We start from the raw sequence: 57,671 nt of genomic DNA on the forward strand, positions 1-57,671 counted from the left end.
GTCTGGCTGTACGATCGCGGCACGATCCTCTACCGCGGCCACGCCCGCCGCGGCGACCTCGGGACCCTGCGCTCGGCCTATCTCGAGACCACGATCTACCGCAACGGCCTGTCCGGCCAGGGCCCCGGCACCGCCATCGGCGTGCCCGGCAAGACCGGCGACGCCAAGTACTATTATACGCAGAACATGGCGCTCCATTACCTCATGACCGGCGACGACCGCTTCCGCGAGAGCGCCGAGGACGTCGCCGAGGCCTACGACGCGCTGTGGAACCCCGGCTACGACGGCGGCGACGGCTTCTGGACCGAGCGCCACGCCGGCTTCGGCCTGCTCGCCTACGTCTGGGCGATGAACGTCTCCGACGATCAGGCCGACCAGTTCCGCGGCCTCGCCGAGGCGGCCGTCGCCGCCTACATCGACGTGCAGGACAGCTATCCGCCCGGCTACGACGATCCCGACGCCCGCTGCTTCGCCCACACCGACGCCGCCGCCGACGAGGACTTCGGGTTCTGGGGCTGCTCGCCGTGGCTCAGCGCCATCCTGGCCGACGGCCTCGATCAGTTCGCCACCGACTCCGACGGCCCCGTCGCCGACGCCGCCCGCGCCTCGCTCGTCAAGCTCGGCCGCGTCGTCGCCCGCGACGGCCTCGACGCCGACGGCAAGCCGTTCTACTGGATGGGCGTCGGCGACGGCAACGGCGCCGTCGACGACTACGACGAGCACTGGGGCGAGAGCGCCTACGTCGTCGCCCTCGCCTACTACCACGACGGCTCGAGCGACCCCGAGCTCAAGCAGACCGCCGAGGACCTGGCCCAGGGCCTGGCCGACTTCGGCGAGGTCCCGCACATGCGCAGCTTCAACTGGCAGTGCCGCTCCGCCGTCGCCACCTCGTGGTTCCTGTCGCAATGACCGGACATGTCCGAAACGACAGTGCCCGATCGGGCATGATCTTATGGACCTGTCCGACCGGGCATTGTCCGATCAGCCGAGGTACACCCCGCCGTTCGGGGCCGCCCGCGCCAGGCGGACCGCCTCGAGGATGTTGAGCAGGCGGAAGCGCAGCTCGTCGAGGCTGATCGCCGGCCAGCGCCCGGTGTTGGCCAGCAGCAGCCGGACCTCGCGCTCGAGCACGTCGAGCTGCGGGCCCTCGGCGAAGATGTCCTGCGCCGTCAGCGTCGGCAGCAGCGTCAACCCGAGCGCGCGTGCCACCTCCGAGCCGTAGACCGTCACGCGCCAGCGCTCGGGCCCGGCGAGGTCGTTGCGCGGTGGTTCGGCGGGCAGCTCCTGCGTCCCGCCGTCGGGCGCGCGCACGTAGGCGTGGGTGACGAGGGACATCGAGCCTCCGGCGCGTAGTCTCGCGCATCTCGTGGCCGCGCGCATCCCCGCGCGGCGCGCCCGCGGTACCATCGCCGGCATGGACGTCCTCGATCTCGTCGGCCCTGCCTGGCAGCTCATCCCCCTGCGGATCCCCGGCGGCTGGGGCGTGCGCCACAACGGCCTCGACGCCCGCCGCCTCGCCGACGGCCGCCTCGACGCCAACGACAGCGAGGACCTGCTGTGGCTCGTCAAGCTGCCGCCGGTCGGCGGCGAGTACCGCCCGGGCCCGGACAGCCCCTGGCGCGAGGTCCACCTCGACGCCGGCTTCTACCGCACCGGCTACCGCGTCGTGCTCCTCGATCCGGACTGGGACCACATCCTCGCGTCGTTCAGCACCGAGAGCCTCGCCGAGCTGATCGCCTGCGTCGAGAAGTGGCTGATGAACGCGCCGACCGGCGACCTCTCGCCGCCCGCATGAACTCGAGATCGTGTGCTCACCGATGCACGGACCGCGCTCGCGGAGGTCGTCGCCGCCGCTGCGCTCCACCGGGCGGCGCCACCACGCGCCGTGATCAGGTACCCTCGGCGCCTTCGGAGGAGGCTGCGATGGTGAGGCGAGGGATCGGCGGATTGTGCATGAGCGTGGGCGTGTTGCTCGGCGGCTGCGGTGACGACGGCGGGCGCACCAGCGAGAGCGGGACCGCGACGATGGCGACGACCACGACGATGACCGGCCCGACGAGCACCGGCGGCGTCACCGACGAGCCGACCACCACCGCGCCGACCGGCACCGGCACCGAGTCGATGACCGGCACCACCGACGTCCCCGGCACCACCACCGACGCTGTCACCGACGCCACCGCGACCACCGCCGTGGGCCCCAATCAACCGCCGGAGTGGGACTCCGAGCCGGCCACCGAGATCGTGATCGAGGAGCTGTTCCAGTCGAACTTCGAACCCGGGCAGATCTTCATCTCGTCGTCGCGCACCGACGAGGTCCGGGTGTACGACGGCAACAGCCTCGCGTTCGTGCAGGCCTTCACCCACCCGGCGTTCAGCACGGTCGCCTCGGATCTCTACACCTACGGCCCGAACGGCGCGGCCTTCAACTCGCGCGGCAACCTCGTCGTCGCCGGCTACGACACCTTCGTCGAGTTCAGCGACTACGGCGTCGAGTACGCGACCTACCCGAAGATCGCCGCCGAGGCGACCGAGAACGTCATCTTCGACCCGCGCGGCAACCTCTACACCACCACGGCCACCGGCGGCACCGACAAGCTCAACCAGTACGACGCCGAGGATTACGCGTTCATGCAGCAGATCCCGCTGCCGGCCGGCGCGGGTCAGCTGACGGGCATCACGTTCGACGGCAAGGGCCGCCTCTACCTCGCCAGCCAGACCGACAACACCATCCACGTCGCCGACTTTGAGAACTTCGAGCAGTTCCCGTGGACGGGGACCCTCAGCGGCGCCGGCAACCCCGGCAACTTCGAGGGCCTGCAGTTCAACGCCAACGGCGAGCTGGTCGCGGCCGCCGGCGACCTCGTGCGTTACGACGTGCTCGGCGGCACCAAGCTCGGCACGTTCGACCAGCCCGACGACGCCTTCCCGGTGCCGCTGCGCGTCGACAACGAGGGCAACATCTACACGTCGGACTACGAGAACGGCCAGGGCACGCTCGCGGCCGACATCTTCAAGTTCGCGCCCGACGGCCAGCCGCTGACCGCCAGCAACGACCCGGGCCTGTTCGGCCCGTTCGGCCTCGCCATCTCCGGGACGGTGCTGGCGGGCGACCCGCCCGTGGCGTGGTTCTACCAGCTCGTCGCCACCGACCCAGACGGCGACCCGCTGACCTACACCCTGGTCTCCGGCCCGCCCGACATGGTCCTCGATCCGAACAACAACGTGCTCTCGTGGTCCGTGACGAGCGAGGACATCGGCGAGCACCCGGTCGTCCTCAGCGTCGACGACGGCCAGGGCGGCGTGACCGAGCAGATGTTCGTGCTCATCGTGAAGTCGGCCTGAGCGTGTCCGGCTTGAGCGCGTCCGGCTTGAGCGTGTCCGGCTTGAGCGTGTTCGGGGGCGCGGGGCCCGGAAGAACCGGGTGACGGCGGGCACGGGGCGGCGGATTTGGGCCCCTCGCTCGGCGGGCCCCTACCGGTTCACGTGCTCGGCGCTGTCTCTTCGGACAGGATGGTCTTTCGGACATACCCGCCGCGCGTGCCCGGGACTTTGCGCCTGCGCGCGCTGAACCGCGTCTCCGTCCCACCGGCGTCCCAAATCCGCCGCCCCGCGCCCGCCTGCGACGACCGTCTCGGGCCCCGCTCGTCGCCAGGTGGTCCAGACGGCGAGAACATTCGGTCATGCCCTCAAGGACATGTCCTCATCAACATGCTTTTTTCGGCATGTTCGTTCGAGCATGTCCTGCTCGCGGCGACGGACGGTCAGCGCTCTTTCTGCGGCAGCCCGTCGGCGATGTCGTAGTAATCGCCCTTGCCGGCCACGTGGATGTGCATCCCCAGCCGGATCCCGGTCTGCCCGTCGAGCGCGCCCATGGCGACGGCGATCGAGTCGCGCTCGATCGGGTCCCAGAACAGGAAGGACCCGCACGTCGAACAGAAGCCGCGCCGCACCTTCGCCGACGAGCGGAACCACGTGAGGTGCTCGGCGCCGCGGACGGTCAGGGCGGCCCGGGGGATGTCCGTGGACGCCCAGTAATGCCCCGACTGCTTGCGGCACATCGAGCAGTGGCAGGCGTCGGGCGGGTGCAGCTCGCCGGTGATCTCGAAGCTCACGGCTCCGCAGAGGCAGGATCCCTTGTGCATCGTTCGCTCCGGGTGGTTGCAGCGACGTGTAGCACGCGCCGCGCGCTCGCGGACATTCCGGCGAGGACCTGGCCACGTGCTGCGCGCCTGCGCCCTGACAGGCCGACCCCGATATCGTCCCCGAGGACAGGTTCGTCGTCCGTCGCTCGGCGTCGACGAAGAGTCCGCCTGACTTGCTGGCTGCGGCGGCCTCGTGCTCTCCTCGCCGCCGCCGTGCCGAGTTTCGCCGCCGCCGAGCCCACCGCCTTCGCCCACAAGTACGGTCCCTGGGCCGTCGTCGCCGGCGCCTCCGAGGGCCTCGGGGCCGCGTTCGCCCGGGCCCTCGCCGATCGCGGCCTCAACCTCCTGTTGCTCGCGCGGCGGGCCGACGTGCTCGAGTCGGTCGCCGCCCCGCTGCGCGCCCGGGTCGACGTGCGCACCGCAGCCCTCGACCTCGGCGACCCCGACCTGGCCGCGCGCCTCGACGCGCTGACCCGCGACCTCGACGTCGGCCTCTGCGTCTACAACGCCGCTCTGTCGCGGATCGGCCCCTTCCTCGACGTCCCGCTCGCCGACAAGCTGAAGATCGTCGACGTCAATTGCCGCGGCCCCTTGCTCGCCGCGCACGTGTTCGGCGAGCGGCTGGTCCGCCGCGGCCGCGGCGGCCTCCTGCTCATGTCCTCGCTCACCGCCTTCTGGGGTTCGCCGCTGGTCGCCACCTACGGCGCCACCAAGGCGTTCAACCTCTCGCTCGGAGAGGCCCTCTGGTACGAGCTCGGCCCGCGCGGCGTCGACGTGCTCGTGTGCTGCGCCGGCGCCACCCGCACCCCCGGCTTCGAGCGCTCGAGCGGCCCCGACGGCCCGCGCGCCATGACCCCCGACGCCGTCGTCGCCGAGGCCCTGCACGCCCTCGGCGGCCCGCCGAGCGCCGTGCCCGGCCGCCTCAACCGGTTCGCCGCGTTCCTGCTCAACCGCCTGTTCCCGCGCAGCGGCGCCGTCGCCCTCATGGGCTCGCAGACCGCCCGCCTGAGCAAGCCCTCGACCTGAGCGTCCGCGATTCCTCGTACATGGCCGAAGAGACAGCTCTCATCCCGGCCGGCGACGCCCCCGGATTCAATACACCCCGGGGATGATCCGCCAGCGCACCCGCCGCTCGTACTGCTGCCACAGCGCCCCGTACTTGGCGCGGCAGCGGCGGTCGTCGTCGATCTGCCGCGGCACCAGCAGCACCACGTAGTACAGCGGATACAGCCACGGCCCCGGCTCGCCCGGGTAGCCGAGCGACAGCGCCAGCGCGGTCGCCATCGTCATCTCGCCCAGATAGTTGATGTGCCGCGACAGCCCCCAGAAGCCGCTCACCAGGATCTTCTTCTCGCCGTCGGTCAGCACCTCGGGCGCGATCGACCCGAACGCCAATTTCTCCGGCTGCGTCTTGAACCAGAACTTCTGCATGTTGGCCCCGCGCGCCAGCATCCACCCGGCGAAGAACAGCGCCGCGCACAGCCCCAGCAGCGGCGCCGGCGTGTGCGGATTGGCCAGCTCCGCCGTCGTCCACAGGCCAACCGCGTAGAAGAACGGGTAGAACGTCAGGCAGCCCCAGCCGAGCTTGAAGCCGACGCGCTCGGCCACGAAGTCGTAGGTGTAGAGGTGCACCTCCTCGAAGTTGAGGTACTCCCACAGGAAGAACGAGAACAGCGCCACGTGCAGCAGCACGCCCGGCGACGGGTCGCCAGGGTACGCGAGCAGGTGATGGGCCGCGAACGACAGCAGGTTCAGCTGCAGCATCACCGCCCCGATCAGGTACAGAAACATCTTGGCGTCGACGTGGCCGTCGAGCCACTGCGGATTGGCCAGGCGTCCGAGGTACAGGTCCGCCAGAAAGCCGCGCCGCGGCGCCGCCGGCAGCACGATCGCCAGCGTGAACAGCAGCCCCAGCCCGCACGCCGTCGCCAGCGTCGCCTCGCGGTGCACGTACAGCCAGTCCCACGGCGCCAGCCCGGTCGCCCCGGCGACGAAGTACAGCGCCACCGTCAGCGCCATCACTCGCAGCCCGTTGAGCCGGTAGCGCAGCGGCGCTCCGCTGGCCTCGTCGCGCACGTAGCCGGTCACGCGGCGGCCCGGCACGATCAGGTGGAGCACGAACACCAGCCCGTAGAGGGCGATCAGCGCGAATGCGGGCGACACGGCCCAGGCTACGAGACCGCGGCCGCGCCTGTAAAGCCTCGGCGCGTGCGCTCCGGCTCGACCCGTGCCAAGCTCGGGCATGCCCCGTCCTCGCGCCGCCCTCGTGCTGTCCGCCTGCCTGTTCGTTTGCGCATGCTCCAAGGGCCAGGTAGAGCCGACCGACCCCGGCGGCGGCGGCAAGGTGTGCACCGAGATCGGCTGCATCGGCGGCCTGCGCGTCGAGCTCCAGTCGGCCAGCGGCTGGGCGCCGGGCGAGTACACGTTCAGCTTCGCGCTCGACGGCGCGCCCGTCACCTGCACCGGCTCGCTGCCGCTGCGCGCCTGCGACGCGGGCCCCTCGCTCGCCTGCGACGTCCCGGACCGCGTGCAGATCGGCGAATCCGGCTGCGCCTTGCCGCCCGAGCAACATGGCTTCGCGGACATCCTGGTGCCGAGCAGTCCCGCCAGGCTCGATCTGGCGATCCGCCGCGACGGCCAGCAGCTGTGGGCCGGCGAGCTCGCCCCGACCTACGTCGAATCGCAGCCCAACGGGCCCGGGTGCGAGCCGATCTGCCGCGGCGCGACCGCCCAGGTGGCGCTCCCGTGACCTGTCCCCCGGGACAGCTTACGGCCACCGGCGGATGACCCCGCCTGTGACCGGCGAGGCCGCGGAGCGCTCGTCGATCAGTACGAAGCGTTGCGGAACAGCGAGAAGTGGGTGCGCGTGTAGCCGCCCTCGCTGCCGATCACGACATCGGGGAGATCGTCGTGATCGACGTCTCCGACGGCGAACGAGCGCGGGAGTAACAGCTGATAGACGAGCGGCTCGCCGAAGCCGCCGCCGGCGAGCCCGGCCCGGGCCACCACCTGGCCGTTGGTCGGCGCGTAGAACACATCCGGCCGCTGGTCGTTGTTGAAGTCGGCGACGACCATGGTCGACTCGCCGAGGAAGAAGCTCCCGGGGACGTCGACGGGCGGCCCGAAGCTGCCGTCGCCGAGGCCGGGATGGATCGCCAGACCAGCCGTGACCTGCTGCGAGAACACCGCCAGCATCAGGTCGACGATCCCGTCGTCGGTGAAGTCGCCGGCTTCGACGCGCCACGGCGTCAGCGCGCTGGGGATCGTCGAGACCTGCGGGCTGAAGCTACCATCGCCCTCGCCCCGGAACAGCACGATCTCCTTTGTTTGATAGCTCGGCGCGGCGGCGTCGAGATCGCCGTCTCCGTCGAAGTCGGCCACCGCGATGTTGTAAAGGCCCTGACCCGCGGGGATCTGCGCCCCCGGGGTGAGCGCCCCGCTGCCGTCGCCGAGCATCGGCAAGAGGAAGTCATAGCCGGCGGTGAGCACGTCGAGGTGGCCGTCCTCGTCGAGGTCGGCCACCGCCAGCCGCCACGGGCCGGGATACGACGCCGGCGCCTCGAAGTGACCGGTGCCGTCCCCGAAGTGGATCACCAGCGTCTTGTCGGGGCCGAGGCCGTGGATCGACGCCAGCAAGTCCAGGTGACCGTCCTCGTCGATGTCGGCGGCGATGAGGTCGCGCGGCTCGGCCGTCACCGGCAACGACGGCTCGATCGGGTCGGCGAAGGTGAGGTCGCCGTTGCCGCGAAACACGACGATCTCCTCCGAGTCCTCGAACCCGGCGACGACATCGGCGTGCCCGTCCTCGTCGAAGTCGGCGATCACCGACTCGGACGGACGCAGCCCGCCGATCAGCGCCGGGGCGGCGGTGAAGCGGCCGTCTCCGCGATTCTTGGCCACGCCGAGGCCGGCGCAGCCGAGCATCAGGTCGGCGACCCCGTCGGCGTCGACATCACCGGCCTCGACCCGATTGCAGCGGGCAGAGTCGTACAGCACCGGCGGCTCGGAGAATGTCCCGTCACCGGCGCCGTAGCGGACGTAGAGCAGCGTGTCGTCGCCGCTGGTGCTGGCGAGATCGAGGACGCCGTCGCCGTCCCAGTCGCCGACAGCCGCGTGCGCGCCCTCTTTGCCCGTGCGGTAGCGCGCGACGTAATCGAGCGCGCCGTCGGGTCCACCGAGGAGAACGCCGATGCCCTCGCGATCGACGGCCAGGACGTCGCCGTGCCCGTCGGCGTCGACGTCGGCGACGACGACCTGCGTGGTGAACTCGACGGCGATACCCCCCATCGGCGGGACGTCGACGACCGGCTGCAGCGCAAAGCCGCCGTCGCCGAGAGACAGCCCGATCTGCACCTTGGGGTCGTTGGAGTCGTGCAGGAGCACCAGATCGGCGAGGCCGTCGCCGTCGATGTCGCCGCTGCCGAGCCACTTGGTGGCGACGTTGGCCATGAACGACGACTCCGGGCCGAAGCCGCCGGCGCCGTCGCCGAGGTGGACGGCCACGCTCGTCGGATCTTTCGCGAGCATCAGGTCGAGGTCGCCGTCATCGTCGATGTCGGCGAACGTCGGGCCCGTGCGCTGCTTCACCGCGGGGAGAGCCACCGGCGCCTGGAACGTGCCGTCGCCGTTGCCGAGCAGCAGCCGCGCGCCGATGTCGCTGCTGGTGGTGACGAGGATGTCGAATTGCGCGTCGCCGTTCACGTCGCCGAGCGCGAGGCGCCACACCTGCGGCACGGCGTGGACCTCTCCCGGGGTGTAATACCCGTCGGCGCCGGCGAGCACCACGACCACCTCGTTGTCGACCTCGTCGAGCGTGACCGCGTCGGTGCGGCCGTCCCCGTCGAGGTCGGCGACCACGTATTCGTGGCCGCCGAAGTAGCCCTTCGAATAGGTCTTGATGGCGTCGAAATCGAGCACACCCTGCAGCGGCGGCTCGCCCGTGTCGTCGGTATCGGTGCCCGTCGTGTCGGTGCCCGTCGTGCCGGTGCCCGTCGTGCCGGTGCCCGTCGTGCCGGTGGTAGACGCGGCCGTCGGGTCGACGCCGCTCGTCGCGGTCGTATCGGTCGTATCGGTCGTGTCGGTCGTCTCGTCGGGCCGCGTCGTCGTGGGCGCCGCGGTGGGGTCGCCCGTCGTGCTCGACAGGCTCGCCGAGCCCTGTGTCGGCGGATCGCCGGCGCTCGTGTCGGACGTGCTCGCGCCGCTGGTGGTCGTCGAGCTCGCCGAGTCCGTCTGTCCTTGACTGGTATCGTCGCCGCACGCCGCAAACCCGAGGTGCCCGGTCAACAAGGTGAGGGTCGCGCGATCGGTGAACGCGCGTGAGAAGCGAGCAGGATGGACCACGCGCGCCAACATACCATACGCCCGTGCGGCCGCGAATCGGTGGACGTGCGCACGCCCGGCTCTCCCCGACGCGGCGCCGACCTCCTGGCGTTTTCAGCCCCGCTGCCCTAGCGTCTCGTCGTGGACCCGCGTCCCCTGCTCGAAGATCTCGCGCGATCGTACCGCGCTGCCGGCCCCGAGGTCGACGGCGAGCTGTACGACAACCGCCTGATCCGCGGCGACAACCTGCCCGCCCTGCTCGCGCTCGAGCCCGAGTTCGCCGGCAAGATCCGCTGCGTCTACATCGATCCGCCGTACAACACCGGCCGCGCCTTCGCCCACTACGACGACGGGGTCGAGCACGCCCGCTGGCTCGCCGACATCCGCGCGCGCCTCGAGGTGTTGCGCCGCCTGCTCGCCGCCGACGGCACCCTGTTCGTGCACATCGACGACAACGAGCTCGGCTACCTCATCGTCCTGCTCGACGAGGTGTTCGGGCGCGCCAACCGGGCCTCGGTCGTCACCTTCAAGCAAGGCGCGCCGACCGGCCACAAGGCGATCAACCCCGGCTGCGTCACCACCTCCAACTTCGTCCTCGTCTACGCGAAGGACCGCGCGCGCTGGAGCCCGCCGCGGCTGTTCACCGCCCGCGAGCGCGACCCACGCTACGCGCAGTTCATCGTCAATCGCGGCGAGCCGCACGAGGCGTGGCGGATCGTCACCCTGCTGCGGGCCTTCGCCGACGCCGAGGGCCTGGGCGAGCGGGCGGCCCGGCAGCTCGCGCGCGACGAGCCCGCGCGGCTCGACCGCTTCGTCCTCGACCACGCCGACGCCGTCGTCCGCCTCGCGCGGCCCGACTACAACGCCGTCAGCGCCGCCGCGCGGGCCATGATCGACCGCTCGAAGGCCGCGCCCGGGCAGGTCCTCCGGCTGGAGCGCGACGACCACGACGACTTCTACTTCGTCCGCGGCGAGCGGATCCTCTTCTACGCCGCCAAGCTCAAGCACATCGACGGCGAGCGGGTCGCCGGCGAGCCGCTCACCACCATCTGGGACGACCTGCTGTCCAACAACCTGCACAACGAGGGCGGCGTCGCCTTCCCCAAGGGCAAGAAGCCCGAGGCCCTGCTGAAGCGCGTGCTCGAGCTGTCGACCCGCCCCGGCGACTGGGTCCTCGACGTCTACGCCGGCTCGGGCACCACCGGCGCCGTCGCCCACAAGCTGCGGCGGCGGTGGATCCTCGTCGAGCGCGGCGACCACTGCGACGGCCTCGTCGCCGCCCGCCTGCGCGCCGTCGTCGACGGGCGCGACCCCAGCGGCGTCACCGCGGCGGTCGGCTGGCGCGGCGGCGGCGGCTTCCGCTACTTCCGCGTCGCGGATGTCGTTTCAGACATGTCCTCGGAGCCATGTCCATGAGCACAGGTTCTCGGGGGCATGTCCCTTCAGCCACTCAACACGGCTCGGACGCGCCGACCTCGCCCCACTCCGCGGCGCACGGCGTGCTGCCCGGGTTGTAGGCGTCGGGGTTCCACTCGCCGCAGTCGAGCTCCGACATGCAGGCCCCGAAGCCGTCGAGCGCGGCCTTGCGCGACGGGCAGTCGCCCCAGTAGTCGTAGGTCGCCTGCAGGCACTCCTGCTGGTCGCCGTAGTAGGTCCCGCCGCACTCCTTGTAGCGGCGGCAGAACGCGTCCATGCCGTCCTCTCCGGGCAGCACGCCCGGCCCGTCGGTCGGCGCCGGCTCGGTCGTCGCCGTGCTCGTCGTGTCGGCGCCCATCGTCGTGCCGAGCGTCGGCTCGCCCGACGTCGGCGCGGTCTCGGTGCCGTCGCCCTCGGTCGCGCCGCTCGTGTCGGTGGCCGGGCCGCTGTCGTCGGTCGCGGTGGCGTCGGCGGTGTCGTCGCTGGCGTTGCCGGAGTTGCTGGCGTTGCTGCCGTTCGACGCGGCCGTCGGGTTGGCCGACGCCGCCGTCACATTCGTCGCGGAGTCGAGCGGGTCCTTGTCGTCGGAGCAGGCCAGGCCCAGGCACGCGGCCAGAGCGATGATCGGGGGGTACAGGTCACGGAGGGTCACGCGGCGCGGAACATAGGAAAACAGCGCCTGCTTTTCCAGCCGCGCAATACACGCTTTCGCCTGTGCCACTGGCCGCGAACGATTCGCTCCGCTCACCACGACCACGGCGGGTCGTCGCCGACGATCACCACGTCGGCCGGGCGGCGCGCGAACAGCCCCACGCTCACCACCCCGGCGATCTGATCGATCGCCGACTCGAGCGCCTCCGGCTCGTCGATCACGAGCCCGTGGACGTCGAGGATCCACCCGCCGTTGTCGGTCACCACGTCCTCGCGCCACACGGGGGTGCCGCCGGTCATGCGGGCGATCGTGCGGGCCACCAGCTCGCGCGCCATCGGGATCACCTCGACCGGCAGCGGGGACCGTCCCAGCCGCTCGACGCGCTTGCTCGGGTCGACGATGCACACGAACCGCTCCGACGCCGCCGCCACGATCTTCTCGCGGGTCAGCGCCGCGCCGCCGCCCTTGACCAGGCGGCGGCGTGGGTCGCACGCGTCGGCGCCGTCGACGTACAGCGGCAGCGTCCCGGTCGCGTTGAGGTCGAGCACCGCGATCCCGCGCGCGCGCAGGCGGGCGGCCGTCTGCTCGGAGCTGGCGACCGCGCCGGCGATCCGCGCCGCCGGCAGCGCGTCGATGAAGTGGGCCACCGTCGAGCCGGTGCCCACCCCGATGACTGTCCCTGCGGACACGTGAGCCAGCGCCGCCGCTGCCGCTCGCTGCTTCGCGTCCGTCATCGGCGGCTCACATCGGCTGCACCGGCGCGCACGTCGACACCCCGGCGCCGACGATCAACAGCGGCGCGTCCTGCTGCAGCACCGTCAGGTCCTGGATCCCGTTGCCGTCGCTGTCGTCGTAGTCGAGGTGCGTCACCTCGGAGTTGAACAGGTCGTTGTCGCTGTCGGTGAAGAAGTAGAAGTCGCCGGCGAAGAAGGCGAACGCGAACGCCCCGTTGTTGATCTCGAGCCCGTTGAGCGGCAGGACCGACAGCGCCGCCCCGGTGTTCTTGTCGGCCTCGACCAGCTTCGACGGGAACTGCCCGCCGAAGATGAACGCCCGCCCGTCGCCGGTGCCGGTCAGCTCGGCGCCGTCGAAGCTGGTCTTGCCGAGCTTGCTCAGGATCAGGCTGTCGGGGTCGATGGTGATGAAGTCGCCGGCGTTGGGGCCCTCGGAGTAGCCGCCGAAGCCGCTGTACGTGTTGCCGTAGATCCGGTCGCACTTGTCGACCTCGCTGTTCGACACGAACGCCATGCCGAAGTTGTTGACCCCGACCTGCCCCGGCGCGAAGCCCGGATCGCTGCAATCGGCGACGTTGGTGACGTCGACCTTGCGCAGCTGGCCGGTGCCGTTGAACTGGACCCACGCGTAGCCGAGGCGGTCGACCGCCATCGAGAACGTGTTCGTCATGCCGCAGCCGATCTGGCCCAGCATCGTGAAGTTGTTCGTCTCGGGGAAGTACTTCCACAGCTCGGCGTCGTCGGACAGCACGAAGATGCCGTCGTCGAGCGGCACCTCGATGTCCGGGCAGGCGCACGGCTCGTCCTCGCCGGTGGTCGAACCCGTGGAGGTGTCGGTCTCCTCGCCCGTCGTCGTGCTCGTGCTCGTCGTCGTGTCCCCCGTTGTCGTGCTCGGATCGATCGGCTCGGTGGTGCTCGGGTCGGGCCCCGTGCTCGTGCTCGTGCTCGTGCTCGTGCTCGTCGTCGGGTCGGTGGTGGTGGGCGTGCCGGACTCCGACTCGCCGACCGTCCCGGTGTCCTGCGAGGTCACGCTCGTCGGCGCGGCCCCGGTGGAGGTCGACGTCGCGTCCGTCATGGTTGTGTCACTGGCCGACACGGAGTCTCCGACGGTTAGGCCCGCGCCGTCGTCGCCGCAAGCGAGCAGACAGGAGAGCGCGATAGCGGTCAGGGGCGAAGTTCGCATGGACGGCAGAATAACCCGCCGACGCCTGCATGCGGGGCGGTCGGCGCCGGTCGCACCGGAGGTCTCTCATCGCCTCCGACCTCGGGCCCGCGCGCGCGGGCGGCGGACCCGACGTGCGTCGACGCGCGCCGCCGGGACCTCGTGCCCTGTCCGGACTCATGCACAGCGCTGGTAGCCTGCGGTCGCCTTGACCACGGCAGTCGAAGATACCCTCCCTCCGCCGGCCACTGACTCGCCCGCCATCGGCGGTCTCATGTGGAGTCACGTGATTGGCGCCGGCCTCATGCACCTGGCGTGCGTCGCGGCCCCGTTCACCTTCTCGTGGAGCGGCCTCGGGGTCGCGCTCTTCTTCTGGTGGCTCGCCGGCGGCGTCGGCATCTGCCTCGGCTATCACCGCCTGCTGTGCCACCGCAGCTTCCGCGTCTCGCCGTGGCTCGCCCGCGCCATCACCCTGTTCGGCACCCTGAGCTGGCAAGGCAGCCCGGTGCTGTGGGTCGGCAAGCACCGCCTGCATCACCGCTGGTCCGATCAAGAGCACGACCCCCACTCGCCGCGGCGCGGCCTGCTGTGGGCCCACATGTTGTGGGTCTTCATGCGCGCCGACGAGGACGCCGAGCGCGCGTTCGCCCGCGACCTCCTGCGCGACCCGGTCATGCGGTGGTTCGACCGCTGGCACTACATCCCGCAGTTCGTGCTCGCCGTCCTCCTCTACGGCGTCGGCGAGGCGTGGTTCGGCCAGGGCTGGAGCTGGGTCGTATGGGGCGTCCCGGTGCGCCTCGTTTTCACGTATCACGCCACCTGGCTCGTCAACTCGGCCGCGCACCGCTGGGGTTACCGCAATTACGAGACCCGCGACGACTCGCGCAACAATTGGTGGGTGGCCGTTTTGACCTTCGGCGAGGGCTGGCACAACAATCACCACGCTCACCAGCGCGCCGCGGCGCACGGCCGGCGATGGTTCGAGGTCGACCCGACCTACCTCCTGATCCGCGCCCTCGCCCTCGTCGGCCTCGCGCGCGACATCGTCGACCCGCGCGAGCCGCTGAACTCCTGAGCCCAGCGCTCGCGCCTGCACGGACATGTCCCCGGGGACATGTCCGAATCAACACGCGACGCCACTACAGCCCCGCGGCGGACGCCATGGCGGCCGCCGTCGCCTTCATCACGTCGGCGGCGAACACCGCGTCGAGCCTGTCCGGCGTGTCGAGCCCGCTCGTGCAGTGATAACCCGGGTAGCGGAACACCCCGGTGTCGAACACGTGCAGCGCCGGGATGTCCCGCTCCCAGAAGCTGCGGTGGTCCGACAGCGTCAGCACCCCGAAGTCGTCCTCGTCGAGCTTCTCCGCGGCCGTCAGCGCCATCACCCCCGTCAGTCGGCCGAGGCTCTCCGCCAGCCCCTCGAGCTCGCGCGCGAACGCCTCCGCCGGCCCGTCGGCGACCACGGCGATGAAGTTGGCGCGCCCGCGGTTGGCCACCAGCTCCGCCTGCAGCTCGGGGAAGCGCTCCGCCAGCGGCCCCGGGAACACCTGTGAATCGTCCGCCTCGCTCGCCACCCCGATCATGTCGAAGTTGAACGCGACCACCGGCATCGGCCCCGTCAGCCCCTGCGCGAACGCCCGCGACCCGCGGAGGCCCAGCTCTTCCTCGTCCCAGCAGGCCACCACCACCGTGCGTGGCAGCGCCGCCTGGCCGAGCACGCGGGCCACCTCGAGCGCGCCCGCCACCCCGCTCGCGTTGTCGTCCGCGCCCGGGCACCCGCCGATGTGATCGTAGTGCGCCGCCAGCAGCACCACCTCGTCGGGCGAGGTCGTCCCGGGCAGCGTCCCGACCACGTTGACCCCGCTGGCGTACGCCTGCCGCTGCACCGTGAACCCCGCCTGCTCGAGCGCCGCCGCGCAGCGGTCCTGCACCATCTGCCAGTGCGGCGAGCCGGGCGGACGCGAGTGAGCGATGAGCGCCACGTCCTCGCTCCAGCGCCTCGTCTCGACGCACCCCATCAACGCCTCCGGCGTGTCGTGGCCACAACCGCCGCCGTCCGGCGCCGCCCCCGTGGTGGTCACCGGCTCCGGACTCTGCCCCGAGGTCGACGTCGTGCTCGTCGACCCGCCCGTCGAGCTCGTGCTGCTCGACCCGCCCGACTCGCTCGCCGTCGCCGCCTCGTCGCTCGCCGCCGGCGTCGGACACGCGCACAGCCCGAGCCACACCACCCCGAGGACCCGTCGGCTCGCTCGCATCCGGCTCACCATAGCACCGCGGTCGCGGATGGCCGGTAGATCACGCGCCGTCGATGGCCTATGACAGGTGCCATGCCGCACCCCCTCACCGAACTCGCTGGCTCATGGACCGGCCCCGCGCGCACCTGGCTCGGCCCCGAACCCGAGGTCAGCACCTGGCGCGTCGAGATCGAGTCGCTGCTCGACGGCCGCTACGCGCGCCTCCGCTACGAGGGCGTGTGCGCCGGCAAGCCGCACCGCGGCGAGATGACCCTCGGGGTCGACGACCACGAGCACACCATGTACTGGATCGACACCTTCCACACCGGCGCCTCCGCCCTGTGGTCGACCGGGCCCGCGGGCCCCGCCATCTCGGTCCTCGGCAGCTACCGCGCCGGCCCCGAGCGCTGGGGCTGGCGCACCGCCCTCCGCCGCGACGGCGACCTCCTCGTGATCGAGGCCACCAACATCCACCCCAACGGCCACGAGGACCGCGCGATCGAGGTCCGCCTCACCCGCGCCGCCGCGGCTGCCTGATCGACCATGCCCCGGAGGGCATGCCCGAACGAACATGCCCTTTCAAGCATGCCTCAAGGGCAAGCCACGACCTGCACCTCGTAGCTGAACGGCTGGGGCACCCCGTCCACCTGCACCGTGTAGGTCTTGCCGGCCTCGCTGACCCAGCCCTGCGGCGTCATGGCGATCGCGCTGCTCGAGCCGAACCCGCCCTGCAGGGTCGTCAGCTTGACCGGCTTCTCGACCCCGTTCTCGCGGATCGTCACCTGGGCCGCGCCGACGTCGATCTCGTCGCTCTGGATCGTCCACCCCGTCTCGTCGACGTCGGCCCACGGCACCTCGGGCACGTGGATGGCCGCCAGCGGCACGATCCCCGGGGGCGGCCACGCCGTCCACTCGGCGCCCGCGCCGGCCTGGCCGCCGATCACCCACATGCACGAGTTGACCGACGTCGAGCCGAGCCCGATCGGCCCCAGCGACCGCGAGAGGATCCACCGCCGGTGGCCGAACGTCGTCGCGTTGCCCGGGTCGACCATGTAGAGGTCGACCGCGACCACCCCGGGCGTCGCCGAGATGTTGCTGTTCATCGCCGCCTGCGCCCCCTCGGCCGTGTAGCAGGCCCACATCACGTCCGGGTCGTGCGACAGCATCCCCTCGGCGTGCATCATCAGCGCGCACTGCTGCGCCTTCGCGTTCAGCCCGGCGTCGTGGCCGACCGGCGGCAGCCCGGCCAGCCAGCGGTACAGGTTGACCAGCCGCAGCGCGTTGTCGCGGCCGGGCGCCCCGGTGTCGCCGGCCGTGCAGCCCGCCACCGCCCCGCTCCATGTCCCCTCGGACATGTCCGATCGGTCCGCCGCCCAGCGCTCGCACACCGCCGCGACCGGGTCGACCGGCTCGCCCGTGGTCTCGCCCGCCGTGCCGGTGCTGTCCGGCGGCCCGGTGTCGATCGGCCCCGTCGACGTCGACGGCGCGTCCGGCCCCGTGGCGGTCGGCTCCGGCAAGCTCGTGGCGGTCGGCGCCGGCGCGTCGCCCGTGCTCGTCGTCGCCGCCGTCGTCGTCGGCCCGCTCGCCGCCGTCGCCTCGCTCGCCGCCGTCGCCGTCGAATCTGTACTTTCGGCCATCCCCGATCCGCGGTAGCAGCTCACCACGAACACGGACGCGAGCGCGACGGCCGCGCGACGATCGACACGACGAGACGGCGACATCTCGCCCCGAATACGACCGGCCGGCGCGCCCGTCAACCCGGCGCCGGCGCGGTCTTGCGGCTCTCGGCGACGATCCGCACCAGGTCGGCCTCGTCCTCGCACAGCGCGACGATGAGGTCGCCCGGCGCCACCGCCTCGTCGGGCCGCGGGTTGACGATGAGCCGTCGGCGCAGCTCCGCGTGCGACGACCCGCCCGCCGGCACCTTCCCGCCCGGATCCGCCGCGCGGTACAGCCCCAGGGGCACCGCGCCCCCGCGCCCTTGCACCTCGAGCAGCGCGCGCCGGACCTTGCGCCACGGCTGTCCGATCAGCCAGGTGGGCGCCGGCGCCGTGTACACCTCGGCGTTGTCGTCGGCGAACGCGACCACCCGGTTGAACAGCTCCGCGAACGCGCGGTCGCGGCAGGCCATCACCAGCCAGCGGTGCGCCAGCGCCTGGCAGTCGACCGGCACCAGCCAGCCCGCGAACGGCGAGAACACCTCCTCGCGCTCCGCGTCGGACGTCTCCACCAGCGTCACCGGCAGCGCCGGCGCGGTGCGGGCGATCTCGACCGACGTCGCCGCCACCCCCAGCGTGCGCGCGCGCTGACCTCCGCCCACCGGATCGCGCGCGCACGCCTGATGGACCGCGCGGGCGATCCGCAGCGGATCGTAGCCCTCGCCGCCCGCGTCGCCGTCGCCGAGCACGATCACCCGCGCCGCCCGCGGCAGCCGCAGCCCGGCCAGGTCCTCCGGCACCTCGGGGTTCGAGTGGTGGATCGTCAGCGCCTTGACCCGCGCCAACTGCAGCCGCACGCGCCGCGGCAGCGCGTCCGAGACCACCACGTGCAGCGCCCGCGTGCGCGTCGGCCCCGGGCTGCGCAGCAGGCGGATCAGCGGCAGCATGTCCTCGCGGAAGTTGAGCACCACCAGGTGGTGCTTCAGCCGCCGCCACAGCCGCGTCTGCTCCTGCGCGAAGATGTTGGTCAGCGTCGCCGTGAACCACGCGAGCAGGCCGAGCCCGAGGATCGTCGCCGCCGCCCCGACCAGCCGCGCCGTCGGCGTCTTCAGCGTGTCGGTGGTGAAGTTGCCGGTGGCGAACGTGTTCATCTCCCAGAACGAGTCGTTCAGCGTCCGCAACCTGGCGTTCGAGTCATGTTCTAGAGACCAGACGATGAACGTCGACAGCGTCACCACGCAGGCGAACGCCGCGAACGGCACCAGCGGGTTCGACAGCTGGCTCTCGAGCCCGGCCCCCGGGACCCGGCGGCGGCGCAGCGCCCGGCGGATCAGGTACAGCGCCAGCCCGAGCGCCGCCGCCGACGCCCCCGCCTGCAGCCACGCCGTCCGGCGCTCGCTGGTCTCGTGGATCTCCGCCACCGGGTGGAGCGGGATCGGCTCGCGCTCGGCGAAGCCGCGCCACTCGACGTTCACCCCGAGGCCCGCGTACTGCTCGTCGCGCTCGAGCTTGCGCAGCCCGTGGATCATCGCCTCCACCGCCAGCCGGCGGTCGGCCAGGAACGCCTCGTCCGCCAGACGCTCGCGCGGCGTCGCCATCAGCACCACCGAGCTCACGCACACCGTCGGCAGGCTGAACTCGAGGCCCGGATAGGTCCCGGTCTCGATCGGGCAGATCCGGTAGTACGGGTAGCCGTCGATCAGCCGGTTCAGCACCGCCTCGGGCAGCGGGTTCAGCGTCGCCAGCCCCGACGCCAGCACGTCGCGGATCTCCGCGTGTCCGAGCTCGGTGGTGCGCAGCATCGTCAGCACCTCGCGGCGGCTCATCGCCACCAGCGCCTCCTGGGCGCTGCCCATGAACAGCGGCAGCGACTCCGCCGTGTGCCCCGCCGCGCCGAGGATCACCTTCGCCGTCTCGTAGCTGCCCGAGCCGTCCTTGCCCATGAACAGCGCCTCGCGGCCGATGTCGGTGAAGTCGTCGAGCCGGACCGGCCGGCGCACCAGCACGTGGACCGCCGCGTCGGTGACCGCCGCCACCACCTGCAGTTCGGCCTTGTCGGCCTCCTCCGGCGACAGCTTGCACATCCACCCGCCCTTCGGCGTCGCGCCGCCGCCCGCGCCGGCGTCGGCCTGCCCGGCCTTGTACGCCTCCGCGGCCACGTCGTACTGCACCAGCGCCACGTCGAGCTCGCCCGACAGCAGCTTGTGCACGTTCTCGCACGACCCCTTGGTCGTCTCCGGAACCACCGTCACGCGGCCCTCGCCGCGGACCGCCTCGGCCAGCGCCCGGACCATCGCGTCGAACCCGCCGCCCTTGCTGCCCGAGCCGAAGCGGACCTCGATCGCCTCGCCGGCCCGCGCGCTGCCTGCCTGAAAGAGCATGCCCACGAGGACAGGCCCGAACAGCCATGTCCGCTTGAACATGCCCTTGGGGGCAGGCCCGCTCCGCCTCAACCTCCCACCTCCGCGCCCTCGTCCCGGCGCTGCCGACCCCGCGCGGGTCCCCTGCGCGTCGAGGCTGCCGCGCGCCTGCGGGCTCGCGCGCCCGTCGCGTGCCCGATCGGCCGTGTCCTCGCCGACACGCTCTGCGAAGCCCTGCGCCCCGTCACTCCGCCTCTCCCGTCAGCACCAGCAGCGCGCTGGCGTCGCGCAGGGGCCGGCCCGGGGCCGGGCTCAGCAGCATCGCCGGCTCTGCCCCCTCACCCGGCGCGAACAGCCCGATCAGCGTCACCGGGCGCCCGCAGCGGTCGACCTCGATCTCGAGGCAGGCCTCGCGGAACGTCCGCGCGCGCAGCTCCGGCGGCACCGGCCAGGTCTCGGCGCGCAGGCGGCCGGACAGCAGCGCCAGCATGAAGCGGAACGCCCCGAGGTCGACGCACGCGTGGGCCAGCAGGGCCGCGCGCAGGAAGCCCGGGTAGAAGATCGTCGCCACCCCGAGCCCCTCGAACTCGTGGGTCGCCTCCGGGTCCTCGACCGCCACCACCACGTGCGGCGGCCCGCCCTTGCACGCCCGCTGGATCGCCGTGCACACCAGGCGCGAGAACGCGTCGGTCTCGCCGTGCCCGCGCAGCGGCAGCACCACGATCGCGTCGGCGGCCGGCAGGTCGGCCGTGTCGGCGAAGAAGCGCGCCAGCGCCTCGACCCCGCCGCTCGCCGATCCCTGCCAGTACCTTTCGACATGTCCTTCGGGCAAGCTCGCCAGCGCCGGCGCCACCGCCTCCGCCGGCGCCGGCCCGATCAGCGTCAGCGCCGGGCGCGGCTCCGCGGCCGCGATCGCGCGCACCAGCCCCAGCGCCTCCGGCGTCCAGTGAATCACCACCCAGCGCGGCCGAGACGGCCCTGCAGGCGCCGTGGCGAGCTCCTCCGCCGCAGCCGCCGTGTCCCCGCGATCCGTCACGCCGGCGCGAGCGTCCGCCCGCGCGCCGCCGCCTGTCAAGCCGCCCGCGCCTTTCGCCGTCGACACCATGTCCGCCCGGACAGCCGCCCAGCGTGCGCGGTGCATCGGCGCGACTTCCGTCGGCCGCCGCTCGCCGCCTGAAGGTGAATTCACCGCACCGCCGAGTCTCCGTCTCTTCGCGGGCGACCGCGCTGCCGCCCCGCGGACGGCAGCGGCCGCGCCCCGCTCGGTCACGCCCTGCCTCGCGTGCCTGCTCGGCCGCGTGCTAGCGTCGCCGCCTGCGTTCCACCGAGCTCCTCGCGCTGGCGCTCATCGCGCTGGTCTCTTTCGGCCTCAGCTACATCGGCGCCACCGTCGGCCTCGTGCTCGGCCAGCTGCGGGTGGCCCTCCTCGTCTACGTCCTCGGCAGCCCGGTGATCGGCGCCGCCACCAGCCTCGCCATCTCGACCGCGGGCACCCTCACCGGCACCCTGCGGCACGCCCGCGAGGGCCGCGTCAGCCCGTGGCTGCTCGCCACCGTCGGCGCGCCCTCGGCCCTGGCCGCCTTCCTCACCGCGCGCTGGGCCGGCAGCATCGACGCCCGCGCGCTCAAGGCCGCGATCGCCGTCGTCCTGCTGCTGACCGGCCTGAGCATGTCACGTCGCCGGCCCGAGCCCACCGGTCCTTCGGAACATGTCTCTTCACGCAGCTTCGCCGTCGCCGCCGAGGTCGTCGTCGGCACCGCTCTCGGCGCGATCTCGGGCCTCGTCGGCCTCCTCCTCGGCAGCCTGCGCCTGCCGGCGATGATCCGCTACGCCCGCGTCCCGCCGCCCGTGGCCGTCGGCACCAACATGGCGATCGGCGCCGTCACCGGGCTGTCGGCGGGCGTCGCCACCTTCCTCGAGGGACAGGTCCACTTCGGCGCCTTCGCGGTCGTCACCCCGCTCACCCTGCTCGGCGCCAACCTCGGCGCCCGCCGCACCGGCCGCCTCGACGAGGCCAGCCTGCGCCGCTGGATCGCCTGGATCCTCCTGCTCTCCGCCGCCCTCATGCTCGGCGAGCTGGGCGTGGCCCTCTACCGCGCCGGCTGAGCCAATGCGGCGCGTTGACCGCCCATGCCCGAGGCGGTAAGACAACCTGCAGAAGCTCATGGCCCCGAATTGGAAGGCGCTGGCCCCTCACCGTCCGCTCGATCCGGGCGAGGCCGGCTACGTCTCCCCGCCCTCCGGCTACGCCGAGCGAGTCGCCCGCCTCGTCGAGACGGGAACTTCGACCGTCCTGGTCGGCGGCCCGGTCGGTGTCGGCAAGAGCACCGAGCTCGCACGGATCGCCTCGCTCCTCCGAGACACGCGCGTCGCCTGCCTGGTGCAGCTCGACCGTTATGAAAACATCCGTCGCCTCACCGCCGATCAGATGCTCCTTCGGCTGGCCGGAAAAATTGTCGAGTACGCCAGCGCCACGCTCCGGATCCGCCCCTCGATGTCGCTCGTCGCCGCATTGAGCGGCGCGGGTGTGGCCTCCCCGAGCGTCCTCGGTGGCATGCAAATGCCAGCCGCGCCGTTCACGGGCAGTCCGCTCTCGCTCCTGCAGGCGGCCCGCGACGAAGTCACACGCCGCGCGCATGGTCTTCGGCTCGCGGTGATTTGCGACGGGCTCGAGAAGATGCCCGAATCAGCCCAATCGCTGGAGGTGCTTGCGACCCTCGGCCAGCTCGGCGACGACATCGACATCATCGCTGCCGTGCCATGGTTCGTCGCCTTCGGAGCCGCGGAAGACATCATCCGTCCCGGCGCTTTGTTCGCGCCCGTGCCCGTGTGCGAAGTCGATGGCCCGCAGGGGCCGCGTGGCTGCCGATTCCTCGCAGACATCCTGGCAGAGCGGCTCGGGATGACCCCAGGAGCGTTGGCCGCGGCCGAGAGAGCCAGACCGGGGCTCGCGCAGGTCGTGGAGCTCGCACGATGGAGCGGCGGGCTTCCGCGCACATTCCTACAACTCGCGGCGGACGCCGCTCAGTACGCCCAGATCCGCCGCGGTGACGACTGGCCGGACGAGCGAGACCTCGCCGACGCCGTCTCTGACCAGAGAGACAGCTTCCGGCGCGCCCTGCTACCGGGCGACACGGACGCGATCCGTGCCGTGCAGGGCACCGATGGGCGAGAGATGGAGTTGGACCGCAAGATCCGCCTGCTCGCGCGCGGCATCATCCTCGAGCGCCAACGCGGCGACCGCTGGGTGATGGACGTCCACCCGCTCGTCCTCCAACTCCTCGGGGGCTCGCGCGGTGCGTGAACCCGGCGTCGCCCTCGCCGGCGCGCTCGCGCGCGACGAGGGCGGCCTCGCCATCGTCACGTGCCCCGATCTCGACCTGCGCGACTGGCTCGTCCGCGAGGTCGAGAGCCTCGCGCCCACCGACGCCGACCCCTTTCGCACGAGCTCCGTCGCCGACGCGCTGCGCGAACCGAACCGCATGGCCTTGCTCGTCCCGAACGACGAGGCCGAGGTCGTGCGCGACCTCGACGCCTGCCGCGACCAGGCGCTGAACCCTCCGCGCACCCAGCCGATCGTCCTCTTCTTGCTCCGTCAGGGGGACGGCCACCGCGTCCTCGCCACCGAGGCGCCGAGCGCCTGGAGCTGGGCCAGCGGCAGCGACGTCGACCCCGAGAAGCTCGCCGAGCTCGACATCGACGCCGAGCGCGCGGCCTTCGAGCAGGACACCGGCAGCGCCCCCGAGGCGTGGCTCGTGCCCTGGCGCGCAGGCCGGCTCCCGCGCACCCAGGAGAACTACACGCAGGCGTTCTGGGCCATGACGCTGGAGCGGTCATGAAAGCCTGGGCGGAGCTCTACCGCCAGCACCAGGCTTTGCGGGCGATGAGCGACCGCGAGGCCGCCAACGACGTCCGCAAGGTCCTGCGCAAGCTGTCCGAAAAGCCTTATGCCGTCCTCCGCCGCGACGCCCAGGCCCGGCTGGTCGAGGCTCGAGTGCCGCACAGCGCCTCGGTCCAGTACACCCTCGGCCGCGAGCGCGCCGGCGAGGAGCTCGAGCTCGACACCTTACCCGACGTACTCCGCGACGTCGTCGCTCTCCGCTGCGCCAGGCTCGCCGTCCTCCTGCGCTTCGATCGCCGGGCCGAGCGCCTGCAGGAGCTCAACATCATGCTCCGCGGCCTGCGGCACGACGGCTCGCCGTGGGCCGTGGCCGTCCACCTCCCCCACGACAGCGACGCGAGGCCGCAAGGCGACCGCGACGGCCTCGGCGCTTGCGGTCACGCCGCCTTGCATTGCCACGTCGGGCCGACCCTCGACATCGCGCCCAAGGTCCGTGTGCCGTTCCCGCCGCTGGCACCGGCGCAGATCGTCGAGTGGGCAGTATCACAGGTCGTCCCCACCGCCGAGTTCGAGCCCGCCCCCTGGTCCGCCGTCGCGGCCATGCTTCGCCCATCGTGATCGTGACCGAGCTCGAGCGCTTCCTCGCCTTCGCCGGGCGGGCCGTCCCTGCCGCGTTCGGCGCCGGCCTCGAACCCGCCGCGCTCCGCGCCCACTGGCGCCGCGCCGGCCAAGCGATCGGCGCCCGGCTCGTCCTCGCCTGCGCGCGCGAGCGGCTCGTCGAGAGTGACCTGCAGGACATGTCCCTTCAGACATGCTCATTGAGCCTCCCGCTGCGGCGCCTGCGGGCCTTCGAGTTGCACGCCGCCGACCTCGACGCCAGCGACCTCCCCGAGCTCGCCGAGCTGCTCCCGCGCCTGCTCCCCGCCCTCGCCCCGCCGGTGCGCGCCCGCCTCGCGCGCGAGCTCGGCGACAGCCGCTGGAACCTCGCCCTCGCCCGGGTCGCCGCCGACCTGCGCGAACGGACATGCTCCATGGGACACCTCTGGCGCGGCCCGCTCGACCCCGAGAACCTGGTCGTCGACGGCCACCCCTGGCACCCCATGAGCAAGACCCGGCTCGGCCTGCGCGCCTGGGAGGACCTGCGCCACGGCCCCGATCAGCTGGCCCAGGCGCCCGTCCACGCCGTCGACCTCGCCCGCGGCGACGCCCTGCTCGCCGCCGAGGCGGTCTTTGCCGACATCTCGCGCGAGCTGTTCCCCGCCCCCGCGCCCGGGTACGTCCGCCTGCCCGTCCACGCGCTCCAGCTGCGCCGGCTGCCGCGCCTGCTCGGCCCGCTGTGGGGCGACCGCGTGCGGCCCGTCGCCGTCGCGCCGCGGTCGGCGCGGGCCCTGCTCAGCCTGCGCACCGTCGCCCTCGCCGTTCCCGCGCTGCACCTCAAGCTCGCCGTCGACATCCACACCACCAGCGCGCGGCGGCAGGTCTCGCCCGCCTCCGTCCACAACGGCCCGCCGATCGCCGCGCTGCTGCGCCGGATCCAGGCCGCCGATCCGCACACCCGCCGCGGCCTGCGGATCCAGCCCGACCTCGCCGCCGCCGGCCTCGACCCGCGCCATGGGCCCGTCGCCGGCCAGCTCGGCGTGGTCGTCCGCCCCGACCTCGCCCCGCTCGCCCGCGAGGTCGCCCGCGACCCGGCCCCTCCTCTGGGACATGCTCCCAGCGACATGTCCCCGAGCACATTCCCCGTCGAACATGTCCCCGAGGTCATCGTCTGCGCCGCCCTCGGCGAGCGCCGGCCGGGCGGCGACCTGCTGCTGCGCGAGCTCGCGGCCGCCTACCCGGGCGACCTGCGCGTCCGCCTCGCCGCCTTCTTCGCCGACTACCTCGACCAGCTCGTCCCGCCGCTGCTGCGCCTCCTCACCGCCCACGGCGTCGCCCTCGAGGCCCACCTGCAGAACGCCCTGCTCGTGCACGCAGGCGGCCGCCCGCGGGGCTTCCTCGTCCGCGACCTCGGGGGCGTGCGGCTCCACCGCGGCCGCCTCGCCGCCGGCGGTCACGCGCCCGCGCTCGCGTCCGACTCGTTCGTGATCACGCACGAGCTCGCCGAGGCCCAGGGCAAGCTGATGCACACGCTGGTGCACGCACACCTCGCGGCGGTGATCGGCTGGGTCGACGACGCCGGCGGCCCCGACCCGGCGCAGCTGTGGCCGGAGGTGCGGCGGATCTTCCAGCACCACCTCGAGCGCTGGTCGACCGAGCCCGCGCTGGCGCGCGCGTGCGCCGACGATCGCGCGTTCTTCGGCGCGGCCACCTGCCGCAGCAAGGCGCTGCTCGCCATGCGCATCGACGAGCGCGTCAGCGATTACGCCTATACCGAGGTCGCCAACGCGCTCGCCGCCGGGTACTCTTCCCCCGCCGCATGACCACCCGCCCCCTCGTGTTCGCCACCCCCGAGTACGGCTATCTGCAGGCAGCGCTGTGCGGTTCGGCCGCGCTCGAGCCCGGGGAGATCGACACCTTCGCCTTCCCCGACGGCGAGCGCTACCTCCGCCTCGTCACCCCGGTGGCCGGCCGCGACGTGGTCCTGATCGGCGGCAGCATCGACGACGCCGCCGCGCTCACCCTGTTCGACCTCGCGTGCGGTGCGGTGCACTACGGCGCGCGCCGCCTCACCCTCATCATCCCCTACTACGGCTACGCCACCATGGAGCGGGCGGCCCGGCCCGGCGAGGTCGTCACCGCCAAGACCCGCGCCGCCCTGTTCTCGGCCATCCCGCCGGCCTCCTACGGCAACCGCGTCATCCTCCTCGACCTCCACGCCGAGGGCATCCCGCACTACTTCGAGGCCGGCCTGGTCGCCACCCACGTCTACGCCAAGCCGGTCATCCGCGACATGATCCTCGACATCGCCGACGGCCGACCCTTCGTGCTCGCCTGCACCGACGCCGGCCGCGCCAAGTGGGTCGAGTCGCTGGCCAACGACCTCGGGGTCACCGCCGCGTTCGTGTTCAAGCGCCGCCACGACGGCGAGCGCACCGAGATCACCGCCATCGACGCCCAGGTCGCCGGCAAGCCGGTCATCCTCTACGACGACATGATCCGCACCGGCGGCTCGCTGATCGGCGCCGCCCGGGCCTACCAGCGCGCCGGCGCCGTCAGCCTGGCCGCCGTCGCCACCCACGGCGTGTTCCCCGGCGACGCCCTGCAGCGCCTGCAGGCCACCGGCCTGTTCTCCGCGATCGCCTGCACCGACAGCCACCCGCGCGCCCGCGCCCTCGCCGGCGACGACGCCGCCGCCGCGCCGCCGCTGCGCGTGGCCTCGATCGCCCCGTTGCTCGCCCCCTTCCTCGCAGGACATGTCCTGTAGACCCTGTCCCAGGAGACATTGAATGCACCTCGTCCGCGTCGCCGCCGCCGCCCTCAACCAGACGCCGCTCGACTGGGACGGCAACCAGGCCCGGATCCTCGAGGCGATCCGCCTGGCCCGCCAGCAGGGCGTCGCCGTCCTGGTCCTGCCCGAGCTGTGCATCCCCGGCTACGGCTGCGAGGACGCGTTCTTCGGCCGCGGCACGATCCTCGAGTCGTGGCGCGTGCTGCAGGAGCTGCTGCCGGAGACGCAGGGCATCGTCGTCGCGCTCGGCCTGCCGATCATGCACCGCGCCGCCAACTACAACGCGGTGTGCCTGGTCGCCGACGGCCACATCGTCGGCCTGGTCGGCAAGCGCTTCCTCGCCGGCGACGGCATCCACTACGAGCCGCGGTGGTTCAAGGGCTGGCCGGCCGGCAAGTTCGTGCAGTGGGAGCACGACGGCCACAGCTACCCGCTCGGCGACCAGATCTTCGAGGTCGGCGGCCTGCGGATCGGCTTCGAGATCTGCGAGGACGCGTGGGTCCCGAACCGCCCCGGCGTCGAGCTCGCCAGCCAGGGCGTCGACTTCATCTGCAACCCGAGCGCCAGCCACTTCGCCTTCGGCAAGCACGAGGTGCGCAAGCAGATCGTCCTCAACGCCTCGCGCAGCTTCCGCGCCACCTACGTCTACTCCAACTTCATCGGCAACGAGTCCGGCCGCGTCATCTACGACGGCGAGTGCATGATCGCCTCGATCGGCCACCTGATCGCCGAGGGCCCGCGGCTCGGCTACGACGACGTGTACCTCACCAGCGCCGTGGTCGACGTCGACCTCGCGCGCATGCTCCACGCCCGCACCACCTACGCGCCCACCGTCGACGACAACGTCCGCCGGATCACCCGCTTCGACATGAAGCTCCCGGGCGCCGACCTGCCGCCGCACACCGTCGACCCCGACGACGAGCTGCGCAACGACAAGCGTGAGGAGTTCTCGCGGGCCGTCGCGCTCGGCCTGTTCGACTACCTGCGCAAGAGCCGGTCGCGCGGCTTCGTCGTCTCGCTCAGCGGCGGCGCCGACTCGGCCGCCGTCGCCTACCTCGTGCACGTCATGGTCATGCTCGCGGTCCAGGAGCTCGGCGTCGAGGCCACCTGCGCCCGCCTGGGCCTGCCCGAGGGCGTGTGCACCACCCCGCGCGCGATCGTCCGCTCGCTCCTCACCTGCGTCTACCAGTCGACCGCCAACAGCTCCGACACCACGCGCAACGCCGCCGCCGCGGTCGCCGAGGCCGTCGGCGCCGAGTTCATCGAGTTCGACGTCGACCCGCTGGTGCGCACCTACGTGAGCAACGTCGAGGCCGCGATCGGCCGCGAGCTGTCGTGGCAGCGCGACGACATCGCCCTGCAGAACATCCAGGCCCGCGCCCGCGCCCCCGGCGTGTGGCTGCTGGCCAACCTGCGCGGCGCCCTCCTGCTCGCCACCAGCAACCGCAGCGAGGCCGCCGTCGGCTACGCCACCATGGACGGCGACACCTGCGGCGGCCTGTCGCCGATCGCCGGCATCGACAAGGCCTTCCTGCGCGAGTGGCTGCGGTGGGTCGAGGCCGAGGGCCCCGCGGGCGTCGGCCCCATGCCCGCCCTGCGCGCCGTCAACGTCCAGGCCCCGACCGCCGAGCTGAGGCCCTCCGGCGCCCACCAGACCGACGAGGGCGACCTGATGCCCTACCCGATCCTCGACGCCATCGAGCGCGCGGCGATCCGCGACAAGCTGGCGCCGAAGGAGGTCTACCGGGTGCTCGCCAGCCGCTTCCCGCAGCGATCCCGCGACCAGCTGCTGCTGTGGGTCAAGCGCTTCTTCCGCCTGTGGAGCCAGAACCAGTGGAAGCGCGAGCGCTACGCGCCGAGCTTCCACCTCGACGACGAGAACCTCGACCCCAAGACGTGGTGCCGCTTCCCGATCCTCTCGGGCGGCTTCGCGCACGAGCTCGCCGAGCTCGAGGCCTTCGTCAAGCACGACGACGACTGAGCCCGGCGCAGGATGTGTCCGGATGGACATGTCCTGCGAGACAGCTCTTACGCACCCCGGCCCGCTGGGTCCCCTGCGCTCGCGGCGACCGTCCGCGCCCGAACGCTCCGCCCCGCCGGGCCCGGTGCGTCCGGCGCCGTCTCACATGTCTCTCGGGCCAGGCCACTCCCGGCGCCGGGCTCGACGGATGTCTCTTCGGACAGCCCCCCGTCGCCCACCCACGCCCGGCCGAGCCCGCCGCCCGCATCGACCTGTCCTTTCGGACATGCGCCATCCGACGGTCGAGCCCGCCGCAGCGCCCGCGCGGGCGCCCGTCCGGGCCCGCGCTATGCTGCCGTCATGCGCCGGTCGAGCTTACTCCTGTGTACGCTCGTGGCCTGCGCCGCCGCCATGGACGAGCCCACCCAAGCCCGCAGCCGCATGGTCGAGCAACAGCTGGCCGGCCGCGACATCACCGACGAGCATGTCCTTTCGGCCATGCGCCGGGTCCCGCGCGAGCGGTTCGTCCCGCCCGAGGATCAGCGCTTCGCCTACGGCGATCATCCGCTGCCGATCGGCCACGGCGCCACCATCAGCCAGCCGTACATCGTCGCGCTCATGACCCAGCTCGCGCGCGTGCAGCCGGGCGACCGCGTGCTCGACGTCGGCACCGGCTCCGGCTACCAGGCCGCCGTGCTGGCCGAGATGGGCGCCGAGGTCTACAGCATCGAGGTCGTGACCGCGCTGGCCGAGCAGGCCGCCAGCCTGCTGGAGGAGCTCGACTACGACAACGTCCACGTGCGCGCCGGCGACGGCTACCGCGGCTGGCCGGAGGCCGCGCCGTTCGCCGCCATCATCGTCGCCGCCGCCGCCCCGACGATCCCGCGCCCGCTCACCGAGCAGCTCGCCGTCGGCGGCCGCCTCGTGATCCCCGTCGGCGAGTTCGTCCAGGACCTGCAGGTGCTCGAGAAGCGCCCGAGCGGCGACCTCCACCTCGAGACCGTCCTGCCGGTGCGCTTCGTGCCGATGGTCGGCGAGGTCGAGTCGCAGCCGCGCTCGCGCTACTGAGCCGCGACCGCTCGCATGACGTGTCCGTCACACCCGGCCCCCGGCCCCCGACGCGCGCGCCCGGGGGCATGTCCTCATCCCGCGTTGCGAGCCCGCGGAGAGGCCCGTACGCGGCCTGGCACAGGGGTTGCTAATAAGCACGGGCATGTCCCGCCTGCTCGCCCTATCCACGCTATCCCTCGCCCTCTCCGCCTGCGACCCCCAGATCCTCCCCGGCGACCACGGATCGCAGAGGGATGACTTCGGCCGCGAGGGCGAAGCGTGCGCCGCGGACCGGCCGTCGGCGGCCTGTCAGGTCGAGAGCGTCGCGGGCGTCGAATACTGCGTGTATTCGCCCGTGCAGGTCACCTACGTCTGGTCCGCCTGCCTCACCGAGACCTGCGAGGAGGAGGGCGAGACGCGCCCGTGCGAGGAGGGCCTCCAGCACTGCGTGGGCTACGAGGCCGAGCGCAACCGCGTCGAGCTGCGCTGGGGCGCCTGCGTCGAGGAGGACGAGTGCACGCCGGGCGAGTCCAGGTCGTGCGGCCTCGACGAGGGCATCGACATGGGCTGCGTCGCCGACGAGAACGGCCGCGGCGTGTGGGACATCGAGGACTGCAACACCCCGCTGGTCCTCAGCTTCGGCGAGCCGATCGAGTTCGCGCCGGCCTCCGTGGCCGCGGCCGACTTCGACATCCGCGGCGGCGCCGGCAGCTGCGCCCGCGCCGACTGGCCGAGCGCCGCCACGCCGTGGCTCGCCCTCGACCGCGACGGCAACGGCAGCATCGACGGCGGGCGGGAGCTGTTCGGCAGCGCCACCCGCATGTCCTCGGGGACAGGTCCTCACAACGGCTTCGACGCCCTCGCCGAGCTCGACAGCGACCGCGACGGCAAGCTCACCGCCGCCGACGCGCGCTGGGGCGAGCTCGTGCTGTGGGCCGACCACGACGGCGACCGGCGCTCGACCGGCTGGGAGACGCTGCCGCTGGCCAGCTTCGAGATCGTCGAGATCGACCTCGGCTACACCACCCGCCGCGAGTGCGACGCCCGCGGCAACTGCGGCCTCGAGCGCGCCCGCTTCGTCTACCGCAGCATGGGCCAGGAGCGCTCCGGCGAGGTCGTCGACGTCCGCGTCCAGTGCGAGTGAGCCGGCCCGCTGCCCCCGACCCAGGCATCCGCGCAGGTCGCCCTGCCCGGATGCTTGTCCTTTCGGGCGTGCAACATGCCTCTTCGGACATATCATCGTCTTCGCCGGGAGCGCCCGACCGCCGCTCGCAGACGAGCCCCGTGCGCCTCGCCTCACGCCAACGAACTCCCCCTGGTCGCCCGCCGAGAAAAATTCGCGGTCGCGCAATTTTCCCGGGCACCGCGGCGACTTCACGCTCGAACGGCCCACGGCGACCCACCGGCCGCGCCGTTCGAGAGAGATCCGCCATGCCTTCGCTTCGCCCTGCCCTCGCCCGTCCGACCGTCAAGCTGCGGCTGCTCGCCGCCCTCGGCGGCCTCACCGTCGTCGCCCGCGTCGCCGCCCTCGGCCCGTTCGCGGCCGCGCCGCTCGTCGCCGCCCCGCTGCTCGCCACCGGCTGCGGCGGGTGCCCGTGGACCAGCAGCTCCGACGCCACCCTCGCGCCCGCCACCGAGTGCCTCGAGATCGAGGTCTCCGACGGGGACCGCCACCTCGAGACCGGCGAGGGCGGCTGCGTCGATCCGATCCTCTTCGGCACCAACACCTGCGCCGAGCCCGTGACCTTCGTGGGCGCGAGCTTCGGCGCCGAGGCCGACATCGTCGTCGCGCCCGGCGAGGCGTTCGAGTTCGCGGTCGGCCTCGGCGAGGGCGAGCACGAGGGTGAGGCCTACAGCTTCGAACTCGACGCCCTGCGCGGCGACGAGCCCTTCACGGTGTCGTTCCGCACCTTCGAGCCCTGGTCCTGAGTTCCCCTGCACCCCCGGAGCCACCGCCCCGGCGTCGCCGCTCGAGGGGGGGGGCAGCGAGCCCTCAGGACATGTCCATTAAAACATGCCCTGAAAGGCTAGCGACGCGCGGCCTCACGGCAGCTCGAAGCACCACAGCGTCGAGCGGTCGATCGTGTTCTTGTAGGCGATGTGCCCGGCCGTCTGCGGCGCGACGCACTGCGAGGGCGCCGACACGAACGGCCGGCAGCTCGACGGCATCGGGCCGTTGCCGTCGTCGTCCCAGCAGGTCCCCGGCCGCCCGGCGCCGCCGCAGTAGAGGGCGTCCGGGTTGTCGGCGCACGGCTCGCCGACGGGCGCGGGGTCGATGCCGCTGTTCAGCAGCACCGCCTCGTCGAGGCACAGGTTGTAGCCGCCGCCGCAGTGGGTCCCCTCGGCGCAGCCGGGCGCGTCGGACAGCACGTCGCAGACCTTCATGCACGTGGGGCCGTCGCCGGGGTTGAGGCAGCGCAGGCCGAGCTCGCAGTCGGAGTCCCACAGCTCGGGGTCGGGGCGGACGCAGGCCTCGCCCTCGAGCTTCGTCCCGCCGGTGACGCACTCGCCGTCGGAGCCGATCGCGTTGGTCGGCATGCAGAACTGCCCGTCGGGGCAGGCGTCGGCCGCGTACGGCGCGCAGCCGTTCGCGCGCCGCACGTCGTACTCGGCCTCCTCGATCCAGTAGCAGGCGCCGCCCTCGACCGGCTCGAGCGCCTCGGTGTCGGGGTTCGGCGCCATCTCGCGCAGCTCGACGTGGCGCACGACGCCGCGGGTCTGGTGCGGCGTCACCAGCTCGAAGATCTCGAGCTCGCCCGCGACGGCCGTGAGCACCTTGGCGTAGGCCTGGTCGACCAGGTCCTCCTGCAGGGTCACCGCCGCATTGCTGGTGGTGACGAAGTTCGTCACGTAGTCGGGGAACGCGTGGTTGGGATCGGGGTCGAGCGCGTGGACGCCGACGGTGATGTCGCCGGCGAAGAGGATCTGCAGCAGGTCGTACAGCGCCCCGTCGCCGGTCAGGCTCGGGTGCGACTCCGGCGTGCGCACCAGCGGCACCATCCACGCGCTGTCGAACTGGTGCTGCTGCTGGCTGAGCAGCTCGATGTCCGCGAGCGACAGGTCGACGCAGTCGTCGGGCTTCACCGGCCCGCCGGTCTCGGTGTCGCCGGTGCTGGTGGACTCGGTGTCGCCGCCGGTGCTCGTCGAGGTGCTCGTGTCGCCCTCGGTCGTCGTGTCGCCGGTCGTCGTGTCCGGGCCGGTGTCGGTCCCCGTCGTCGTCGTCGTGCTCGTGATCGCGTCGGTGTCGGTCGCCGTCGTCGTCGTCGTCGTCGTCGGGTTCGTGGGGTCGGTGACCGTGCCGTCGTCGGTGGTCGGGGCGACGGTGGTGGTCGGGGCGGTGGCGCTGGTGGTCCCCGTCGGTCCGGTCGTGCCGGTCGGCTCGCTCGTGTCGGTGCCGGTGTCCGTGTCCGTGTCGGTCTCGCTCGCGGTGGAATCACTGCCGTCGTCGCCGCAGGCGACCAGGGACGCCGCGCTGAATGCGAACAGAGCGCCGGCCGAAAGACGCGGCATCAGGTATGTCGAAAAATTGGCAATCATGCGGCGGGGATATAGCGAATCTCCGCCGCGCGCGAGAGGTGAATGCGTAGACGCGAAAGGGCCCGTGCATGATGCGTGCGACAGGGATCGCATGAACCCCCGCCGCGCGCGCGAGCGCCGGCGAGCCGCTCGCGTCGCACGGTCGCGCGCTCATCGGCGGCGACAAGCATGAGCCCGCCGGTCCGTCGGCCATCTGGGGCCCGAGGGCCGCGCCTGATGCCACCCCCGTTCCGGCCCGCGCGAGGCCTACGCGGTGGCCCTGTCCCAGTTGCCGAACGGCAGCGGCTTGCCGAGCTCGAGGAAGCTCTTGAGGTTGGACAGGATGCCGGGCCACCCGCGCGACACGCCCTGCAGCACCTTGCTGCCCGCCGGGAACTGGTCGTGCGTCAGCGTCAGACGGACCATCGCCCCGAGCGGCTTGAGCTCGAACGTCACCCGCGAGGCCGGCTCGGTCGCCTCGCCGTGGTCGACGCCGAAGGTGTACGAGAGCAGCGTCGGCGCCTCGCAGCGCAGCACCTCGCCGGTGATGTCGGTCTTGCGGCCCTCGTCGTAGCGGTACACGATCGGCGCGCCCGGCTGCCACGTCGATTCGACCCGGCGCCCGCCCCAGTACTTCTCGGTGAAATCGCCCTGCGTCAGCGCCTCCCACAGCTTCTCCGCCGTGGTGGCGATGTAGAGCACATACACAAAGCTCGGCTTATCCGTCGTCGTCGTCGTCATGATCGTGGTTCTCCTCGAGGCTCGTCTTGAGGGCGTGCAGGGCCGCCAGGTGGTGGTGCTGGTACTTGCCGATCCAGCGGGCGTAGATGTCGTGGATCGGCACCGGGTTGAGGTAATGCAGCTTCTCCCGCCCGCTGCGGACCACGACCACCAGGCCGGCCGCCTCGAGCACCGCGAGGTGCTTGGCGACCGCCTGGCGCGTCATGTCGAGGTGCTCGCACAGCGCGTGCAACGTCTGGCCGTTGTCGCAGAACAGCCGGTCGAGCAATTGCCGGCGCGTCGCGTCGGCCAGCGCCTTGAACACCTCGTCCATGCGGGTGGTCCTATCATGCAACCTTTTGGTTGCTTGTCAAGTGTCGATCGTTGCGGCACACGGCGCAAGACACGCAACGACCCGGGGCTGCTCCGAGCGCACCTCCTTCGGATTCGCAGCCGCCCTGTTCACTCGCAAGGGGCACAAAGACAACGCGCGCCGTCCTCCGCGATCAAGCAGCCCAGCGAGCACCCGCGCGGGTCGATCGCCTTGCAGTCCGAGTCACAGGTCCGGCGAGCCCACTGCGCCGATTCGCACACGAGCAACGCCTCACCGTCGAGTTCGCAGCGCCGTTCTCCCTGCGGCTCGCACGGATCTCCGACCCCCGGCTCGTCGCGCATGGGCGGCTCTCCCGAGGTTTCGGTCGCCTCGTCGGAGGTTCCCGCGGTGCATGCCGCGCAGAGCGCGAGCACGAGACCGCGGACGCTAGGGGTCGTCACAAACACAGGCCGCTCCGCCCGCAAGAAGGGGATCGCACGTGCCCCCGGCACAGGAGTCATCGCAGGGCTCGAGCACCCACGCACCATCCACGCAGGACACAAGTTCGTCGCCCTCGCAGTGCGCTCGCGTGTCCAATGCACAGGGCGTGCCTTCGAGCGTGCAACGGCAGCCGCCACCGTGCAGGAACTCATCGCATCCGAGCGATCGCCGGGCCGGTTCGAGCGCGGCGCATACGTCGTCGCAGCCCAGTACAGCGTACTGGAGGGTGTCTTGCTGGCAAACGCGGACCTCCTGCTCTGACGCGCATGCCAGCGCGCCCGGCGAACATTCGGGGGCGAACGACTCACACCAGCAGAGCGCTCCATCGCTCGCTACCTCGCCTGCGAGACACCCCACAGCTCCTCCGCGGTCAGCGCACACCTCGTCGCAGTCGACCAGCGCCCAGACGCGCTCGCTACACTCCCACAGCGAATGTGCGTCCGCGCACTCCGACACGGCGTATCCACACCCGTCACCCTCGTGTCGCCCGTAATCACCGAGGGGAGCCGGCCCAGGATCTCGGCACGCGACGAAGGCGAGCCCGAACGCGATGGCCTGCCGACACGCCGCCAGCGCCGAACTCCCCCCGCCACGGTCGAACAGCGGCGTCGGGTCGAACCATTTCACAGCGGCTCGCACTCCGACTCTGCGACGGAAGCCGTGAAGACGTAGGTGTCCGTCTCGAATACAACGTCGTCAACCACGATCAGGTCGGGATCTCGCCTTCCGAAGGCCGTGATGGAGTTACCCGCCGTCACTTCGAAGGGAACCGAGCCGGTGACGTCGACCATGTTCCCGGTGACACGCACCCAGATCGAGCCGGGAGGGAACTCGACACTGGAGCCGTCGGACATACCTGCCGCCGGGGTGATGAGGTTGATCTCGATGTCCTCGAGGTCCGAGCTTCCGTACACCACGTCCTCGACCTGGAGGCTCAACGTGTCGATCATGAATACGCAGAGCGGATCGAAGCAGGCGTAGTCGGTTGTTGTGATCGTACCCGAAGCCTGCGGCGCCACGAACGCGGCTCCGTCGGTGATCTCGATCTCGCTGTCCTCGACAACGCAAGATTGACGCTCCTTCGTCGGAGGCTGGTTCTTCGCCTCCGTGCAGTTGTCCGTGTTCGTCTCGAAGTCGATCTCGGCGGACGTACACTTGAGATCGAGGACTGCGTCGGCGAAGCACCCCCCTTTCAACACGCCGAGATCCTGTACACAACCCGCGCTGCCGAGGTTGAGAGTCACCCCCGAACCGGAATCCGCGACGATTTGCACACACAAGTCGAAGTTCTCCAGCAACTTATCCCGCCAGTACTTTACAGACTGGGCGATGTTATCTTCACAAACATTAATTTCGATCTGCGAGGGAGGCGGGGTTCCTTCCGAACACTTGTCGTCGGGAGGATCCAGGATCAATGCCTCAAATCGCGCCAGTGCATCGCTACAAGCGGCATGTGCACAGTCGACGAGACAGGCTGCATCGCCTTTCTCTTCTCCTTCCGGATCCGCCTCGATCCCCACCTCGCAGCACGTTTCGACCCGAGGGCCCTCAGTCGGGTCGTCGGAGTTGAAAGGAATGATGCCATCCGCCCCTTCGGTTTCTTCACTGTCAATCAAGATCACTTGATTTGACTCGACACTGGGCTCGCAGTCGATCTCGTCTTCGTCGTTGAAGTCACAGACAACGAAGCGCAATTCGCCCTGCACCGCCCCTGCGCAGCCGTATCGCTGGCCTGGACCGTCCGTCCCTTCGAACACTTGCTGGGCACAGAGCCCACCGGGAGGGGGCAAATCGGCGATTATCGTCGTCTCACCGACCGTCGCCCCCGTGGCGACCTCGTCGTCTCCACATCCCCCCAACATCGTTCAAGTAAAAAACACGCCGGCACACATCATTGCTCTTACAACATTCCAACGCCCAGTCGCCATGCTGACCTCCAACAGGAAGATATTCGCAGAGGAGGCTTCGCCCTGCAAGCCCTTTCAGAGAACTCCCGTGTGAGCTTACAGCAGACAGCATAAACGACGTTATCCCGCCGGGGAAAATCTGTCACAGCGAGTCGAAGCGCAACTTTGTTGCCCACACCTCGCAGAACCCTCTGGCCAATTACCGCCAGCGAATGCAAAATCCCGCCGACATGTCATTCCCCGCGTCGAAAGAATCGGTCCGCACGCCGAAGTGGCCGCGAGTGTGCGGTGGCATCGTCGCACTCGGCTTCGCCTGCGAGAACGACACACCCGTGCCCGAGAGTGAGCCCGTCGACTCCCCGGACGCCGAGATCGTCTACAGCAGCGAACACATCGACATTGCTCCGCTCGGCTCGGAAGCGCTGTGCGCCGGCACTCTCGCCATGCTCGACGATCACGTGGAGTACGTCCTCGACATGCTCGAGTTGGGGCTGGAAGAACGCATCACCATCTATCTCTTCCTGAAGGGGGCCGATGTCCCCATTCGCAAGTGGTGCCGGCAGGATGTCTCGGGATGCGCGCGGGGGACCACGATCTATTCGGTCCTGTCTCTGCTTCCCCACGAAATCGTGCACGCGATCACCTCAAGCGAGGGGCGCTCCTGGTGGGAGGAAGGTGCAGCCCGCGGGCTCGGCGACCCCTCGACCTTCCCCGATCTCCTCACCGGCTGGCAGGCGAACCTGGGCGGCGCCGGGCACCTCTCGCGCTGGCTCATCGAGCGCTTCGGCGGCCGGACCTACATGAATCTCTACGCGCGCACACCGTACGGGGCCTCGCAGGCGAAGGTCGAAGCGGTCGCCCGGACCGTCCTGGGCCGCGAGTTCGACGACGTGCTCGATGAGTATGCGGCCACCGCTCCCTTCGTCTACCCCCATCACTGGGAGTGCTACGTGTCGTCCGAGGCGGTCGCCGTGCCGTGGGAGGACGAGTACTGGGAGGTTGAGGTCGACCTCGACTGCGATCGGACCGACACGTTCAGCAGCCATGTGGCCATTTACGGCATGCAGATGACCGCTCGCGTGCCCGTGACGCTCCCCGCGAACGGGTCTTATTTTTTCGTCGCCGATCACCCCGACGCCAACCTTGCCATCCAGCCGTGCGCGAGCGAGCCGCGGACGAAGGTGACCCCGGGCGCCTATTCGTGGCCTCTCGAATTGCTCGGCGCGGCCGGGGCATCACAGCTCGAGGCCGGGCCTCATGTGCTGCTCGTGCATCTCCCGCCCGGGCCGCCGGCTCACGTCCGTATCATCGCCTACCCCGAGATCGGCGAGCAGGGCGCACCGCACTGATGCTCGCCGACAGCGTCTCGACCCCGTCGTCGAGAACATGCCGGATCGGACATGTCCTCTTCAACATGGCCTCGCGGCCACTCACGTCGGTGGGCCGCGTCGCCGGCCCGCCTCGCCCCACAACAGACTCAGCGCGGCGCTTCGCTGCGGCGGTGGCCGCCGAGCTTGAGCTTGATGCCCGCCTGCCCCGGGTCCTGCGCCGGCTCGCTCGCCGGCTCGCTGCTCGGGCCGGCCTCGGCCGGCTCGCTCGCGCCTTCCGGCTCCGGCGTCGTCGTCTCCGGCGTCTCCTCCGGCCTGGCGATCCCGAGCCCGCGATCGATCTCCGCCAGGCGGTCTTCACGGGCCGCCTTCTCTTCCATCAGGATCAGGTTGATCCAGCGCTCGTCGGCGAACGAGACCGTGCCGTCGGTCGCCACCGTGTACTCGACTCTGGGCGACACCGGGCGGACGAACGAGTTGGGCGCGCGCGGCATCTGGATGTCGCGCAGCACCACCGACAGGCACTCCTGGACCTTCTGCGGCAGCGAATTGGGCTCGACGCGGCTGACGAGCGTGTTGCCCTCGCGGTCGACCAGGTTGAGGCCCTCGACCGGGTACGTCCCGGCGCCGACGCGGCGCTCGAGGCAGCCCTTGCCGCGGATGGCGGCGACCGCCTGTTGCCGGCGCAGCTCGGCCTTGGCCTGCGGCGACCTGTCCTCCGCGCCATCTCCGAGGCTGACCCAGTAGATCACGTCGAGGTACTGCACCACCCCGCTGCGGTTCTTGATCCACTTGCGGCTCTGGATCGCCTCCATGATGCAGGGCTCGATCTCCGGGTCCTTGAAGCCGGTGTCGAGCACCTCGGTGCGCAGCACCTCGCCGTCGGGCGACAGGCGCGTGCGGATCTTGACCTGGCCCTCGGGCACGTCGACGTACGCGTCCTCGCCGTCGCGCTTGCCCCGCTTCATCGTCTCGATGGCGCGGTTGACGAAGCACGCCGCGGCGGGCGGTCGCAGGGCCTGGGCGATCTCGTTCAGGCGCTGCAGGTCGAACAGGTTCTCGGCCCGCTTCGACGGCAGGATGATCACGCCCTCGTTGCTGCTGCGGACCGCCTTTTGGATGTAGCGCGTGCCCTGGCCGAACGAGTTGTGGCCGGTCGGGGGCGAGGTCTTGCGCGCCGCGCAGCCCGCTGCGAGGAGGACGACGCACGACGCCAGCGCGGGCGCAAGCGCAATTCGCGCACAACCCCTCGCGGAGGCGCCGCGAGGCTTGCTTCCGGGTTCACTCACGGAGCGCATCGACCCGGGGTGTAGCACGCCGCGGCCCTTCCCGCGGGGGCCGAAGTTGGCTATGGGAACGGGGCACATCATGGCCGATACTGCTTCGCTCCAGCGCACTCCCCTTCACGACGCCCACGTCGCCCGCGGGGCGAAGATGGTCGACTTCGGCGGCTGGCACATGCCGCTGCAATACGAGGGCATCCTGGCCGAGCACCGCGCCGTGCGCACCGCGGTCGGGATCTTCGACGTCTCTCACATGGGCGAGGTCGACTTCACCGGCCCCGGCGCTCTGGCCGCCATCCAGCGCCTGATCACCAACGACGCCGCCAAGCTGAGCGACGGCAAGGCGATGTACACCGCCGTCTGCTACCCCGACGGCGGCATCGTCGACGACTGCATCGTCTACCGCCACCGCGCCGACTGGTACCGGATCGTCGTCAACGCCGCCAACATCGCCAAGGACTTCGCCCACTTCAAGGAGCACGCGGGCAGCCTGTGCGCGATCGAGAACAACTCCGACCGCGTGGCCCTGATCGCCGTCCAGGGCCCGCAGGCCCGCGGCCTCGTGGCGCGCCTGAGCGGCAGCGACGCCCTGCTGCAGGTGCCCTCGTTCGGGTTCGCCGCGGCCACCCTCGCCGGCGCCGACATCGTCGCCGCGCGCACCGGCTACACCGGCGAGGACGGCTTCGAGCTGTTCGTCGACGCCGACAAGGCCGTCGCCGTGTGGCAGGCCCTGCTGGCCGCCGGCGCCGCGCCGATCGGCCTCGGCGCGCGCGACACCCTGCGCCTCGAGGCCAGGCTGTGCCTCTACGGCAACGACATCGACGCGACCACCAACCCGCTCGAGGCCGGCCTCGGCTGGGTCGTCAAGCTCGACAAGCGGGCCCGCGGCGACGACTTCGTCGGCGGCGAGGCGCTGGCGAACATCAAGGCCGCCGGCCTCACCCGCTCGCTCGTCGGCTTCCGCGTCACCGAGGGCAAGAACATCGCCCGCCCCGGCGCCGACATCGTCGACGCCGGCGGCGTCGTGATCGGCGCCGTCACCAGCGGCGGTCCGGCCCCGACCGTGGGCGGCGCCGTCGGCATCGCCTACGTCCCGGTCGGCTTGTCCGCGCCGGGCACCGCCCTCACGATCTCGCAGCGCGGCCGCACCTTCGCCGCCGAGGTCGTCAAGGGCCCGTTCTACCGCCGCCCCGAGCCCGCCGCCTGAGCGCCCGCCGCCGCCCGCGTGCACCTGACCGATCGGGCCTGCTCCAAGAACCCTGTCCGCAAGTACCTGTCCGCCAGGACCTGTCCCCGACCATCCGCCCCGAAGCCTCCATCATGTCCGACATCCCGCGCAACCTCCGCTACACCAAAGATCACGAGTGGGCCCGCCTCGAGGCCGACGGCACCGTCGTCGTCGGCATCACCGCCCACGCGGTCGACAACCTCGGCGACGTCACCGTCGTCGGCCTGCCGGCCGTCGGCGCCCGCTTCAGCGCCGGCGACTCGTTCGGCACCGTCGACTCGGTCAAGGCCGTGAGCGAGCTGTACGCGCCGCTCGACGGCGATGTGGTCGCGATCAACGAGCGGCTCAATGACGCCCCCGAGCTGGTCAACACCAGCTGCTACGGCGACGGCTGGATGATCCAGATCCGCCCCGCCGATCCCCGCGCCCTCGACGGCCTGCTCGACGCCGACCAGTACGAGGCCCACCTCAAGAGCGAGTGACGCGATCGGCATGACTGTTCGGCTCGCGCTCGCCGCGGCGCTCGGCCTCGCGCCGGCCGCGGCCTCGACGCCCGCCCCCGAGGGCCCGGCGGCGCCGCCTGCGAGCCGAAACACCCCCACGGCCGCCCCCGAGGGCCCGGCGCCTGCCCCCGCGAGCCCGCCCCCGCCGGCCCCCACGCGGCCCCCTCCCGTCGAGGCCGAGGGCAACGCCCGCGCCGAGCCGCCGGGCGGAGTACCGCCGGCCGGCGTGCCGAAGATCCCCTCGCCGCGCTCGCTCGCCACCTACGGCAAGGGCGGCCCGGTCAAACCGATCTCCGAGGAGACCCTCGGCGCCGTCGGCCTGACGCGCCGGCGCGACGGCACCCTGATGTACGTCGATCCCGGCAAGCGCTTCACCGCCGAGTTCAACGCCGACGGCACCGTCCGCTTCGGCGACCGCTGGAACCGCGACCAGCACGGCAACAAGATGAAGGGCTCGCGCGCCGCCCTGCGCCAGATCAACATGGCCGGCCTCGGCGTCTCCGGCCCCTCGGAGTGGCTGGTCAAGCTGCAGGACCTCATGGGCGGCCCCGAGGTCGACGCCAGCGCCAAGCGCGAGTTCCTCGACCGCACCCGCGAGCTCCGCACGCAGATGGCGGTCGAGTGGACCATGCGGATCTTGACCTACCGCCTCGGCACGCTCGAGCGCGAGCTGTTCGAGCTGTGGAGCGCCGCCGGCGACGCCGCCGCCAAGCGCGAGCTGATCTTCCAGCGCTGGGACGAGTGCGACGAGGCCTACCGCGTCACGATCGAGGGCGAGCTGCCCGAGGAGGCCGTCTCGGAGCTCGATCGCGTGCGCACCGACACCGCCGACCAGGCGCGGCGGATCATCGAGCAGTTCGTGCGCCGCCAGCTGCCGCGCACCGGCCCGCACGCCTTCAGCCGCAGCGAGCTGACCGACATGAACCGCCGCCGCACCAGCCGGCAAGAGTTCCGCCCCTACGACCTGCAAGCGAACAAGAGGACCGCCCCGTGACTCCGATCCGCCCCGAACTGCAGCCCGAGCTGGCCCGCTACCGCAGCGACTACCCGATCCTCGCCCACTCGGTCTACATGAACAGCAACAGCATGGGCGCGATGCCGCGGCAGGCCGCCGACGCCCTGCAGAAGTACACCGACGACTGGGCCCGCGAGGGCGTCGAGGTGTGGCCGCACTGGCTCGACGTCATGCGCGACACCGCCGACAGCGCCGCGCGCTTCCTCAACGCCCCGCCCGGGCAGACGATCCTCAACCAGAACGTCGCCTACTTCCAGGCCGCGATCGCCAGCTGCCTCGAGTACCCGAAAGGCAAGAACCGCGTCGTCGTCGAGTCGCTGCAGTTCCCCAACGTCCTCTACGTGTGGGAGCGCTTCACCGACCTCGGCGCCGAGCTGGCGCTCGTGCCCTCGGACGACGGCATGACGATCCCGACCGAGCGCATGCTCGAGGCGATCGACGAGCGCACCGCGATCGTCCCGCTGTCGCACGGCATCTACGTCTCGGGCGCGCTGCAGGACATCACCGCGATCACCCGCCGGGCCCACGAGGTCGGCGCGCTCGTCATGGTCGACGTCTACCAGACCGCCGGCGCGGTCCCGATCGACGTCGCCGAGTGGGGCGCCGACATCGTCGTCGGCGGCAGCCACAAGTGGCTGTGCGGCGGCCCCGGCACCGCCTTCATGTGGATGAAGCCCGAGGTGCGCGAGCGCCTGAGGCCGCGCCTGGTCGGCTGGATGGGCCACCAGGACCCGTTCGCGTTCGAGGCGCCGCCGATCCGCTTCGCCAGCGACCACCGCCACTTCCTCGCCGGCACGCCCTCGATCCCCGCCTACTACGTGGCCCGCGCGGCCTACGAGAACCTGCACGAGATCGGGGTGCCGCGGATCCGCGCCCACAACCTCGCGCTGTGCCAGCGGATCATCGAGCGGGCCCAGGCCGCCGGCCTCGTGGTCCACTCGCCGCTCGAGCACGAGCGCCGCACCGGCTTCGTCGCCGTCGACTTCGCAGGCAGCGAGGAGGCCAGCAAGCGCCTCATCGACGAGCACTACAAGCTCGACTGGCGCCCCAACTGCGGCCTCCGCCTCGGGCCCCACTTCTACAACACGGAGGCCGAGGTCGAGCGCATGATGGACCGCATCGTCGCCCTCGCCGGCCGCGCGTGATTCGTCCGAGCACCACTCCTGCCGAGCGCGGGGTCGCATCGACCGATGCGACCCGCGGGGAGCCGGGCCAAGGCGCAAGGAGCCGGGCCGATGCGAGGCGGGCCGATGCGAGGCGCGGGAGCCGGGCCGATGCGAGGCGGGCCGATGCGAGGCGCGGGAGCCGGGCCGATGCGAGGGCGCGGGGCTGCGGAAGAACTGGGTGGGGCGGGCCGGGCGTGGCGAGAATGGGTCCCTCGCGACGCGAGACCTGCCATGCCAGATGCTCGCCGCCGACGTGGTCCTCGGGACATGTCCGACGATTGGCTCGGCGGCTGCGCGTCAGGCATGGGGCCCCTCGCTGCGTCCCATTCTCGCCACGCCCGGCCCGCCCCGCGACGATCGTCTCGGGCCCCGCTCGGCGAGACGCGGAGACCGTCGTGCCGCCGGAATGGTGGTGGCGCTGCTGCTTCTCCCGGTTCTCTTCCCACCCCACGTGTCGTGCACGACGCGACCGAGTCCCCTGCACCCATTCACCGCCGCGACTCCTCGCCGCACGACGAGCAAGACCCAACCTGCTCCCCGTGCCCCTGCACCCATTCACCCCCGCGACTCCTCGCCGCACGACGAGCGGGACCCGAGACGCTCCCCGTGCCCCTGTACCGGGACGATCGTCGTCCCACACCGCCGATTCGCCTATCGATACGCCCGACGAACCGTTACCCGAGACGCACTCCCACCCGCGCCGCAGATTCGCTCTCACACCTTCGTCACGCCGAGCCACACCGAGACGCACGCCCTCCCGCACCGCCGATTCGCCGGCACGACATTGTTCGCCTCACGAAGCGCGGGGCCCGAGACGATCGCCGCGGGGCGGGCCGGACGCGGCGAGAATGGGACGCAGCGAGGGGCCCCATGCCTGACGCGCAGCCGCCGAGCCAATCGTCGGACATGTCCCAAGAACCACATCGGCGGCGAGCATCTGGCATGGCAGGTCTCGCGTCGCGAGGGACCCGTTCTCGCCGCATCCGGCCCGCCCCACCCAGTTCTCCCGCAGCCCCGCGCCCCCGCATCGGCCAGCCCTCGCCGCACCCGTCCGCCATGCACCCCGACTACGCCCGCATCTACGCCACCATCCAGCGGATCCCCCGCGGCCGCGTCGCCACCTACGGCCAGATCGCCGAGCTCGCCGGTCTGCCCGGCCGCGCCCGCCAGGTCGGCTACGCCCTGCACGCCTTGCCTGGCGGCAGCCCCGTCCCGTGGCAGCGCGTCCTCAACGCCCGCGGCGAGATCAGCCTGCCCGGGGCCTCCGGCGCCCGCCAGCGCACCCTCCTGATCGAGGAGGGCGTCGAGTTCGGCGACAGCGGCCGCATCGATCTCGCCACCTACCAGTGGCGGCCGCGCCCCGCCCGGCGTCGCTGACCTTTCGCGCATGTCCCTGACGGCATGTCCTCACCGACATGTCCTCGTCGACATGTCCTCGATCGCATGCCCCCATGACCACCCGTCCATCTCCGGCGCGCCTCTCGATCATCCGCCCGCCTGCGACAACCTCGCACCGCCCGGACGCGCCCCGGACCTCGACCTCGCCTCCGCCGCGCCCGGCAGCGTCCGCGCGAAGCGGCCGGCCGACGGCGCGGGCTTGCGGTAGGATGCACCGTCGTCGATGTCGTTCGCGCCGCTCCTCGCCGCGCTGCTTGTCACCCAGGTGCCCGAACCTCCGGCCGAGGCCGCGATCGTCTGGCAGGCTCCGCCCGGCTGCCCCGATCGCGCCGCCCTCGAGCGGGCGATCGCCGGCCGGCTCGGGCGCCTGCCGACGGCCCAGGAGCTCGCGCTCGTCGGCCAGATCGAGCGCACCTCTGCCGGGCGCTACCACCTCGACCTGCGCCTCACCGTCGCCGGCCACACCCAGACGCGCGCGCTCACGACCCGCCAGTGCGCCGCCCTCGTCGACGCCGCCGCCCTGCTGAGCGCCCTCGCCCTCGACCCCTCCGCCGCCGCCGGCGATCCGACCTCGCCGGTCGAGCCCGAGCCCCCCGACGAGCCCATCGAGCCCGACCCGCCAGCCGCCCAGGCCGCGCCCACCGAGCCCCCCGTCGAGCCCACCCCGCTCGCGCGCCCCGAACCGGTCGACCCCCCCGAACCTCCGCCCCCGGCCCTCGTCGTCGACCTCGCCGACCCCGCCGCTCCGACACCATCATCACCTCGCTCCCGCCGCCCCGGCGGCTTCCTGCGCCTCTCCGGCGGCTTCGAGGTCGGCACCCTCCCGCGCCCCACCGCCGGCCTCGACCTCGGCACCGGCGTGCTCTGGCGCCGCGCCCGGCTCGAGTTCCACGGCGTCTACCTCGGCCCGCAGACCGAGGCTCTCGGCGTCAATTCGGTGACCGTCGCCTTGTTCGCCGCCGGCGTCCAGGCTGCGCCCGGCTCGGCCGCGCCCGCCTCGAGTTTCCGCTGTGCGGCGGCTTCGAGCTGGGCGGCCTGCGCGGCCAGGGCCGCGGCCCCGGGGCCCGCACCGGCACCGGCATCTGGACCGCCGCGCGCGTCTCGGCCGGCGTCGCCTGGCACTTCCACCGCCTTCTGAGCCTCAATTTCGCCGCCCAGGGCCTCCTCCGCCTCGCCGCCGCCCGCTTCGACCTCCGCGACCCCGACGCCCCCGTCCGTCTGTTCGAGCCGTCCCCGGTGTCGCTGCGCCTGCTCCTCGGCCTCGAATTGCGCCTCGGAGACCCATGGTGACGGAATCCTCGCGGGCCGGGGACAGCACTCCTGGACCCGTGCAACCCACCGACCGAGAAGCGCGCTTTCGCGCCATCTACGACCGTGAATTCCCGTTCGTGTGGGCCGCCGCCCGGCACTTCGGCGTCCCCGCGGCCGCCCGCGACGACGTCGTCCAGGACGTCTTTCTCACCGCCTTCCGCCGCTTCGACCAGGTCCACTACCAGGTCTCGGCGCGCGCCTGGCTGTACGGCGTCACCCGGCGGGTCGCCTCGCACTGGCACCGCGGCGCCGCCCGCCACTCGCGCCGGATCGCCGCGTTCGGCGAGCTCACCGGCAGCCCCGGCGAGGCCCCGCACGAGCGCCACGACTCTGCCCGCGTGCTCGAGCGCCTGCTCGCCCGCCTGCCTCGCGGCGCCCGCGACGTGTGGGAGCTGACCGAGCTGCTCGGCATGAGCGGCCCCGAGATCGCCGCCGAGCTCGACCTCCCGCTCAACACCGTCTACTCGCGCCTCCGCCTCGCCCGCGCCCAGCTCCACGAGCTCGCCGCCAGCCCCGAGCTGCTGACGGCCGCTCGCCGGCGCGACGACCCGCCGCCGGCCGCGGCCGAGCGCACCTGGGCCGTGATGCTCCCGCTGTTCACGCCCGCCAAGTTCGCCACCGTCGCCGCCGCCTGGGCCACCGCCCGCACCGGCGTCATGACCACCCTCCTCCTCGCCGGCGCCACCGCCGTGGTCGCCGCCGCCCCGCCCCGCCGGGCCCGCGACCGCGCCGTCTCCACCCTGTCCCGAGAGACATCCACGCCCGCCCGTCCCGCCGGGGCCGCGCCCGACCTGTCCCCGGAGACAGCAGACTCCGCCCCGCCCCACCTGTCACAAGAGACAGCTCGCAGCGAAGCCCTGATGGCCGCCGAGGTCGCCCTCCTCGATCGCGCCCGCGCCAACCTGTCGCAAGGGACACCTCGCAACCCCGCCGACGCCCTCGCCGCCGAGGTCGCCCTCCTCGATCGCGCCCGCGCCCGCCTCGACGCCCGCGATCCCGCGGCGGCCGCCCAGCTGCTGGCCACCCACGCGCGCGAGTTCCCGCGCGGCGCCCTCGTCGACGCCCGCGAGGCCGCCGCGGTCGAGGTCCTGTGCCTGCAGGGTCGCCCCGCCGACGCGGCGGCCGCCGCCCAGCGCCTGGCTGCGCGGCTGCCCGACTCGGTGCTGGCCCGCCGCTTCGAGCGCTTCGTCTGCCCCGACGCCCCGCGCTGAAGGAAACCGGCGCCGCCGGGGACGAGTCCGGGAGGAGGTCGCGGTTCCTGCCGGGAGCGCCGAACCTCGCCGGCTCACTCGTTGTGCGCCAGCACGGCGCGGATCCGCAGCGCCCCTTCGTCGTCGCGGCGCAGCGCGTAGGTCGAGCGCTCGTTGCCGACCTCGCGCCCGTACGAGTCGTGGTACGGCCAGCGCACGCGCACCAGGACCACGCGTTCGCCGAGCCACTCGCGCTCCTCGACATCGGCGCGGGTCGAGGCTACCCCGCGGTCGGTGTACCGGGCGCGCGACCCGGCGAAGAAGCGCTCGACCTCCTCGCGGCGGGCGATCGCCTGAACCCCCGTGTCGGCGAGCAGCAGCGCCGGCGTCTCGTACAGCGTCGCCACCGTCAGCGAGTCGCCCTCCACCAGCGCGTGGCCGAGGATCGTGAAGAACGCGTCGACCTCCTGGTCACGCCCCTGGTTCGTCGCCGTCGTCATGTGTGCACCGTGTTGCACGCGGCGATCGACGCAAGCACCCGACCGACTCGTCGCCCCACTTTGCCGCCCGTGGGCCTCCACGGCCCTTTTCACCCCTTCCGCGCAAAGTCCGCGAATTCCCTGCCCAGCGGCCGCGACCGCCGCCGCTCGCTCGCGCGCTCAGCGGCGCCCCGGCTCCACGCCGCGAGCTCCTCGGCCGCCCGCCCAGCTCGCCTTCCGGACATGTCCCTTACGACATGTCCTCCAAAACACTCCCCATCAGACATGCCCCTCAGGACATGTCCCATTCGATCCCACCTCAGACCGCGTCGCTCACGCTGGCGAAGTGGAACTCCTTCGCCACCAGCGGCGGCACCACCGCCAGCATCCCTTCGCCGGCGGTCCGCTCGGGCTTGCCGAGAGCCACCACGTTCTTGAGCAGCGCCGCCGGGCTCTCGTTGTAGCGCATGTTCTTGACCGGCCGCGCGATCTTCCCCTGCTCGATGAGGAACGTGCCGTCGCGGGTCAGCCCCGTCGCCAGGATCTGCCGTGGGTCGAGCATGCGGTTGTAGAAGAAGCGGGTCACCAGCACCCCGCGCTCGACCCCGCGGATCAGCTCGTTCAGGTCCTTGCCCTCTGCCGGGTCGGTCGCCGCCAGGAAGATCGAGCGCGGCGCCGGCAGCGGGGGCCTACTCTGCTTGTGGGCCCAGAAGCGGCTGTAGGCCAGCGCCTTCAGCATCCCGCGCTCGATCCACGTCGTCGCCGGCAGCGGCAGACCGTCGCCGGCGAACGGGATCGACGGGTAGCGCGGGTCGGCCGGGTCGGAGCGCAGCGACACCCGCGGGTCGAACAGCGCCTCGCCGATCGCGTTGCCGCCCGGGCGGCTGAAGAAGCTGCGCCCCTCGTCGGCCGCGCGGGCCTGCAGCGCCGACACCAGGAATCCGAGCAGGTCGGCCACCGCCTGCGCCTCGAGCACCACCGTGTAGGACCCCGGCGCCAGCGTGTCCGCCCCCTGGCTCGACATCGTCGCCTTGTCGGCCGCGCGGCGGGCCAGCCCCGTCGCGTCGAGGTCGGCCAGGCGGTGCGACGCCGCCCCGGCCCAGCCGCTGCCCTTGCCGTCGGCCGTGCGCATCGTCGTCGTCAGCGACGCATCGGTCGCCGCGTGGAGCGCGAACAGACCTGTCCGATTGGCCAGGACCGTCACCGCGTCCTCGTGCTCGACCAGCCCCGACGCCACCAGCTTGGCCTCGCGCGCCACCTTGAGCACGCGGGCCACCACCTCCGTGCGCCCCTCCGGCCCGACCTCCGCCGTCTTGGCGTCGCGCGCCGCCACCTTCGCGTACTGCTGCGGCCCCAGCGGCGGCTCGTGCTCCGGGTCCTTCGGCGCCAGCTTGGCCAGCGCCTCGGCCTCGCGCACCAGCGCCTGCAGCGACGCCGTATCGCGGCCCGTGCCGGACACCGTCGCCACCCGACCCTCGCGCGCCGCCGTCACCGACACCTCGAAGCGCGCCGCCTCGCCCGACGTCGTCGGCGCCCCCGCGGCGAACCGCAGGTACGCCGTGCGCCTGGCCGACACACGCACGCTGACATCGTCGAACGTCGCCGCCGCCAGCGCCGACTTCGTGATCGCCCGCGCCTCGGCCGGGCTCAGCGGAGACGCCGCGCTCACGCGCCACCTCCGGTGTTCAGGATGTTGACCACGAAGCGCGCCGGCGGGCAGCCGTGGCTGACCGCGTTGCTCTGCGACGGCTCGCCCTTGCCGTCGCTCATGCTGCCGCCGAGGCGGTACGTGTCTGTCCCTCCGAGCATGTCACACGAGCTCCAGAATTCGACCGTGTTGGCCTGGTATGCCACGTCGCGCAGCGGCCGCGTCAACCGTCCGTGTTTGATCTCCCAGAAGAACTGGCCCGAGAACTGGAAGTTGTAGCGCTGCTGGTCGATCGACCAGCTGCCGCGGCCCGTGATCAGCACCCCGTCGTCGGTCGCCCCGATCAGGTCCTCGGTCGTGTAGCCCTCGCTGCCCGGCTGCAGGCTCACGTTCGGCATGCGCTGGAACGGCACGCTCGCGTAGCTGTCGGCGTAGCTGCAGCCGCGGCTGGCCTGCTCGCCGGCGGCGGCCGCCAAATCGCGCGTCGTCTGCCAGCCGACGAACTTCCCCTTCTTCACCAGGTCCCAGCGCTGGCTCGCCACCGCCTCGTCGTCCCACGCCGTCGTCGCCAGCCCGCCCGGCTGCGTGCGGTCGGCCGCGAGGTTGACGATGTCGCTGCCGATCTTGAACTTGCCCGCCTTGTCCGCGGTCAGGAAGCTCGTGCCGGCGTAGTTCGCCTCGTAGCCGAGCGCCCGGTCGAGCTCCGTCGAGTGGCCGATGCTCTCGTGGATCGTCAGCCACAGGTTCGACGGCGCCAGGATCGCGTGCTTCTTGCCCGGCTGGACCGGCGCCGCGTGCAGCTTCTGCAGCGCCTCCTCGGCGATCTTCGGCGCCGTGCCCACCAGGTCGGCCGCCGTCACGTGCTCCCAGCCGGCCAGCATCGGCGCCACCTCGTGGTCGCGCCCCGCGAAGCGGCCGCGCCGGCGATCGATCGCCGTCGCCGTCAGCCCCGGGACCACGCGGAAGAAGATCTGGTGCACCCGCGAGCCCTCGCTCGTCATCACCAGCTTCTCCTCGCGCACGCACGCCACGTTCGCGTCGACGTGCGCCACCCCGGGCACCGCCAACGCCGCCCGCGCCGCCGCCAGCAGCAGCTCCGCCTTCTCCGCCGGCGCGATCGAGAACGGGTCGACCGTGAACGGCGACACCCACCCGCCCTGCAGCACCGGCGCGGCCGCCAGCGTCACCGGCTGCGGCATCAGCAGCGAGCTCTGGCGGGCCATCGCCACCGCCGCCCTGGCGATCCCCTCGACCGCCTTCGCGGTGCGCTCCGCCGTCGCCGCGAAGCCCCAACCTCCGTCGGCGATCACCCGGAGCCCGACCCCGTAGTCCTCGCTGCGGCCGATCCCGCTCACGTGATCGTCGCGCACCGACACCCGCTCGCGCCGCATCAGCACCAGCCGCGCGTCCGCGTAGCTCGCCCCTGCCTTCTTCGCCGCCTCGAGCGCCACGCGCAACAGGTTCTCGTCGGCCAGGAGCCGGCTCGCGGCCAGCAAGGCCATGCCCGCGTCCGCGCTCGCGGGCGCCGACTTCGGCGCCGGGACCCGGCTCGGTGCCGGCCCCGCCCACGCCGCGCGTGAACCGTGGAGCAGCGCCTCGGCGCCACAGAGCCCCGTGAGCGCGAGGAAGGAGCGGCGAGAGCTCGACATCGGCGCGATGATACCCATCCCGCCTGCGCCGCCGCGCGTGAAAATCACCCGTCGTGCCGCTCCCCGCGGGTCCTCCGCCCCGCACGATCCCGCAGCCCGCGGCGCTTCGCCGACGTCCTGGCGTCTGACCCCCGATCGATCCGCGGACACACGCCCGCGGAGATCCCCGGGCTCCTGGGGCGCCTCCGACGCCGGCCGCTCGACCTGCGCCGGTCCGGTCGCCGAGCCGCCGACTCCCCCGATCGCTATCGCCGGTCTCGATCCCAATCGCAGTTCGCGACCTCCCCCCGATCGCGCTCGCTGCATTCCCGCCGTCGTCGGCCGACCCCGCTCGAGGCCTCGCGCCGCCGCTGCGTGACGGCTTTGTCATCGCGCGATCACCACGCTGCGCACGCGCGTCCCGGACCCCCGCAAGCGAGGCCCTCGGTGCTCCCCGACGACGGATCCGAACATCCCCGGGCAAGGGTCCCACGTCGGGGACTTGCCCTCATGAGGGGGATCGTGCGTTCATCGCCCCATGGTCTCCCCTCGTCTATCGGTCGCTGGCATGGCCGTGTGTCTCCTCGTCGCCTGCGGCGACGACAACCGTGCCGACAGCAGCGTCGGGTCCGCCACGGTCACCATGACCGCGACGATCACCGTCGGCCCCATCACTGCCACCGGCAGCACCCTCACCGAGGGTGCCACGCAGGGCACGGGTCCGACCGAGGGGACCGCCTCGGGTGGTGACACCGACGGCACCAGCGAGTCCCCCCCGACCACCAGCAACGGCTCGATGACGAGCGTGACCACCCAGGGCGGTCCGAAGTTCGACCTCGGCGTCACTCCCGACGGCGGCACCAGCTGCGCCGGCAACATGGACATCGACGAGAGCTTCATCTGGATCCCCGCCACCAGCCACGGCCACGTCTCCAAGATCAACACCCGCACCCTCGTCGAGGAGGGGCGCTACCTCACCGGTCCGAGCGGCGGCACCGAGGACGTCTCGCGCACCGCCGTCTCCGGCGACGGCCGCTTCGTCGTCGTCAACGCGCGCGGCACCGGCCGTTCGACCGCCGTCGCCGCCAACATCGCCGACTGCATCGACGCCAACGGCGACGGCCAGATCACCACCTCGACCGGCCCCGCCGACGTCAAGCCGTGGGGCACCGACGAGTGCGTCGTGTGGACCATCCTGCACGCCAACTGGTCGGGCGGCCAGACCCACGGCCCGCGCGGGATCACGTGGACGATCGGCGACTACGACAAGGCCACCTGCACCTACAAGAACCAGAAGGTCTGGCTCGGCTTCGGCGCCATGCAGGCCGGAGCCGCCAACTTCGTCCGCCTCGACGGCGCCACCGGCCTGCTCGAGCAGTCGATCGAGGCCGCGGGCTGGAACGGCAGCGGCTACGCGCCGTACGGCGGCGCCCTCGACCCGCAGGACAACGCCTGGTTCACCGGCCTGCGCGGCGAGCTCGCGCGCGTCAACACCTCCGAGAACCCGATCACGATCACGCGGATCCCCCAGCCGGGCAACATTCAGTCCTACGGCATGACCGTCGACCGCAACGGCAACCCGTGGATGGCCGGCTGCTCCGGCCCGGTCTCCACCTACGACGTCAACTCCGGCCAGTGGATCTCGGTCGCCGGCGCCAACGCCTGCCACCGCGGCATGGCCATCGACCACAACGACCACGCCTGGGTCGCCTCCAACGGCCCGTGCGGCCTCGTCGAGATCGACGTCACCACCCGCACCCTCGTCGCCTTCCACAACCTCGCCCAGTGCTCGACCCCGATCGGCGTCAGCGTCGACGTCGACGGCTTCGTGTGGCTGGTCGACCAGGCCGGCTGGGCGTGGAAGATCGACCCGATGAACGTCGGGGCGATGCAGAACATCCCCGTCGAAGGCAACCACTACGTCTACTCCGACATGACCGGCGGCCAGCTCAAGAGCGTCACCCCGCCGCCGGGCTGACCCTCCGAGACATGACCTTCGGGGCATGTCCTGAAGGTCATATCTCGGCAACCATGTCTTCACGGACATGTCGTCCATGACATGTCCCCGTGTGGACCTCGTCCCGCGCCGACGTCCGCCGGTCTCCTCGCGGCCCTCGGAGGCGGGACCGCCCGCGGCCGGCGGACCGCCCGTGCCCGCCTGGCTCGGCGGCAACACCGTTCTCGCCGGCAGCGCCGGCTCGCGGTCTGGACTCACGTATCCTTGCCGTCGTGCTGCTCCCGGCAGACTTTGCCGAGCTGATGGAGGACGGGCTGCTCCTCGTCTCGCGCGCCGGCGAGGTGCGGGACGCCAACAGCGCCGCCGAGCGCCTGCTGGACGCTGCGCGGGGCGACCTCGTCGGTCGCGCCATCGGCGACCTGCTGCTCGTACCCGTCCCGGGGCGGCTCGCCGCCGTCTGCGCCGCCGACGACGAGACCCGCTTGCACGTCTCGGACCTGCGCGGCGGCCGGCTCGCGCTGCGTGTGGTGCCCCGCGGCGACAGCGTCTGGGCCTTCCTTCGCCGCGAGCGCGCCGAGATCGGCCCCGCCTCGCCGCAGGGGCGCCAGCAGCTGCGCACGGTCCTGCGCCACACCCCGGTCGTCCTGTTCGCCTGCGACGAGGACGGCGTGTTCACCGTCAACGAGGGCCACGGCCTCAACCGCTCCCAGGTGCCGACCGGATCCAGCGTCGGCCGCTCGATCTTCGACGCCTACGGCGACATCCCCTGGGTCGTCGACGCCGCCCGCCGGGCCCTCGCCGGCGAGTCGGTCTCGCTGGTCGGCCAGCTGCGCGGCGTGACCTACGAGACCTGCTACAGCCCGGTCCGCGGCGGCGACGGCCGGGTCATCGGCCTCGTCGGCGTGGCCCTCGACGTCACCGAGCGCGAGCGTGCGCTCGAGCGGCTCGCCACCAAGCGGTCGGTCCTCGACTACGTGCTCGCCCACGTCCCGCAGGCGATCTTCTGGAAGGACCGCCAGAGCCGCTACCTCGGCTGCAACGACCACTTCCTCAAGCGCACCGATCTGGCCAGCGTCGACGAGCTGATCGGCAAGACCGACCACGACATCTGCGCCTCGCGCGAGGAGGCCGACTTCTTCCGCGCCACCGACGAGCGGGTCATGAGCTCCGGCGTCCCGCTCCTCAACATCGAGGAGTCGATGAAGCTGCTCGACGGCCGCGAGAGCTACCTGCTCACCAGCAAGGTGCCGATGCGGGACGACCGCGGCGAGGTCACCGGGATCCTCGGCATCTACGTCGACATCACCGAGCGCAAGCGCATCGAGCTCGAGCTGCAGCGGGCCAAGCAGGCCGCCGACGCCGCCCTGCGGGCCAAGAGCGAGTTCCTCACCACCATCAGCCACGAGCTGCGAACCCCGCTGGCCCTGATCCTCGGCCCGCTCGAGTCGCTGCTGCACGAGGGCGACGAGCCGCTCGGCCAGCGCACCCGCGCCGTCATGACTCGCATGTGGCGCAACGCCTCGCGCCTCGGCCGCCTCGTCGACGACATCCTCGACTATCAGAAGCTCGAGGCCGGCAAGCTGCACGCCGCCTGGGAGCCCGTCGACGTCCGCGACCTCGTCGAGGGCATCGTCCTCGACGCCGGGCCGGCCGCCGACGCCGCCGGCCTCACCCTGCGCCACGAGCTCGCCCCGGGCCTCGGCACCGTCCCGCTCGACCGGCACATGTTCGAGAAGATCCTCCTCAACCTGCTCGGCAACGCCCTCAAGTTCACCCCCGCCGGCGGCAGCATCACCGTCACCCTCGAGCCCCTCGCCGACCGGCGCATGCGCCTCGCCGTCCGCGACACCGGCCCCGGCATCGCCCCCGAAGAGCACGAGCGGGCGTTCCAGCGCTTCCAGCAGCTCGACAGCTCGATGACCCGCAAACACGAGGGCACCGGCCTCGGCCTCGCCCTCGTGCGCGAGTTCGCCGAGGAGATGGGCGGCACCGTCAGCCTGCGGAGCGCGCCCGGCGAGGGCGCCTGCTTCACCGTCGAGCTGCCGATCGACGCCGATCGCCTCGCCACCCTGGGACCCGTCCCCGAGCCGCCCGCCCCCGCGCGTGCGAGCCCCTTCGAGGTCATCCGCCGCGAGCAGCCCCCCGCCCCCGCGTCCGACCGCCCGCGCCTCGTCGTCGCCGAGGACAACCCCGACATGGCGAGCTACATCGCCGGCATCCTCGGCGACGACTACGCCATCGAGCTGGTCGGCAACGGCGCCGAGGCCCTGCGGGCCGCCCAGGCCCGCCGCCCCGACGTCGTCCTCTCCGACATCATGATGCCGGAGATGGACGGCTACGAGCTCGTCGCCCGCCTCAAGCGCGACCAGTCCCTGCGCGACGTCCCGGTCGTCCTGCTCAGCGCCAAGGCCAGCCGCGACGAGACCGTCCGCGGCCTCGAGGTCGGCGCCGACGACTACCTGCCCAAGCCGTTCGCCCCCATCGAGCTGCGCGCCCGGCTCGCCGCGGCGCTCCGCCTGCACCGCACCCACCTCGAGGTCGTCCAGCAGAAGCGGGCGCTCGAGCAGGCCCTGCGCACCCTCGAGGACACCCAGGACCAACTGGTGCAGTCGAGCAAGATGGCCGCCGTCGGCACCCTCATCGCCGGACTGTCGCACGAGCTCAACAACCCGGTGGCGATCATCCGCATGAGCGCGCAGATGCTGCTGCGCCGCAACCCCCGCGACCCGTTCGTGCGCCGCACCCTCGAGCGGATCGAGCGCCACTCGCAGCGCTGCGCCGCGCTGGTCGAGACCCTGCTCGCGTACACGCGCCGGCGGCCGACCACCCCCGAGCGCTGCGACCTCGGCCAGATCCTCACCTGGCTCGTCGACCTCGTCCGGCCCGAGGCCGAGGAGCGAGGCATCCGCCTCGTCGTCGACGCCGGCGACGGCACGTTGCCCGCGCTCGTCGTCCACCGCCCCGCGCTCGAGTCGGCCCTGCTCAACGTCTTCAGCAACGCCGCCGACGCCACCGGCCGCGGCGGCACCATCGAGATCGCCGCCCGCTCCGCGCCTGGCCGCGACGGCCGCGACGGCGCCGAGATCGTCGTCCGCGACAGCGGCGTCGGCATCGAGCCCGAGGCCCTCTCGCACCTGTTCGAGCCGTTTTACACCACCAAGGCGCCGGGCAAGGGCACCGGCCTCGGACTGCCGATGACGCAGAAGTTCGTCCAGTCCCAGGGCGGCACCATCCGCGTCGACAGCGAGCTCGGACGCGGCACCGCCGTGCGGATCTGGCTGCCCCTCGTCCCGCCCGAGCAGGCGCCCGCCGCCGAGCCCCAGCGCCTCGCCTCCGAACGGCCGTGACGCCCCGCGCGCGCGACCCCTCCGTTGGCAGTCACATGTCCTTTCAGACATCCTGACGGCCACCCCGGCGTCGCACCCACGCGTCGGGCGCCGCCCCCCGCGTCCGCCGACCCCCGCGATCGCGCGGAATTTCGCCCCCCGCGTCCCCGCAGCGAGCGCCCCCGTGTCCGCGGGCGTTTCGCTGCCCTGGCGCGGCAGATCCACACCACTCCGAGCCGTCGCACGTATGCTGCAGAGAGTACCGATGCGACGCGCCGTGCGACTCGGGTTGCTGACTCTCTGCCTGGCCTGCGCTTCCCAGCACTCCGAGCCGGCCCGTCGTCCCCCCGTCTCCGAGTGCGCCGCGATCCTCGCGACCATCCCGTACCTCGACGCCGGCCCTGCCGCGCCCGCGCTCGACGAGATCGGCGCCTCCGAGCTCGGCGAGTGGATCGATCGCCTGCGCGCCGACCCCGAGCTGCGCGTCGAGCTGGCCGTGCACATGGCCGCGGCCGCCCGCGAGCTCGCCGATCCCACCCGACGCGACGCCGGCCTGCAGGCCCTCGGCGACGACGTGCTCGCCCGCTTCCGCGCCGCAGTCCATCCCGCCGATCGCGTCGCCCTCGTGGTCCACGGCGTCCCTGGCGGGCCGCCCGACGACCCGCTGGCCGGCAGCTGGCTGCAGCTGCGCGGCCTCTGCCCGCCCTACGCCCCCGACGGCGACCGCGACGGCGTCGCCGACCCCGACGATCCCTGCCCCGACCTCCCCGAGGATTACGACGGCCACCAGGACCACGACGGCTGCCCCGATCGCGACAACGACGGCGACGGCGTCCTCGACGCTGCCCGCTGGACCGGCAGCGAGTGGATCAACTGCGACGGCCGGCTCGAGCCCGGCAAGGGCCGCCACGACTGCCGCAACCAGCCCGAGACCGTCGACGGCGAGGAGGACGAGGACGGCTGCCCCGAGGTCTTCGTCGCCGGCTGCGGCCGCTTCGTCGTCCGGATCCCCTACGACCCCGACACCCTCGAGCTCGACGAGGAGGCCTTCCTCGAGCTCGACGCGCGCCGCAAGCAGCTCGCCCCGCGTTACCGCACCGGCGGCAACTTCTCGCTCGAGGGCCACACCGGCGACGACCTCCCGCCCGACCAGGCCCGCCGGCTCGGCCTGACGATGGCCGAGAAAGTGCGCGACGTCCTGGTCGACCGCGGCTTCGTCCACGTCATGCTCGTGCCGACCTCGCGCGGCGCCGACAGCCCGATCGGCGAGGCCCCCCGCGACAACTACCGCGTCGAGCTCGTCGCCGGCCTCGCCTGCGCCACCCCGTCGCGCCCGCT

The 57,671-nt window shown here is 72.1% G+C and carries 50 protein-coding genes (1 of these 50 running past the window's edge); 31 read left to right on the top strand and 19 right to left on the bottom strand.

What is annotated here, in order from left to right:
* Positions 1 to 909 (top strand): hypothetical protein (locus tag K7C98_RS33105; RefSeq protein WP_224195836.1); only part of this gene is annotated, 909 nt, incomplete at its 5' end.
* Positions 910 to 981: 72 nt separating this feature from the next.
* Here K7C98_RS33105 and K7C98_RS33110 read toward each other — a convergent pair.
* Complete coding sequence (locus tag K7C98_RS33110) at positions 982 to 1,335, bottom strand: hypothetical protein (RefSeq protein ID WP_224195837.1); 354 nt, start codon at positions 1,333 to 1,335, stop codon at positions 982 to 984.
* Between the two features lie 79 nt (positions 1,336 to 1,414).
* Between K7C98_RS33110 and K7C98_RS33115 the strand changes: the two genes are divergently transcribed.
* Positions 1,415 to 1,795, top strand: a complete 381-nt coding sequence (locus K7C98_RS33115) for a hypothetical protein (RefSeq protein WP_224195838.1) — start codon at positions 1,415 to 1,417, stop codon at positions 1,793 to 1,795.
* 158 nt (positions 1,796 to 1,953) lie between these two features.
* Positions 1,954 to 3,342: an Ig-like domain-containing protein gene (locus K7C98_RS33120; RefSeq protein WP_224195839.1), complete on the top strand. Its 1,389-nt coding sequence runs from the start codon at positions 1,954 to 1,956 to the stop codon at positions 3,340 to 3,342.
* A 419-nt stretch (positions 3,343 to 3,761) separates the two neighbouring features.
* Here K7C98_RS33120 and K7C98_RS33125 read toward each other — a convergent pair whose 3' ends face one another.
* A complete protein-coding gene (locus K7C98_RS33125; RefSeq protein ID WP_263430045.1) occupies positions 3,762 to 4,142 on the bottom strand; it encodes a GFA family protein in 381 nt (126 codons plus the stop codon).
* Between the two features lie 213 nt (positions 4,143 to 4,355).
* On the opposite strand from K7C98_RS33125, the gene K7C98_RS33130 reads away from it, so the two are divergent.
* A complete protein-coding gene (locus K7C98_RS33130; RefSeq protein ID WP_224195841.1) occupies positions 4,356 to 5,168 on the top strand; it encodes an SDR family NAD(P)-dependent oxidoreductase in 813 nt (270 codons plus the stop codon).
* Positions 5,169 to 5,234: 66 nt separating this feature from the next.
* Here K7C98_RS33130 and K7C98_RS33135 read toward each other — a convergent pair whose 3' ends face one another.
* Positions 5,235 to 6,305, bottom strand: coding sequence for an ergosterol biosynthesis protein (locus K7C98_RS33135; RefSeq protein WP_224195842.1), 1,071 nt, complete (start codon positions 6,303 to 6,305; stop codon positions 5,235 to 5,237).
* A 79-nt stretch (positions 6,306 to 6,384) separates the two neighbouring features.
* Between K7C98_RS33135 and K7C98_RS33140 the strand changes: the two genes are divergently transcribed.
* Positions 6,385 to 6,891, top strand: coding sequence for a hypothetical protein (locus K7C98_RS33140; RefSeq protein WP_224195843.1), 507 nt, complete (start codon positions 6,385 to 6,387; stop codon positions 6,889 to 6,891).
* Positions 6,892 to 6,968: 77 nt separating this feature from the next.
* Here the strand turns inward: K7C98_RS33140 and K7C98_RS33145 are convergent, their stop codons facing one another.
* Positions 6,969 to 9,482, bottom strand: a complete 2,514-nt coding sequence (locus tag K7C98_RS33145; protein ID WP_224195844.1) for an FG-GAP repeat domain-containing protein — start codon at positions 9,480 to 9,482, stop codon at positions 6,969 to 6,971.
* 120 nt (positions 9,483 to 9,602) lie between these two features.
* On the opposite strand from K7C98_RS33145, the gene K7C98_RS33150 reads away from it, so the two are divergent.
* Complete coding sequence (locus K7C98_RS33150; RefSeq protein ID WP_224195845.1) at positions 9,603 to 10,877, top strand: site-specific DNA-methyltransferase; 1,275 nt, start codon at positions 9,603 to 9,605, stop codon at positions 10,875 to 10,877.
* Between the two features lie 34 nt (positions 10,878 to 10,911).
* On the opposite strand, the gene K7C98_RS33155 is transcribed toward K7C98_RS33150, so the two are convergent.
* From K7C98_RS33155 to K7C98_RS33165, 3 genes are all read right to left on the bottom strand, one after another.
* Positions 10,912 to 11,529 (bottom strand): hypothetical protein, encoded by a 618-nt coding sequence (locus tag K7C98_RS33155; RefSeq protein ID WP_224195846.1) that lies wholly within the window; start codon positions 11,527 to 11,529, stop codon positions 10,912 to 10,914.
* A gap of 92 nt (positions 11,530 to 11,621) precedes the next feature.
* Entirely contained in the window at positions 11,622 to 12,263 is a 642-nt protein-coding gene (gene rpiA, locus K7C98_RS33160) for a ribose-5-phosphate isomerase RpiA (RefSeq protein ID WP_224195847.1), read from the bottom strand.
* A 7-nt stretch (positions 12,264 to 12,270) separates the two neighbouring features.
* A complete protein-coding gene (locus tag K7C98_RS33165) occupies positions 12,271 to 13,338 on the bottom strand; it encodes a hypothetical protein (RefSeq protein ID WP_224195848.1) in 1,068 nt (355 codons plus the stop codon).
* Between the two features lie 373 nt (positions 13,339 to 13,711).
* Here K7C98_RS33165 and K7C98_RS33170 point away from each other — a divergent pair, with 373 nt between their 5' ends.
* Positions 13,712 to 14,500: an acyl-CoA desaturase gene (locus K7C98_RS33170; protein ID WP_224195849.1), complete on the top strand. Its 789-nt coding sequence runs from the start codon at positions 13,712 to 13,714 to the stop codon at positions 14,498 to 14,500.
* 64 nt (positions 14,501 to 14,564) lie between these two features.
* Here the strand turns inward: K7C98_RS33170 and K7C98_RS33175 are convergent, their stop codons facing one another.
* Positions 14,565 to 15,680, bottom strand: a complete 1,116-nt coding sequence (locus K7C98_RS33175) for a M28 family metallopeptidase (RefSeq protein WP_224195850.1) — start codon at positions 15,678 to 15,680, stop codon at positions 14,565 to 14,567.
* A gap of 72 nt (positions 15,681 to 15,752) precedes the next feature.
* Between K7C98_RS33175 and K7C98_RS33180 the strand changes: the two genes are divergently transcribed.
* Positions 15,753 to 16,196 (top strand): DUF1579 family protein, encoded by a 444-nt coding sequence (locus K7C98_RS33180; RefSeq protein ID WP_224195851.1) that lies wholly within the window; start codon positions 15,753 to 15,755, stop codon positions 16,194 to 16,196.
* 53 nt (positions 16,197 to 16,249) lie between these two features.
* Here the strand turns inward: K7C98_RS33180 and K7C98_RS33185 are convergent, their stop codons facing one another.
* Positions 16,250 to 17,014, bottom strand: coding sequence for a CAP domain-containing protein (locus tag K7C98_RS33185; protein ID WP_224195852.1), 765 nt, complete (start codon positions 17,012 to 17,014; stop codon positions 16,250 to 16,252).
* On the opposite strand from K7C98_RS33185, the gene K7C98_RS33190 reads away from it, so the two are divergent.
* On the top strand, positions 17,013 to 17,312 hold the full coding sequence (locus tag K7C98_RS33190; protein WP_224195853.1) for a hypothetical protein: 300 nt from the start codon (positions 17,013 to 17,015) through the stop codon (positions 17,310 to 17,312). The genes K7C98_RS33185 and K7C98_RS33190 overlap by 2 nt on opposite strands.
* A gap of 100 nt (positions 17,313 to 17,412) precedes the next feature.
* Here K7C98_RS33190 and K7C98_RS33195 read toward each other — a convergent pair whose 3' ends face one another.
* Together K7C98_RS33195 and K7C98_RS33200 are read right to left on the bottom strand one after the other, a co-directional pair.
* On the bottom strand, positions 17,413 to 19,740 hold the full coding sequence (locus K7C98_RS33195) for a TAXI family TRAP transporter solute-binding subunit (RefSeq protein WP_224195854.1): 2,328 nt from the start codon (positions 19,738 to 19,740) through the stop codon (positions 17,413 to 17,415).
* A 181-nt stretch (positions 19,741 to 19,921) separates the two neighbouring features.
* Entirely contained in the window at positions 19,922 to 20,713 is a 792-nt protein-coding gene (locus K7C98_RS33200) for a hypothetical protein (RefSeq protein ID WP_224195855.1), read from the bottom strand.
* Between the two features lie 317 nt (positions 20,714 to 21,030).
* On the opposite strand from K7C98_RS33200, the gene K7C98_RS33205 reads away from it, so the two are divergent.
* The 10 genes from K7C98_RS33205 to K7C98_RS33250 all read left to right on the top strand — a co-directional run bounded on the left by K7C98_RS33205 (position 21,031) and on the right by K7C98_RS33250 (position 31,845).
* Entirely contained in the window at positions 21,031 to 21,783 is a 753-nt protein-coding gene (locus K7C98_RS33205) for a sulfite exporter TauE/SafE family protein (RefSeq protein ID WP_224196203.1), read from the top strand.
* Between the two features lie 58 nt (positions 21,784 to 21,841).
* The gene (locus K7C98_RS33210) at positions 21,842 to 22,981 is read left to right on the top strand and encodes a hypothetical protein (RefSeq protein WP_224195856.1); all 1,140 of its coding nucleotides are present in this window, start codon (positions 21,842 to 21,844) and stop codon (positions 22,979 to 22,981) included.
* Complete coding sequence (locus K7C98_RS33215) at positions 22,974 to 23,516, top strand: hypothetical protein (protein WP_224195857.1); 543 nt, start codon at positions 22,974 to 22,976, stop codon at positions 23,514 to 23,516. Before K7C98_RS33210 ends, K7C98_RS33215 begins: the two co-directional genes overlap by 8 nt.
* Positions 23,513 to 24,136, top strand: a complete 624-nt coding sequence (locus K7C98_RS33220) for a hypothetical protein (RefSeq protein ID WP_224195858.1) — start codon at positions 23,513 to 23,515, stop codon at positions 24,134 to 24,136. The genes K7C98_RS33215 and K7C98_RS33220 overlap by 4 nt, the downstream gene beginning before the upstream one ends.
* Positions 24,133 to 25,938, top strand: coding sequence for an IucA/IucC family protein (locus K7C98_RS33225; RefSeq protein ID WP_224195859.1), 1,806 nt, complete (start codon positions 24,133 to 24,135; stop codon positions 25,936 to 25,938). Before K7C98_RS33220 ends, K7C98_RS33225 begins: the two co-directional genes overlap by 4 nt.
* Positions 25,935 to 26,882, top strand: a complete 948-nt coding sequence (locus K7C98_RS33230; protein WP_224195860.1) for a ribose-phosphate diphosphokinase — start codon at positions 25,935 to 25,937, stop codon at positions 26,880 to 26,882. The genes K7C98_RS33225 and K7C98_RS33230 overlap by 4 nt, the downstream gene beginning before the upstream one ends.
* A gap of 22 nt (positions 26,883 to 26,904) precedes the next feature.
* Positions 26,905 to 28,887 (top strand): NAD(+) synthase, encoded by a 1,983-nt coding sequence (gene nadE / locus K7C98_RS33235; protein WP_224195861.1) that lies wholly within the window; start codon positions 26,905 to 26,907, stop codon positions 28,885 to 28,887.
* Between the two features lie 339 nt (positions 28,888 to 29,226).
* The gene (locus K7C98_RS33240; protein WP_263430048.1) at positions 29,227 to 29,934 is read left to right on the top strand and encodes a protein-L-isoaspartate(D-aspartate) O-methyltransferase; all 708 of its coding nucleotides are present in this window, start codon (positions 29,227 to 29,229) and stop codon (positions 29,932 to 29,934) included.
* 145 nt (positions 29,935 to 30,079) lie between these two features.
* Positions 30,080 to 31,060: a calcium-binding protein gene (locus K7C98_RS33245; RefSeq protein WP_224195862.1), complete on the top strand. Its 981-nt coding sequence runs from the start codon at positions 30,080 to 30,082 to the stop codon at positions 31,058 to 31,060.
* 287 nt (positions 31,061 to 31,347) lie between these two features.
* Entirely contained in the window at positions 31,348 to 31,845 is a 498-nt protein-coding gene (locus K7C98_RS33250; RefSeq protein WP_224195863.1) for a hypothetical protein, read from the top strand.
* A gap of 114 nt (positions 31,846 to 31,959) precedes the next feature.
* Here the strand turns inward: K7C98_RS33250 and K7C98_RS33255 are convergent, their stop codons facing one another.
* From K7C98_RS33255 to K7C98_RS33270, 4 genes are all read right to left on the bottom strand, one after another.
* The gene (locus K7C98_RS33255; protein WP_224195864.1) at positions 31,960 to 33,453 is read right to left on the bottom strand and encodes a hypothetical protein; all 1,494 of its coding nucleotides are present in this window, start codon (positions 33,451 to 33,453) and stop codon (positions 31,960 to 31,962) included.
* 246 nt (positions 33,454 to 33,699) lie between these two features.
* Positions 33,700 to 34,173, bottom strand: coding sequence for an SRPBCC family protein (locus K7C98_RS33260; RefSeq protein WP_224195865.1), 474 nt, complete (start codon positions 34,171 to 34,173; stop codon positions 33,700 to 33,702).
* Entirely contained in the window at positions 34,151 to 34,486 is a 336-nt protein-coding gene (locus K7C98_RS33265; RefSeq protein ID WP_224195866.1) for an ArsR/SmtB family transcription factor, read from the bottom strand. The genes K7C98_RS33260 and K7C98_RS33265 overlap by 23 nt, the downstream gene beginning before the upstream one ends.
* 1,103 nt (positions 34,487 to 35,589) lie before the next feature.
* A complete protein-coding gene (locus tag K7C98_RS33270; RefSeq protein ID WP_224195867.1) occupies positions 35,590 to 36,723 on the bottom strand; it encodes a hypothetical protein in 1,134 nt (377 codons plus the stop codon).
* Positions 36,724 to 37,103: 380 nt separating this feature from the next.
* On the opposite strand from K7C98_RS33270, the gene K7C98_RS33275 reads away from it, so the two are divergent.
* A complete protein-coding gene (locus tag K7C98_RS33275; protein ID WP_224195868.1) occupies positions 37,104 to 38,222 on the top strand; it encodes a hypothetical protein in 1,119 nt (372 codons plus the stop codon).
* A gap of 128 nt (positions 38,223 to 38,350) precedes the next feature.
* Here the strand turns inward: K7C98_RS33275 and K7C98_RS33280 are convergent, their stop codons facing one another.
* A complete protein-coding gene (locus K7C98_RS33280; protein WP_224195869.1) occupies positions 38,351 to 39,490 on the bottom strand; it encodes a hypothetical protein in 1,140 nt (379 codons plus the stop codon).
* A 79-nt stretch (positions 39,491 to 39,569) separates the two neighbouring features.
* On the opposite strand from K7C98_RS33280, the gene gcvT reads away from it, so the two are divergent.
* From gcvT to K7C98_RS44110, 8 genes are all read left to right on the top strand, one after another.
* Positions 39,570 to 40,691, top strand: a complete 1,122-nt coding sequence (gene gcvT / locus K7C98_RS33285; protein WP_224195870.1) for a glycine cleavage system aminomethyltransferase GcvT — start codon at positions 39,570 to 39,572, stop codon at positions 40,689 to 40,691.
* A 113-nt stretch (positions 40,692 to 40,804) separates the two neighbouring features.
* Positions 40,805 to 41,194: a glycine cleavage system protein GcvH gene (gcvH, locus tag K7C98_RS33290; RefSeq protein WP_224195871.1), complete on the top strand. Its 390-nt coding sequence runs from the start codon at positions 40,805 to 40,807 to the stop codon at positions 41,192 to 41,194.
* A 10-nt stretch (positions 41,195 to 41,204) separates the two neighbouring features.
* Positions 41,205 to 42,209 (top strand): hypothetical protein, encoded by a 1,005-nt coding sequence (locus K7C98_RS33295; protein WP_224196212.1) that lies wholly within the window; start codon positions 41,205 to 41,207, stop codon positions 42,207 to 42,209.
* Positions 42,206 to 43,375, top strand: a complete 1,170-nt coding sequence (locus K7C98_RS33300; RefSeq protein ID WP_224195872.1) for an aminotransferase class V-fold PLP-dependent enzyme — start codon at positions 42,206 to 42,208, stop codon at positions 43,373 to 43,375. The genes K7C98_RS33295 and K7C98_RS33300 overlap by 4 nt, the downstream gene beginning before the upstream one ends.
* Positions 43,376 to 44,452: 1,077 nt before the next feature.
* Positions 44,453 to 44,773, top strand: a complete 321-nt coding sequence (locus K7C98_RS33305; protein ID WP_224195873.1) for an MGMT family protein — start codon at positions 44,453 to 44,455, stop codon at positions 44,771 to 44,773.
* Positions 44,774 to 44,825: 52 nt separating this feature from the next.
* Entirely contained in the window at positions 44,826 to 45,002 is a 177-nt protein-coding gene (locus K7C98_RS33310) for a hypothetical protein (RefSeq protein ID WP_224195874.1), read from the top strand.
* 15 nt (positions 45,003 to 45,017) lie between these two features.
* The gene (locus K7C98_RS33315; protein ID WP_224195875.1) at positions 45,018 to 45,932 is read left to right on the top strand and encodes a hypothetical protein; all 915 of its coding nucleotides are present in this window, start codon (positions 45,018 to 45,020) and stop codon (positions 45,930 to 45,932) included.
* A gap of 190 nt (positions 45,933 to 46,122) precedes the next feature.
* The gene (locus K7C98_RS44110; protein WP_346660321.1) at positions 46,123 to 47,316 is read left to right on the top strand and encodes an RNA polymerase sigma factor; all 1,194 of its coding nucleotides are present in this window, start codon (positions 46,123 to 46,125) and stop codon (positions 47,314 to 47,316) included.
* Between the two features lie 74 nt (positions 47,317 to 47,390).
* Here the strand turns inward: K7C98_RS44110 and K7C98_RS33325 are convergent, their stop codons facing one another.
* The 3 genes from K7C98_RS33325 to K7C98_RS33335 all read right to left on the bottom strand — a co-directional run bounded on the left by K7C98_RS33325 (position 47,391) and on the right by K7C98_RS33335 (position 51,071).
* Positions 47,391 to 47,795 (bottom strand): hypothetical protein, encoded by a 405-nt coding sequence (locus tag K7C98_RS33325; protein WP_224195876.1) that lies wholly within the window; start codon positions 47,793 to 47,795, stop codon positions 47,391 to 47,393.
* A 298-nt stretch (positions 47,796 to 48,093) separates the two neighbouring features.
* The gene (locus K7C98_RS33330; RefSeq protein ID WP_224195877.1) at positions 48,094 to 49,443 is read right to left on the bottom strand and encodes a TldD/PmbA family protein; all 1,350 of its coding nucleotides are present in this window, start codon (positions 49,441 to 49,443) and stop codon (positions 48,094 to 48,096) included.
* The gene (locus K7C98_RS33335) at positions 49,440 to 51,071 is read right to left on the bottom strand and encodes a TldD/PmbA family protein (protein WP_224195878.1); all 1,632 of its coding nucleotides are present in this window, start codon (positions 51,069 to 51,071) and stop codon (positions 49,440 to 49,442) included. The genes K7C98_RS33330 and K7C98_RS33335 overlap by 4 nt, the downstream gene beginning before the upstream one ends.
* 547 nt (positions 51,072 to 51,618) lie before the next feature.
* Between K7C98_RS33335 and K7C98_RS33340 the strand changes: the two genes are divergently transcribed.
* From K7C98_RS33340 to K7C98_RS33350, 3 genes are all read left to right on the top strand, one after another.
* A complete protein-coding gene (locus K7C98_RS33340) occupies positions 51,619 to 53,028 on the top strand; it encodes a lyase (RefSeq protein WP_224195879.1) in 1,410 nt (469 codons plus the stop codon).
* 251 nt (positions 53,029 to 53,279) lie between these two features.
* The gene (locus tag K7C98_RS33345; RefSeq protein WP_224195880.1) at positions 53,280 to 56,354 is read left to right on the top strand and encodes an ATP-binding protein; all 3,075 of its coding nucleotides are present in this window, start codon (positions 53,280 to 53,282) and stop codon (positions 56,352 to 56,354) included.
* A gap of 244 nt (positions 56,355 to 56,598) precedes the next feature.
* On the top strand, positions 56,599 to 57,671 hold the 5' portion of the coding sequence (locus tag K7C98_RS33350) for a hypothetical protein (RefSeq protein ID WP_224195881.1). It continues 10 nt past the right edge of the window; only the first 1,073 of its 1,083 coding nucleotides appear in the window; the start codon lies at positions 56,599 to 56,601; its stop codon lies beyond the right edge, outside the window.

This window comes from Nannocystis pusilla (assembly GCF_020073745.1).
Classification (GTDB): domain Bacteria; phylum Myxococcota_A; class Polyangia; order Nannocystales; family Nannocystaceae; genus Nannocystis; species Nannocystis radixulma.

Coding starts and splice junctions, on each gene's coding strand:
- K7C98_RS33265 (WP_224195866.1), bottom strand. CDS start 34,486: ATGGACGAGGTGTTCAAGGCGCTGGCCGACGCGACGCGCCGGCAATTG.
- K7C98_RS33260 (WP_224195865.1), bottom strand. CDS start 34,173: ATGACGACGACGACGACGGATAAGCCGAGCTTTGTGTATGTGCTCTAC.
- K7C98_RS33340 (WP_224195879.1), top strand. CDS start 51,619: ATGGCCGTGTGTCTCCTCGTCGCCTGCGGCGACGACAACCGTGCCGAC.
- K7C98_RS33210 (WP_224195856.1), top strand. CDS start 21,842: ATGGCCCCGAATTGGAAGGCGCTGGCCCCTCACCGTCCGCTCGATCCG.
- K7C98_RS33120 (WP_224195839.1), top strand. CDS start 1,954: ATGAGCGTGGGCGTGTTGCTCGGCGGCTGCGGTGACGACGGCGGGCGC.
- K7C98_RS33230 (WP_224195860.1), top strand. CDS start 25,935: ATGACCACCCGCCCCCTCGTGTTCGCCACCCCCGAGTACGGCTATCTG.
- K7C98_RS33310 (WP_224195874.1), top strand. CDS start 44,826: ATGTCCTCGATCGCATGCCCCCATGACCACCCGTCCATCTCCGGCGCG.
- K7C98_RS33255 (WP_224195864.1), bottom strand. CDS start 33,453: ATGATTGCCAATTTTTCGACATACCTGATGCCGCGTCTTTCGGCCGGC.
- K7C98_RS33115 (WP_224195838.1), top strand. CDS start 1,415: ATGGACGTCCTCGATCTCGTCGGCCCTGCCTGGCAGCTCATCCCCCTG.
- K7C98_RS33165 (WP_224195848.1), bottom strand. CDS start 13,338: ATGACGGACGCGACGTCGACCTCCACCGGGGCCGCGCCGACGAGCGTG.
- K7C98_RS33250 (WP_224195863.1), top strand. CDS start 31,348: ATGCCTTCGCTTCGCCCTGCCCTCGCCCGTCCGACCGTCAAGCTGCGG.
- K7C98_RS33335 (WP_224195878.1), bottom strand. CDS start 51,071: ATGTCGAGCTCTCGCCGCTCCTTCCTCGCGCTCACGGGGCTCTGTGGC.
- gcvH (WP_224195871.1), top strand. CDS start 40,805: ATGTCCGACATCCCGCGCAACCTCCGCTACACCAAAGATCACGAGTGG.
- K7C98_RS33295 (WP_224196212.1), top strand. CDS start 41,205: ATGACTGTTCGGCTCGCGCTCGCCGCGGCGCTCGGCCTCGCGCCGGCC.
- nadE (WP_224195861.1), top strand. CDS start 26,905: ATGCACCTCGTCCGCGTCGCCGCCGCCGCCCTCAACCAGACGCCGCTC.
- rpiA (WP_224195847.1), bottom strand. CDS start 12,263: ATGACGGACGCGAAGCAGCGAGCGGCAGCGGCGGCGCTGGCTCACGTG.
- K7C98_RS33240 (WP_263430048.1), top strand. CDS start 29,227: ATGCGCCGGTCGAGCTTACTCCTGTGTACGCTCGTGGCCTGCGCCGCC.
- K7C98_RS33175 (WP_224195850.1), bottom strand. CDS start 15,680: ATGCGAGCGAGCCGACGGGTCCTCGGGGTGGTGTGGCTCGGGCTGTGC.
- K7C98_RS33325 (WP_224195876.1), bottom strand. CDS start 47,795: ATGACGACGGCGACGAACCAGGGGCGTGACCAGGAGGTCGACGCGTTC.
- K7C98_RS33275 (WP_224195868.1), top strand. CDS start 37,104: ATGTCATTCCCCGCGTCGAAAGAATCGGTCCGCACGCCGAAGTGGCCG.
- K7C98_RS33305 (WP_224195873.1), top strand. CDS start 44,453: ATGCACCCCGACTACGCCCGCATCTACGCCACCATCCAGCGGATCCCC.
- K7C98_RS33245 (WP_224195862.1), top strand. CDS start 30,080: ATGTCCCGCCTGCTCGCCCTATCCACGCTATCCCTCGCCCTCTCCGCC.
- K7C98_RS33190 (WP_224195853.1), top strand. CDS start 17,013: ATGTCCGATCGGTCCGCCGCCCAGCGCTCGCACACCGCCGCGACCGGG.
- K7C98_RS33195 (WP_224195854.1), bottom strand. CDS start 19,740: ATGTTCAAGCGGACATGGCTGTTCGGGCCTGTCCTCGTGGGCATGCTC.
- K7C98_RS33315 (WP_224195875.1), top strand. CDS start 45,018: ATGTCGTTCGCGCCGCTCCTCGCCGCGCTGCTTGTCACCCAGGTGCCC.
- K7C98_RS33180 (WP_224195851.1), top strand. CDS start 15,753: ATGCCGCACCCCCTCACCGAACTCGCTGGCTCATGGACCGGCCCCGCG.
- K7C98_RS33110 (WP_224195837.1), bottom strand. CDS start 1,335: ATGTCCCTCGTCACCCACGCCTACGTGCGCGCGCCCGACGGCGGGACG.
- K7C98_RS33185 (WP_224195852.1), bottom strand. CDS start 17,014: ATGTCCGAGGGGACATGGAGCGGGGCGGTGGCGGGCTGCACGGCCGGC.
- gcvT (WP_224195870.1), top strand. CDS start 39,570: ATGGCCGATACTGCTTCGCTCCAGCGCACTCCCCTTCACGACGCCCAC.
- K7C98_RS33140 (WP_224195843.1), top strand. CDS start 6,385: ATGCCCCGTCCTCGCGCCGCCCTCGTGCTGTCCGCCTGCCTGTTCGTT.
- K7C98_RS33220 (WP_224195858.1), top strand. CDS start 23,513: ATGAAAGCCTGGGCGGAGCTCTACCGCCAGCACCAGGCTTTGCGGGCG.
- K7C98_RS33125 (WP_263430045.1), bottom strand. CDS start 4,142: ATGCACAAGGGATCCTGCCTCTGCGGAGCCGTGAGCTTCGAGATCACC.